Raw genomic sequence first — 56875 nt, forward strand, 5'->3', positions numbered from 1 at the left:
CTGGTTACGCGTAATAAGCTGAAGTTATTTTTTTTACATAGTTTTGCGTTTCTTGAAAAGGAGGAATGCCTCCGTATCGGTCAACATTCCCCGGTCCGGCGTTGTAAGCCGCTAATGCCATAGACACATTGCCGTCGTATTTATCCAGCATTTGTTTTAAATATTTCGTTCCGCCTTCCACATTTTGTTGTGGATCAAGCGGATTGGAAACGCCAAGTGAGCTTGCTGTTGACGGCATCAGCTGCATGAGGCCCATCGCACCTGCTCCGCTGACCGCTTTTGCATTAAAGCCTGATTCTTGTTTGATGACGGCACGGATCAGTTTTTCATCAACGCCATATTTATCAGCGGCTTTTTTAATCGCACTGTCAATAGAAAAGTCTCCCGAACTAATCTGATTTGCTTCGTGTTTGTTTGAAGCTGAATCTGCAGCAGCTGTTTTAGTGCTTTCTGCCGCTTTTGTGATTGAACCTGAATTGCTGCTCGTATATGAGTTAAGCCCATACGCTGAAAGCAGTGACGGCGCTGTTGTATTCGCGCTGTTCAGCATGCTGAGCGGGCTTGGCGATGAAGAAGGTGCTGATTGCTGAGATGTCAGACCGTTTGTATATTGGCTGAGCAAAGAACTGAAACTTGAAAGCGGGCTTTCCGTATTCTGAGTGTCCGTGCTGCTGCGTGCATTAGATATGGACTGTAGTGCCTGAAGCTGAAGTAAAGCTGCCCAATTCGTTACATTCACGATGTCATTCCACCTTATATAGACTTTCGTTTTTCTTCATAAAAACGCAGAATTTTATTTTTGGTTTCGCGCTGAGGAATGCTGAATTGCTGAAGCAGCTTCTCGAAGGCTTGTCTGCCCTCATGCCAATCCGCCGCCTCAAATTCAATTTCATAGTCCTCTTTATTTAAATATCGGCTGTGGTCTAAAACTATTAAGCCTTTTTCTGTTTCTTTTTCCGCACGGTTTGTTGCTAAAGATCCAAAGTATTGAATGGCATCCGTATCGATCTGAAGCTTGTGCAGCTGGTCCTTCACGGGGCCCTCGGGAACTGAAAATCCAGCGAGATCTGATACCTCTGAAAGCTGCTGGTGCGTTTCCAAAAGCCCTACATCAGCCGGCTCCTTTAATGTAAGAACATACTTTCCGTTTTTTCTGCGGATACGAAGCGCAGCATGTTTTTGTTTCAGCGCGAAGCTGTCTGTATCAAAATAATGATTCTTTTGATCTGTAAAATCTTTTTCTGTCAGCTGGAGTGCCGCTGCTATGTTTTTGAATTCTTGTTTGGTCAGCATGTTTTTAAATTCGATTTCAATTTCTTGGCTCATGATGCTCTTCCTTTCCGCCCTGTAAATCTTATTTTTACTATTATCTCTTTAGATGTTAGGTTTATCAATATCGAGCTCGATATGATAAAATGAATCTGTACTTTGTTTAAAAAAGGAGAGCATTATGCAAAACAGAATCGAAATTTTGAATGCAACATTATCGGATGATCAGCTTCGCCTTGCCTGTCAGACAGAAGGAAACGAAGCTGAACGCAAGCCGTCAGGTCAAATGCTTGTTGATTCTGACCACTTTGCTTTTGTATACATACTTGAATTAGCTGATTCTTTTGAATATGTCATTATAAAGGAACATGTATGGCCGGAACTGAAGCAGGCCCATGCACAAAAAATACCGGTTGTTTTAGAGGCAGGAGACCAAACAATTGAACTGGCAGGCCTGCATGAGGAGCTGGAATATCTTTTAGAAAATATAAAGGATAATGCAAACTATGGAGAAGAAATGGAAGAAAAAGTGAAACGCGTGTTTTTATAGAAACTGGTTCGGAATTGGGGGATGTATGATGGATGACAAACAATGGGAGCGTTTTTTAGTGCCGTACCGCCAGGCTGTCGAAGAGTTGAAAGTGAAGCTCAAGGGGATCCGCACACTATATGAATACGAGGACGACCATTCACCGATCGAATTTGTGACCGGACGCGTCAAGCCTGTGGCGAGCATACTTGAAAAAGCGAGACGGAAAAGCATACCGCTGCATGAAATTGAAACCATGCAGGACATTGCTGGCCTTAGAATCATGTGCCAATTTGTCGATGACATCCAAATCGTAAAAGAGATGCTTTTTGCCAGAAAAGATTTCACCGTTGTGGATCAGAGAGATTATATTGCGGAACATAAAGAGAGCGGATACCGGTCATACCATCTTGTTGTGCTGTACCCTTTGCAGACGGTATCCGGAGAAAAGCATGTTCTCGTGGAAATACAGATCCGTACACTGGCGATGAATTTTTGGGCGACCATTGAGCATTCATTGAATTATAAATACAGCGGAAACATTCCTGAAAAAGTAAAACTAAGGCTTCAGCGCGCTTCTGAAGCGGCTTCCCGGCTTGATGAAGAGATGTCGGAGATCAGGGGTGAAGTACAGGAAGCTCAAGCTGCCTTTTCAAGAAAGAAAAAAGGAAGCGAGCAACAATAGGTAAAGGGGAAGAAGAGCATGAAATTTGCCGTATCATCAAAAGGAGATCAAGTTTCTGATACGCTGAAAAGCAAAATACAGGCGTATTTATTGGATTTTGATATGGAACTGGATGAAAATGAACCGGAAATCGTTATTTCAGTCGGAGGCGACGGAACGCTTTTGTATGCTTTTCACAGATACAGCGACCGCTTGGACAAAACAGCATTTGTCGGCGTTCACACAGGTCATCTGGGTTTTTATGCCGACTGGGTTCCTCATGAAATTGAAAAACTTGTTCTTGCCATCGCGAAAACGCCGTATCATACAGTCGAATATCCGCTTCTCGAAGTCATTGTGACCTATCACGAAAACGAGCGGGAAGAAAGATACTTAGCTTTGAATGAATGTACGATTAAAAGCATCGAAGGAAGCCTTGTTGCTGATGTGGAAATCAAAGGGCAGCTCTTTGAAACCTTCCGGGGCGACGGCCTCTGCCTGTCTACTCCATCAGGCAGCACAGCCTACAATAAGGCGCTGGGCGGAGCGATTATCCATCCCTCTATCAGGGCGATCCAGCTTGCGGAAATGGCTTCAATTAATAACCGCGTGTTCCGTACGGTCGGGTCACCTCTGCTTCTCCCATCCCATCATGATTGCATGATTAAGCCGAGAAACGAAGTTGACTTTCAAGTGACGATTGACCATTTAACCCTTCTCCATAAGGATGTAAAGTCGATCCGCTGCCAGGTTGCATCCGAAAAAGTGCGGTTTGCGAGATTCCGTCCGTTTCCATTTTGGAAAAGAGTCCAGGATTCGTTTATTGGAAAAGGTGAATAGAAAGAGGACATATCGTGGAGCATTTTTTTATCAGAAAGAACATTACTTCCGCTGAGGACGGGATGACTGTAAAAGAATATGCCGGTGAACTGGGAATTTCGAAACGTCTGCTGACCGATATTAAGTTTGGCGGGGGAGACCTGCAGATTAACGGTGAGCATGTGACGGTCAAATACGTTTTGAAAGAGGGAGATCTTCTTATCGTGAAGTTTCCTGAGGAACAGGTGAGCGAGACGCTGTTGGCAGAGCCTGTTCCGCTCGATATCCTTTATGAGGATGAACATGTGCTTGTGATAAACAAGCAGCCGTATGTGTCATCAATCCCTTCGAGAGAGCACCCCTCCGGCAGCATTGCCAATGGAATTATTGATCATTATCAAACAACCGGAGTGAGGGCGACAGTACATCTTGTCACCCGGCTAGACCGGGATACATCAGGTGTCATGCTTGTTGCCAAGCATCGATTTGCCCACTCCATTTTATCGTCTGCGCAAAAAAACGGCCTTGTGAAACGCCGGTATGCGGCAGTGGTTCACGGGCGGATGGCGCAGATGGAGGGAACAGTCGATGCTCCGATTGGCAGACATCCTGACAGTATTATTGAACGGACGGTAACGCCAGACGGCCAGAAGGCTGTTACTCATTTTTACGTCACATGTGCAAATGACGACATAACCTCGGTGGCATTGCAGCTTGAGACTGGACGAACCCATCAAATTCGTGTTCATATGAGCTATCTCGGGCACCCGTTGTGCGGCGATACACTGTACGGCGGAACGAGACAGGAAATTGGCCGACAGGCTCTGCACAGCGAGCATCTTTCATTTATCCATCCGCTGACACAGGAGAACATGACGTTTCATGCTCCACTGCCTCAGGATATGAGAAAACTGATAAAAGGAGAGAATCATTGATTCTCTCCTTTTTTATATGGGGCGAAATCTTGATTCGTCGTAGGGCAGGGAGCTTGGCACAGAGACGGTTTCTATTTCTGGAAAGCGAAAGCCTGTCAGTTGATTTCCGAACACGCAGCCTGTATCAATGTTGATGGTGCGATTGACCTTCCGAGGCTCTTTCACAGGTGTATGACCGTATACCACCCAAGCCTTTCCGTTATAGGCTGCCGCCCAATCACGTCTGACGGGTCTGCCGTCCGGATATGTTTCACCCGTCACGTCACCGTAAAGCACAAAGTCCTTCACTCTGCGGGTATATTTGCCGATATCGTCAGCTCTTATGCCAGCATGGGCGACAACTAATTCTCCATTATGTAAGATGTCGTAAAGCGGCGCTGTTTCGTACAGCTTCATAAACTGTTCGCTGACTGCTTTTCTCTCATCCTTGGAAAGTTCCTCAAGCTCTGCCGCTGTTGTTTCGAGACCATGCATCACTTTTACCGGATTTCCTTTTAAGTAACGATATAATTTATTGCAATGGTTTCCCGGGACATAACGTACAGCGCCTTTTTCGTAAGCGCCGGCTACAAATCGGATGACCTCTATCGATTTAGGCCCTCTGTCAGTTAAATCTCCGGCAAAAACAAGCACCCTGCCTTCTTCGTGGACAGGTACTCCATTTTTGATTGTATAGCCAAGCTTTTGGATTAATGCAGTCATTTCGTCATAGCAGCCATGAATATCGCTGATGATATCGTAAGCCATGCGGTATCCTCCTTACCAATTGTTTTATTTATTATGAAGCAAAGTGGTGTGAGTCATCACAAGCTTTTATGTGCAAATTATAGAAGAATCATTTTCTAAACAGGATTAAGACCTTATCACTTTATTTTTCATCATCACCCTTGTTAAAATCGCGTTATGTTTTTTAAAAATGAGGTTTTGTTCTCTGAGTGAGAACTAGCATAACCCTGACTTAAAAAGGAGGTTCTGATTATGGCGCATACATCTGTCGCATCATTAGTTGTTGTACTTATCGTTGCATTTTTGACACCCATCCTTTTGCATCGGTTTAAACTCAGCATCCCGGTTGTTGTTGCTGAAATCATTATGGGGCTGATTATTGGGAAAAGCGGCCTTAATTTAGTTGTGGAGGGTGACACCTGGCTCCAAACACTCTCTATGCTCGGATTTATCTTTTTGATGTTTTTAAGCGGGCTTGAAATTGATTTTTCGTCGTTTGAGAAAGGAAAGAAAAAGCAGTTCCTGCCGAATGGCAAGGAAGCGCCGAATACGTTTGCTGCGGCATCTGTTATTTTCGTCGGTATTTTTATTTTATCATTGCTCTTGTCCTATGGGTTCGTCTTGGCCGGATTTATCCAAAATGCATTTTTGATGACCCTGATTATTTCAACGATTTCATTAGGCGTTGTCGTTCCAACATTAAAAGAAGAACGGATCATGAATTCGAATATCGGGCAGATTATTTTGCTTGTTGCTGTTATTGCTGATTTGGCCACGATGATTCTTCTTGCTGTTTTTTCTTCTTTATACGGAGAGGACAGCGGAAACATGTGGCTCCTGATGATTCTGTTTGCGGCCGGAGTGGTGCTTTACTTTTTCGGCCGGGTCTTTAAACATCGCTCTTTTGTTCAGTCCATGTCAAAAGGGACGATCCAGATCGGGACGCGTGCCATTTTTACGTTAATTATTGTACTCGTTGCCCTGTCTGAATCACTTGGGGCGGAAAATATTCTCGGCGCTTTCTTGGCGGGGGTACTTGTTTCCCTGCTTTCGCCAAACAAAGAACTTGTTCAGCAGCTGGATTCATTTGGTTATGGGTTCTTAATACCGATTTTCTTTGTGATGGTCGGTGTGAAGCTGGATATTTGGACTCTTTTTCAGGATAAAACAATTTTAATCATGATTCCGCTTCTGCTGCTGGCGCTGTTAGTCAGCAAAATCATTCCTGTCATGTACCTAAAGAAGTGGTATGATAACCGAACCATTTTCGCGTCTGGTTTCCTGCTGACATCAACGCTTTCGCTCGTGATTGCCGCTGCAACAATCGGCCAGCAGCTTCACGTGATCAGTGCAAATATGTCAGGAGCGCTCATTTTAGTAGCCGTCATTGCAAGTATTTTTACGCCGATCTGTTTTAAAAAATTATACAAACGGGAAGAGCAGCCGGAGGAGAAAAAGACGATTACGTTCATTGGCGCCAATCAAATGACTTTGCCTGTTACACTCGAATTGCCAGAGGAAGAGTATGACGTGCGTGTTGTACACGTCTATCAAGAGAATGCGGAGGAAAAGCTGTCAGAATCAGTGTTTGCTGTTGAAACAATTTCTGACTATGAACACGAGACGCTTGAATCACTCGGCATTTTTGAAACGGATATCCTCGTTGTGGCGACAGGAAATGAAGATATGAATGCAGACATTGCTTTACTTGCAAAAGAAAAAGGCACAGAAAGAGTCATTGCAAGCGTAGGATCACCGGAGCATGAAGCAGTTCTGAAGGAGCAGGGAATCAGCATCTTTTCTATTCTGCTGTCGACAAAAACGCTGCTTCGCGCACTGATTGAAGCGCCTGGCGTCATGAAGCTGCTCACGAACCAAGAGTCTTCGCTGTATCAAATTAATATGGAGAACAGTAAATACGACGGTGTGATTTTACGGGAATTCCCTTTAACAGGTGACGTCATCTTTGTCAGGATCTTCAGAGGTGTGGACAGCATCGTTCCTCATGGGGATACAAGGCTGAAACTTGGAGACCGTTTAATTGTCACCGGATCTCGGGGATACGTAACGGATCTTAAGAAAACATTGGAAGGATAAATCTTGACCAAATAAGGATTCGTGTTAATATAGAGGTGCAGAACAATTCAATATGTATTCGTTTAACCACTAGGGGTGTCCTTCATAAGGGCTGAGATAAAAGTGTGACTTTTAGACCCTCATAACTTGAACAGGTTCAGACCTGCGTAGGGAAGTGGAGCGGTATTTGTGTTATTTTACTATGCCAATTCCAAACCACTTTTCCTTGCGGGAAAGTGGTTTTTTTATTTATCAGAGGGGGAATGATTTGTGAAGTTTTCAGAAGAATGCCGCAGCGCAGCCGCAGAATGGTGGGAGGGGAGCTTTGTCCATCCGTTCGTTCAAGGAATCGGTGACGGAACGCTTCCGATTGACCGTTTTAAATACTACGTACTTCAAGATTCCTATTATTTAACGCATTTTGCAAAGGTGCAGTCATTTGGCGCAGCTTATGCGAAGGACCTTTTTACAACGGGGCGGATGGCAAGCCATGCCCAAGGTACATATGAGGCGGAAATGGCGCTTCATCGCGAGTTTGCCGAGCTGTTGGAAATCAGCGAGGAAGAGCGTAAGGCGTTTAAGCCGTCTCCTACAGCGTACTCTTATACATCCCATATGTACCGTTCGGTTTTGAGCGGGAATTTCGCAGAAATCTTAGCGGCCCTGCTGCCATGCTACTGGCTTTATTACGAGGTTGGTGAGAAATTGCTGCATTGCGATCCTGGGCATCCGATTTATCAAAAGTGGATTGGGACGTACGGCGGTGACTGGTTTAGACAACAGGTTGAGGAGCAAATCAACCGCTTTGATGAGCTGGCGGAAAACAGCACGGAGGAAGTGCGTGCCAAGATGAAAGAGAATTTTGTCATCTCCAGCTACTATGAATATCAATTTTGGGGAATGGCCTATCGAAAAGAAGGCTGGTCTGACAGCGCCATAAAAGAGGTGGAGGAATGTGGAGCTTCACGCCATAACGGATGACAGCAAGCCGGTAGAAGAGCTAGCGAGAATCATCATTACGATTCAGAATGAAGTTGATTTTATTCATATTCGGGAACGCTCAAAATCGGCGGCGGATATTTTGAAACTGCTCGAGCTTATTTTTGAAGGCGGTATAGATAAACGAAAGCTGGTGATGAACGGGCGCGTGGATATTGCACTTTTCTCTACTATTCACCGCGTGCAGCTGCCAAGCGGAAGCTTTTCACCGAAGCAGGTCAGAGCCAGATTTCCACACCTTCATATCGGGAGGTCGGTGCATTCACTGGAGGAAGCGGTTCAAGCAGAAAAGGAAGACGCGGACTACGTGCTGTTCGGCCATGTGTTTGAAACGGATTGCAAAAAGGGTCTTGAAGGCAGAGGAGTATCTTTGCTGTCAGATATCAAACAGCGGATTTCCATCCCGGTTATAGCCATCGGGGGGATGACGCCGGACAGGTTAAGAGACGTAAAACAAGCAGGGGCAGACGGCATCGCTGTTATGTCAGGAATTTTCTCTTCCGCTGAGCCCTTGGAAGCAGCCAGACGATATTCCCGCAAGCTAAAGGAGATGCGCTATGAAAAGGCATTATGAAGCAGTGATTATTGGAGGCGGAATTATCGGTTCCGCGATTGCTTATTATTTGGCAAAGGAAAACAAAAGCACCGCATTGTTTGAAAGCGGAACAATGGGCGGCAGAACGACAAGTGCCGCTGCCGGAATGCTGGGCGCCCATGCCGAATGCGAGGAACGTGACGCGTTTTTTGATTTCGCTATGCACAGTCAGCGTCTGTACAAAGGTCTTGGAGAAGAGCTTTATGCATTATCCGGTGTGGATATCAGGCAGCATAACGGCGGTATGTTTAAGCTTGCATTTTCTGTAGAAGATGTGCTGCAGCTGAGACAGATGGACGATTTGGACTCTGTCAGCTGGTATTCAAAAGAAGAGGTGTTAGAAAAAGAGCCGTATGCGTCTGGTGACATCTTTGGTGCATCTTTTATTCAGGATGATGTGCATGTGGAGCCTTATTTTGTTTGCAAGGCATATGTGAAAGCAGCAAAAATGCTTGGGGCGGAGATTTTTGAGCATACGCCTGTCCTGCATGTCGAACGTGACGGTGAAGCCCTGTCCATCAAGACCCCTAGCGGAGACGTATGGGCTAATCATGTTGTCGTTGCCAGCGGAGTGTGGAGCGGGATGTTTTTTAAACAGCTCGGACTGAACAATGCTTTTCTCCCTGTAAAAGGGGAGTGCCTGTCCGTTTGGAATGATGATATCCCGCTGACAAAAACGCTTTACCATGATCACTGCTATATCGTACCGAGAAAAAGCGGCAAACTGGTTGTCGGCGCGACAATGAAGCCGGGAGACTGGAGTGAAACACCGGATCTTGGCGGATTGGAATCGGTTATGAAAAAAGCAAAAACGATGCTGCCGGCTATACAGAATATGAAGGTGGATCGTTTTTGGGCGGGACTCCGGCCGGGAACAAAGGATGGAAAACCGTACATCGGCAGACATCCTGAGGACAACCGTATTTTATTTGCGGCGGGCCATTTCAGAAATGGGATCCTGCTTGCTCCCGCAACGGGCGCTTTGATCAGTGATCTCATCATGAATAAAGAGTTCAACCAAGACTGGCTGCACGCATTCCGAATTGATCGCAAGGAGGCGGTTCAGATATGATCCTACAGCTGAACGGTAAAGACGTGAAGTGGGAAAAAGACACAGGTACAATTCAAGACCTGCTGGCGTCGTATCAGCTTGAAAATAAAATCGTTATCGTGGAAAGAAATAAAGAAATAATCGGGAAAGAACGCTATCACGAGGTTGAGCTTTGTGATCGTGATGTCATTGAAATTGTCCATTTTGTAGGAGGCGGATGAGCATGTTAACAATTGGCGGAAAATCATTTCAATCAAGATTGCTGCTGGGCACGGGGAAATACCCATCGTTTGACATTCAAAAGGAAGCAGTAGCTGTTTCCGAGTCTGATATTTTAACATTTGCTGTGCGGAGAATGAACATCTTTGAAGCATCTCAGCCGAATTTTCTGGAACAGCTTGATTTATCCAAATATACGCTTTTGCCGAATACAGCGGGCGCCAGCACTGCTGAAGAAGCGGTTCGGATTGCAAGGCTGGCAAAAGCGTCAGGCCTTTGTGACATGATTAAAGTTGAAGTCATCGGATGCAGCCGTTCCTTGCTGCCTGACCCTGTTGAGACATTAAAAGCGTCTGAACAGCTTCTTGAAGAAGGCTTTATTGTGCTCCCGTACACGTCGGATGACGTTGTGCTGGCGAGAAAGCTGGAAGAGCTCGGCGTTCATGCCATCATGCCGGGTGCATCTCCGATTGGATCAGGACAAGGAATCTTAAATCCTTTGAATCTGTCGTTTATTATTGAACAGGCGAAAGTGCCGGTCATCGTGGATGCTGGAATCGGCTCGCCTAAAGATGCGGCATACGCAATGGAGCTTGGAGCGGATGGCGTACTGCTCAATACGGCTGTATCGGGAGCTGACGATCCTGTGAAAATGGCTCGTGCCATGAAGCTCGCGGTGGAAGCAGGACGCCTTTCTTATGAGGCGGGCCGAATCCCGCTTAAGCAATACGGAACGGCAAGCAGTCCGGGAGAAGGTCTTCCTGTATGACGGGCAGGTATTCAAGGCAGGAGCTGTTTGCTCCGATCGGCCCATCCGGCCAGAAAAAATTGAAAGAAGCGCGCGCCGTGATTATCGGCGCCGGCGCGCTCGGAACAGCCAGTGCAGAAATGCTGGTGAGAGCGGGAGTCGGCTCTGTGAAAATTGCCGACAGAGATTATGTTGAATGGAGCAACCTCCAGCGCCAGCAGCTTTATACAGAAGATGATGTCAAAAAAGAAATGCCGAAAGCAGCCGCTGCGGAGCGCCGTCTCCGTTCGATTAACAGCGATGTTGATGTGACCGGCCTTGTCATGGATGTGACAGCAGAAAATATCTTCGAGCTGATTAGGGATGCATCGATTATTGTGGATGCGGCTGATAATTTTGAAACCCGCCTGATCGTAAATGATGCTGCGGTAAAGGAAGGGATTCCTTTTCTTTACGGTGCCTGTGTAGGGAGCTACGGCCTCACCTTTACCGTGGTGCCGGGTTCTACTCCTTGCCTGCATTGCTTGCTCGATACACTTCCGATTGGCGGAGCAACATGTGACACAGCCGGCATCATCAGTCCGGCTGTTTTGCAGGTAGCAGTCTTTCAGGTAACAGATGCACTGAAGCTGCTGACGGGAGAGGAGTGCGAGCCGGTGCTGCGCTCTTTTGATTTGTGGAAAAATGAGCGGTCAGAAGTGAGAGCAGCCAGTCTCAAACATGACGCATGCCCAAGCTGTGGCACAAAGGATTTTCCGTTTTTGTCATATGAAAATCAAACAAAAGCGGCTGTATTGTGCGGTAGGAACACGGTGCAGATCAGATCATCTATTACGAAAGAAGCGGATCTTGAAGCGCTTGCCGCTCAGCTGAGGCAGGCCGGGCTTGAAGTAGCTGCGAACCCGTATTTAATTTCCTGCCGCTCGGATGATATGAAAATGGTGCTGTTCCGGGACGGCAGAGCTTTGATCCATGGAACAAATGATATTGCCCGGGCAAAATCCATTTATCATAAATGGATTGGGTAATAAAAGGAGTGTAGTGTAATGAGTATATATAAAGCATTGACAATCGCCGGATCAGATTCAGGCGGCGGCGCAGGGATACAGGCTGATATTAAAACCTTTCAAGAGCTTGATGTATTCGGAATGTCTGCGATTACGGCGGTAACCGCTCAAAATACGCTTGGCGTTCACGGTGTGCATCCGCTGACTGTAGAGACGTTGAGACAGCAAATTGACGCTGTTGCTGAGGATTTGAGACCGGATGCAGTTAAGACGGGAATGCTCTGGAATGCCGACATGATTGAAGAAGTGGCAAGAAAAATTGACGAGTACGGATTCAATCGTGTAATTGTTGATCCGGTTATGATCGCAAAGGGCGGGGCATCCTTGCTGCGTGATGAGTCAGTTGCCACCTTAAAGGAGTTGCTCATTCCAAGAAGCTACGCGATTACGCCGAATGTCCCGGAAGCAGAAACGCTGACAGGAATGACAATCAGCTCGCTGGATGACCGGAAAAAAGCAGCGGAGCAGCTCGTCAAGATGGGTGCGCAGCATGTCATTATCAAAGGCGGGCACCAGCCTGAAGACAATCACATTACTGACCTTCTTTTTGATGGCAGCATGTTTATGCAAATCACCCATCCTTATATCAATACGAAGCATACACATGGCACAGGCTGCACCTTTGCTGCGGCTTTAACGGCCCAAACGGCTAAAGGAGACAGCATCCATCAGGCATTTGAGATTGCGGCCAACTTTGTCCGCGAAGCGGTGGAAAATACGCTCGGCATCGGATCAGGACACGGGCCGACAAACCATTTCGCTTTTAAACGAAACAGCTTAAATACAAGCCGATGAGATCACCAGCTGATGGTGATCTCTTTTGCGTTTGCTACGGTATGCGCTTTTCATCTGGACAAGGTTATGATATGATAGGAATTAAGATCAGGTACTAATACTATGTCTTTATTAAATATAGGAGGCTTTATACATATGAATTTTTCACTTGAAGGCCGCAACATTGTTGTGATGGGGGTAGCCAACAAACGCAGCATCGCCTGGGGCATTGCGCGTTCTTTACACGAAGCGGGTGCACGTTTGATTTTCACATACGCTGGTGAACGCCTGGAGAAATCCGTTCACGAGCTTGCCGGAACATTAGACCGCAACGATTCCATCATCCTCCCTTGCGATGTTACAAACGACGCAGAAATCGAAACTTGCTTCGCAAGCATTAAGGAGCAGGTCGGTGTAATCCACGGTATCGCGCATTGTATCGCGTTTGCCAACAAAGAAGAGCTTGTCGGCGAATATTTAAACACAAATCGTGACGGCTTCCTTTTGGCTCATAACATCAGCTCATATTCTCTGACTGCTGTTGTCAAAGCGGCACGTCCGATGATGACTGAAGGCGGAAGCATTGTCACTTTGACGTACCTTGGCGGAGAGCTTGTGATGCCAAACTACAACGTCATGGGTGTAGCAAAAGCTTCTCTTGATGCAAGTGTGAAATATTTAGCTGCTGACTTAGGAAAAGAAAATATCCGCGTCAACAGCATTTCTGCCGGCCCGATCAGAACATTATCTGCTAAAGGCATCAGCGATTTCAACTCTATCTTAAAAGACATCGAAGAGCGTGCACCGCTTCGCCGCACGACAACACCTGAAGAAGTGGGCGATACAGCTGCGTTCTTGTTCAGCGATATGTCCCGCGGGATTACAGGTGAAAATCTTCACGTTGATTCAGGTTTCCATATCACTGCCCGCTAAGCAGGATCTATATCAAGCAATCCCGAATAGGGATTGCTTTTTTATTTCTTCTGATTTTCAGCTTTCTGTCATATAGATAGAATATGACACAATCGGAGGGATGAAGATGTCTAATAAGAAAAGAAACGCGGATAAAAAACCGCTCATGTATATTGTTCAGCCGGATTATGCAGAAACTACAAGGTCATCCATGCAGGAGATTGTCATCAAAAGAAAGGCCGACAAACCCGCTCCGCCAAAAGCTGAGGAAAAGCCGGCTTACCATGAGAAGCAGCAGGAGGAAGCCGTGGCACAGGATGTCCTGCAAGAAGACCAAAAGCCTGCAGCCGAACCAGTGAGTCAGCAAACACAAGAGGTGAGAGAGCCAGAGAACATAAAAAGCCAGGAGGAACAGAAAGCAGAGCCGCAGGCCGTAGAAGAAACCGTTGAACACGAGCCCCCGAAAGCAGAAAAAAAGGAAGAGCCTGCACTTGAGGCCCGGAAGCCTGAGAAAGAACCGGAAGCTGTCCATAGTGCTGATAAAGCGGAGGAAAAAGCACCTCCGGCACGAAAAGTGAAAAAACCGATGAGCAAGATGACGATCCACGAAAAAATTGATTTTTTAACAAAGCTGCCTCATAACATGCCGAGAGCGCTTTGTTTGATTGAAGCCAATGGAAGAACGTACAGGGGCGTAATTGTCGGAAGAAGAAATGATTCCGTCCTGCTTCGAACAACCGGAAACGGAGCCCCAACCGAACTGGCAATCGATGATATTACCTCTTTGCACCCGCTCGGTTTTTAACGAAAAAGAAAAAAGCTGCCCGGCTGATGTTGCCGGACAGCTTTTTTACATAGAGAAAAGCCTGCAGTCCTGCAAGCTTTTCCAGCTTATGATTAATGATGATGTGTACGATTGATTAATCGAGGATTTAAGCAGTTGATTGCGCAGAAGCAGTCTAAGTCAACTTCAATACAGTAGTTCGTTTTTTCGAGTCGGAACACTTCACACACCGTATCTTTATCGGTGAAGTCCAAAATGTGTTTGTGTTCGTCAAATGCGATTAATAATGACAGTGTTGCGCAGCTTCCATGCACTCTTTCGACCCTGAAAAATACTGTATTAAAGCAAGGGCCGTTATCGAGTTCGCCGACATTTCCGAAGGCGACTAATGGCGTTGATTTTGATGTAAATATTGCAAAAGGCACTGTGTCGCCTAACGAATGGCTTACAGATAAAAGCTTAGAGTGGCAGCCGGTCGGGCAGTCTTCTTCAACAGCGTTTTGCAGATCTTCAATATTTTCTACAGCTTCACGCACGCAGCTTGATGTTTTCTGGCTCATATTATCCCTCCTGCCTTATAAATTTGAGACTGGCGAAATGATGGAGAGTCAGCTGCCTCACGCTGGAAGCAGCTGAATGATTTGCACCTGTAATAGAGTTTGGAAGGGGATTCCTCTTTACAAGTGTTTATCCATTGTGATGATGCTTTTTATCTTTATGAGGCGATGTTCTGTCAACTAGCTCTGGTGACAGGCACTGAATCGCGCAGAAGCATCCGAGATCGACTTCAATGCAGAAATCTGTTTTTTCTAGCCCGAAGAAATCCGGGTCGCAAGGGTGGCAAACACTTAAGGTATCGCCTTTGACATCGACCGGGCGTAAAATAGAAAGTGTTGCACAGCAATCGCATAATTTTTCGACGCGGAAGAAAATGGATTCAAAGCATTGCATATCATCCACAAATCCCCCTACGTTTCCGAATGTGGAGAACAATCCGCCTTTTTTATCGAAAACGAGAAACGGAATTGTGTCTTTTCCAGCAATCGTAGGGTTTAAAAGGTTGGTATAGCAGCCAGTCGGACACTGTTCTTCAACTGCCTCCTGCTCTGCTAAAATCTTTTCCACTGCATCGCATACACAGTTCTCATGCCGGCCATGGGTTTTTCCGCAGCTCATTGATTTCAGCTCCTTCTTTATAGGGTATTTGACTTTAGTCCTTAACAACATATGTACCCGTGCCCCACTTGGTGTGGGTGAACGTCTATATATTCATCATATGCTTGGAAAATAAGAAAAAGCAGAGCGTTTTTAGCTCTGCTTTTAGGTTCTAGAGGACAAGAGTGATAACTAGGATGGCTACGAGTGTATTTGTTGCTGTAGAGATAAGGGTTGCGATATCGGCATCTACTGTTGTGACGTTTACGCCGCGGGAACATTCGATGAGAAGTTTTTGGCGATTTACTTGTTTGTTGGCTGTAAGCTGTAACAAATCTTGTGCGACTAATTCGGCAATTACGCCGTCTGCAATTGATGTCAGAGTTGCCGTTACGACAGCGGCATTAAGTGCTGTTACAACTGATGTTACGGCTTGAACGTCTGTAGATGTAACATTGATGTCACAAGAATCTCTAATAATAATCGTTTCATCTGAAACTTGTTTGTTGAGATTTGCTTGAGCTAGATCTTGGTCGATGAAGGCGTTGTCGTTGCCAAAAAAACCATTGCCATTACAGCAAACGTCGCAATGACATTTTCTTTCGTGTTTTTCTTTATCTTTCTCTTTGTCATCTAACGGATGGTCACAGTCAGGATCAAGTGCAACCCAAGAATATGGTCTGCTTTCCATATCTATTCCTCCTTTTCTTTTACTGTTATTAAATGAGCGAGCCTCTTATTTTGACTGAGTCATATATCCTGATGAAGAACCCTATTTTTTTTATGATTGGCTAATTGTTATCGTTTTTCCGTCTTTGTCTGATCTGTTCAATGAGCTGCTCTCTGCGGCTTAGCGGTTTTGTGTTTTGCTCTTGCACGGCTGCTTCTTCTTTTTTCTTCTTTTGGTTTTCTATTAGCGCTTGTGATTTAGCTTGTAAGTCTTTTACAAGATTTAAGAGCATTTCTTTTTCTTCGTCTGATACTTTTTTCATTTTGTCTTTCGTGACACCATGTTTAGAAAATATATTTTGGACCAGCATTTTCGTCATTGGATCAACTTCTGGAAGCTTTGCAAGCTCTTCTTTGAATTTATCGTTATCTGACATTTGTTTTCACCTCGTCTTTTAAGTTTGTGAAAAAGAAAGGGTTAAAGGACGTCAAGTTCACTAAGAATGCTGTTTAACACCTGAAGCAAGATTTGTACAAAGGTTATTATCTCGTCTGCAGACAAAGTAATTTTGATGTTGCGGCTGTTGATAATTTTAATGATGGTTCTTTTTTTGATTTGTGAGCTATCGAGAATAAGAATTTCACTTGCCACTGCGTCAGCCAAATCCTCGTCGGCGATGACGAGCTGAGTCGCCACGATAATCATGGTTGTCACAAAGGCTTGTATAGAAAGGGCAGCTGTTATATGTGACGTGTCAATTGTGATATTTTCGCAATCAATCACTTCGATCTGCTGTTCGAATTCGCTTGATAATTGCTCAAATATTGCAGGGTGCAGGGATTCGACTTTTTCTTCAAATGACATAACCTTCACTCCTTTCTTATCCATACTCTATATAATGCAAATGGGGTGCAGAGCGGAATAATAAAAATAACCAATTTTCTGCCGGACAAGATACAATTCATGAAGAATAGGGTTTTGGCATATATGTGAAGGGATCATGATTGGCAAAGGAGTGAACGAGTGGTTATAAATGGGCTGACAATTGTTCTTCTATCGCTTGCGGTCTTTCGGCTCGCCCGCCTGCTGGTGTTTGACACGATTATGGCGCCGCTTCGCAGTCTGTTTCATGAAGAGAAGGAAGAAAAGGATGCGGACGGGAATATTCAAACCTATATCGTGATTAAGGGAACCGGTGTCAGGGCGTTTATTGGTGAATTACTGAGCTGCTATTGGTGCACAGGCGTGTGGTGCGCCGGCTTTTTGATTTTATGCCAGGCGTTGATCCCGCAAGCGGCGCAGTGGCTGATTTTACTTTTGGCGATCGCCGGCCTTGCCGGCATCATAGAAACGCTCGTATCAAAATGGCTGCAAGAATAAGGCGTTACCACCAGCAACTTTCTGTCAGAATACGCATAAAGTAGCATATATGACATAAGGAAAGGAAGGGGACAAAAATGAATCAACATAATAAACCTTCCCAAAAATCTCCATATACAGATTCATCGTATCAATCAAAAAAGATAAAAAAGAAAGGCTGCGGGTGCGGAAATAAAAAGAAAAAGCCTCAATAGCCTGGCAAAGAAACCGGAGAACTCCGGTTTTTTGTTTTTTTAACGGGGCGGCCTCGCTCAGCATATATCATAAGCGGGGGGATAAAAGTGAATGAGTTTGAAAAATGGATAGAAGGAAGATATGAACCACACGAACAAAAGCAAAAAGAGTATGAAGACACGATGGGCCGTATCAGAAAAGACTTGGATGCATTTGATAAAGCCGGTCTGGAATTTGAAGATGAGATTGAAGAGCTGGCTGAAAAAACGGAGGCCTTACTTAAAAAACATCAAGCTCAATATGATCAATCGTAAATCCGCAAACGCCCTATGCGAATATCCAAGCCGATCCAAGCAGCTCACATAGTGTATAGAGAGTAAAGGAGGTGCTTATCTATGGGCTTTGGATACGGATTCGGCGGCGGCTACGGCGGCGGCTGTTATGGCGGTTATGCTGGCGGTTACGGCGGCGGCTATGGTTCAACATTTGTTTTGTTGGTCGTATTATTCATTCTCCTCATCATCGTAGGTGCATCTTTCTTTTAAGATGTATTGAGGAAGTACGGGTTATAACCCGTGCTTCCTTGCCTTGTGTTTATTTTTAAAAATGTTGGAAAAGCACATTGTATTATGTGCATTCATACAATACCGTATTACTCCGCCAAAAGGAGGCGCATTATGGATAATCAATTTTTTAAGAACATCGAAAAGAAAACAGGTGTGAAGATGCAGGATGTAATGAATCTTGCCGGATCACTCCAAAACGCTAATTTTAAAGATGAAAATACAGTCCGCAGTGTGATTAACCGCGTAGCGCAGATGGCAAACAGACGCGTGCCAAAAGAATTAGAAGATAAAATTGTGGAATCTATTACAAGCGGAAAAGAAAAGCTTGATTTTGGCACGATTTCTAAAATGATGGATAATAAATAAGTGGATGGCCTGGCTGACTCACTGCAGCGGGCCTTTTTTTACCGTAAAAACCCGGCAGTAATCTGCCGGGCTGTTAATGATGCAAGGGCTGTCTTGTTTTCTGTAGCAGGGGATACAAAAATCTTGAGCGGTTGGCTGTTTTGCCGCGCCTGTTAGCGGGGCAAGACAAATATAAATGCTGTTTCGCCCGGGTCATGGCTACATATAAAAGGCGTCTTTCCTCCTCAAGAGCGGCCTCGTCTCCTTTTCTTGCCGTTTCTAATGAGAAATCGTGCGGAATCGAGCCGTCTACAGTGCCTAACACGTAGACTGTTTTGAATTCAAGGCCTTTTGACCGGTGAATGGTCATCAGCTGAACGCCATGTTCATCCGTTCTGTTTTTCTCAGCGGCCCTCATATGGTCTACGTGGGCAAGAAAGTCAGGAATCGTTTTGAACTTCTTGGCGACAACCTTGATGTCGCGCAGGTCATCGGAACCTTTTTCCAGCTTGTTGCCCTCATTGCCCCGCTTTTTTAAATACTCGGAGAAGCCCATTTTTCCTTCTGCAAAGGTGATGGCTTCTACGGGTTTCATTGTGCGGAGGCTTGCGAAAAACGGTACGATTTTCTTGATTTTGTCCAGCTGGAATGGCTTCAGATCAGGCAATTTGGCCAGCGCTTTGATCATGGTACAGTCCTCTGTAATCGAGAGGGCCTTCAGCGTATTCAAAGCGGACTGTTTTAAAAACAAGGCGGGAAGCAAGTGTTTAATCGCCTCGGTGTCATCCTCATTTTGGCTGGCATACAAGTAGGCGAGAATCTGGCGGACGATCCGTCTGCTATAAAACGATTGGACGCCGCGGTCAGCTGTATACGGAATTGATGATTGATGAAGCCTTTCATAAATAGCACGGCCTCCGCTGTTTGTGCGGTAAAGAACCGCAAAGTCTTCTGGACTGGCTCCATTTTGAATTTTTTCTTTGATATCGGAAACGACCATTGTGGCTTCTTCCTCTTCATCATAAGGATAAAACAGCACAGGGACCTGTATGTCATCGCGGGCCGCTTCAAGCGTTTTGGCATATCTGTTTTTGTTCTTTTTCACGACGATATCAGCACTAGAGACGATCGGGTGCGTAGACCTGTAGTTCGCAGTTAAATAGATCGTCTTCGCTCCCGGATAATCCTTTTGAAAATCAAGAATGAAAGATGGATTGCTTCCGCGAAACGCGTAGATGGACTGGTCATCGTCTCCGACACAGCACAGGTTTTGCTCCGGGCTGGCGAGCATTTGCATGATTTTGTATTGAACCGGGTTAATGTCCTGAAACTCATCAATTAAGATATACGTAAACCGAGATTGATATTGTTCCAGAAGGTCAGGTCGCTCGATAAACAATTCATAGCAGGCTGAAGCCATGTCATCAAAATCAAATTGGCTGTGTTCTTTTTTCTGGCGTTCATAATGTTCATATAAACGATAAACTTGTTTTTCCCACTCATCTTTTAGAGGGATGCGTTCATTTGGGACATAAGTGTTTTTCCAAAAACCGATCTGCTGCAGGGCTTGGTCAACTGGGAATTCTTTCTCATCGATGCCCTCTTCATAGAGTGCTTTTTTGATATATTGTTCCCGCTGCCACTCCATTTTCAGCAGATGCTCACCGTTCCATTTAGCAGAATTAGAGTGATACAAGATCTTATAAAACAGACTGTGGAATGTTCCTGTCACAAGTCTTCTGACTTTTGCCGGCTGTAATCCGTACTGGTTCGCCATACGCTCTTTCATTTCAGCGACAGCTTTTGTTGTAAAGGTGACAAGCAGCATATTTTCAGGCGGTATGCCTAAGTGTTCGATCATGTGGGCGGCACGGGCTGTCAGCACCCGTGTTTTTCCGCTCCCCGCACCTGCAAGCACGAGCAGCGGGCCCTCTGTTTCCGTGACAGCTTTCAGCTGATCCGTGTTTAAACCGACAGACGGAAAAAGGCTCGTATCGGGTTCTATTGTTTTTGGCACAAATGGTGTTCCTGGTTTAATGCTTCTAGGACGGTGCCATTCCGTAACAGCTGGGGACGGGTCAGCGGCGATCGCTTTTCCCTTGGGTAAACGAATGACACCAGATTCCTGATCGTCTTCTTTTTTTTCCTCTTTAGAGGGCTTCGGTTCGCACGCCTCCTCACATGCCGGAAAATCGCCTGGCTGGCGATGGATAAACTCTGGCGGATCGGCGATGTTAAGCCGTAACAAAACGGGCTTTCCGCAATGAGAACAAAATAAATGTCCTTTTATTCCCTCTTCAAAGAGGAATTGATAATGTTCTCTCGAATATGTATGTAAATGTATGATTCTATCATTCAGTCGGGCGCATTTCAAAAAGGGGTCCTCCCAATCAAAAGGTGTTCATTACAGACAATGACTATCATATCAAAAGAAATGTGTTTCAAAAAGTAAGTTTAAGGGAAAAGAGACAGCAGAGGGGTGGGTATTGTATGATATATGCAGGTCAAATTCAGAACCAGCAATACGCTCAATATGCTAATAGAACGATTGGACATAAGCAGGATTATGCCGGAACCGAAAAAATCAGCTATGTCCCGTTTCAGCGGGTATACAAAGAACTGGAAAAGCAGCAGGAGAATCAAACGGCCGCTGAAAGAAAAGTAAACGAGATGAAACGTAAGCGCTCTCTTTATAAGAGGTTGCGAGAAAAAGGAATGGGCACATATATTAATCGATATGTATAAAAAACCGTTCATACCAGAGAACGGTTTTTTATATGCGAAAAAAATCCGGATCTCAAAAGATCCGGATGCGTTCAGTCCTTCATCATTTGTAAGTGCGGAATGCCGGCATCGAGGAATTCTTTTTCAGAAAGCACGCGATACCCGTGTTTCTTGTAAAACGGCACAGCCTGTGTTTGCGCGTTTAAAATGAAACCGGAAGCGCCTCCGTCTGCCGCGGCTTTTTCGAGCGCTTTCATAATGATGCCGCCGACACCGGCTGAGCGGTGGCTTTTCAGTACGCAAATGCGCTCTAACTTGCCGTAGCCGTCCTTCATGCGCCATCTTCCGGCACCGACAGGCTTTTCACCGTCATACACGACGATATGCTCTGACTCATTTTCAAGTTCGTCAATTTCTTCTTCAGCAGGCACGTTTTGTTCTTTGACAAAGACTTCTTCTCTTACATAGAATGCATCTTTCAGTTGTTCTTCATTTTTTGCGATAACTGCTTTCAAACATTATTCTCCTCTGCCTAGCAAGAAGGTTTCATATACTGTCCACGATCCGTTTTCCAGCTGGTAAAGCAAGTGGAAACGGTCAACGATTTCTTCATGCGACACTTCCTGCATTTTTAATTGTCCCAGCACATCTGAATGCTCATCGTCGGAAAGGTTTTGGCCGACCGTCACATGCGGAACGAAATTATATTCCTGTTCTCCTGCCAACACACCGGTGTATAGCTTTTCATTGAGTGTTTTTAACTCTTCCGTCGGTTCTGCTTTGATGTAAATGACATTATTGACAGGCGCAAATGAGCTGTATTTTGTCATTTTGAGAACGAGTGGGTGGGACTCTTTTGCGATGTTTCTTAAATGTGATACGAGCTGATCCGCTTTCTCCTCCGCGCATTCAAAGGATGCTCTCAGCGTCAAATGAGGCGGGATCAGAGAGTAGCTTGGGTCATAGCGCTTTCTGTAAGAGTTTGCAAGGTCTTGGAGCTTTTTTGATGGAAATAAAACGATTCCGTATTTCATATTATGTCCCTCCTGGAAATAAAGTATGATAGAGTGTTAAAGCATTTTTTTCAGCGCCGGGGTGATGAGCGGCTGCCAGTATGTCCATTTGTGGTCTCCGTCAAATGGCTCAAAATAATAATCGGAAAGCTTCTTCTCCAGCAGCTGTTTCAGCTCCTGGTTCGGTTCTGTAAAGTCCAGAATGTTCCCGTCTGTCGTGTGGACGTCAGTTTCTTTTGTTCCAATTTGGTGATAAATAGAGAGGTGTTTGATATCATCTGACTGATTCACGGCTTCTAGTATATGTTTGTCAACATAGGGAGACTGCATGATGATGTTGCCAAACATATTCGGATAATCAAGCGCTGTCATAAGTGATACGGTCGCTCCGAGCGAATCACCGATCAGGGTTCGGCCGTAACCGATCTGATAGGTTGGATACTCATCATCTGCAAAAGGAACGAGCTCATGGGCGATGAACCGTTTATACGCCGAAAATTTTGAACCCTCCGGATGATAGGTGTTTCTGCGCTCTTTTACATCCTTATAGGGAACACCGATAATAATGCACCGGTCTATTTCGTGTTTCGACAGCAATTCCTCAACCTGTCTGCCGATTCTCCCCAGCCTGAAATAATCGTGGCCGTCCTGTGCGATAATGACATGGTATTTATAAAGCGGGGAGTAGTTGGACGGCAGATAAACAAGTAAGGTCATTTCCTCGTTAAGCTCTTTTGAAAAGAATTTCTTTTCTTGCACTGTGCCGTTTTTCGGTGCCATAAAAACATTCCTCCAGGACATCACTATACTTTCTTGCATTTTCAATTATTGTACCATGAATTATTAGAAATTTCTCTCTTTAAACGGTTCGGAACACGAAGAAAAAAGTGTTGAAATAAACTGTGAATTGCGCTAATATAAAACAATCAGAAAATTGAAATCGATATTTCTTATCGTGAGAGGTGGAGGGACTGGCCCTTAGAAACCTCAGCAACCGGCTTGTTTTGCATGTGCAAAGCGCCAAGGTGCTAAATCCAGCAAGCGTTTTTTATGCTTGGAAGATAAGAAGAAGCGTTAAACCCCTTCTTCTTATGAAGAAGGGGTTTTTATTTTGAAAAGGGAAGGTGTCAGCTATATGTCACAGCACGTTGAAACGAAATTAGCCCAAATTGGGAACCGTAGCGATGAAGTCACGGGAACAGTGAGTGCTCCAATTTATTTATCAACAGCATACCGCCACAGAGGGATCGGAGAATCTACCGGATTTGATTATGTCCGCACAAAAAATCCGACACGCCAGCTTGTTGAAAACGCCATCGCTAACTTAGAAAACGGCGCGAGAGGGCTTGCCTTTAGTTCGGGAATGGCTGCTATCCAAACGATTATGGCGCTGTTTAAAAGCGGAGATGAATTGATCGTTTCATCGGACCTATATGGCGGCACGTACCGTTTATTTGAAAATGAATGGAAAAAATACGGATTGACTTTTCATTATGATGATTTCAGCGATGAGGACTGTTTACGCTCTAAGATTACGCCGAATACAAAAGCGGTGTTTGTGGAAACGCCGACAAACCCCCTCATGCAGGAGGCGGACATTGAACATATTGCCCGGATTACAAAGGAGCACGGTCTTCTGCTGATCGTAGATAATACATTTTATACACCGGTCTTGCAGCGGCCGCTTGAGCTGGGAGCTGACATTGTCATTCACAGCGCAACCAAGTATTTAGGCGGGCATAACGATTTGCTTGCTGGACTTGTCGTGGTGAAGGATGAGCAGCTCGGAGAGGAAATGTTTCAGCATCAAAATGCGATTGGCGCCGTCCTGCCGCCATTTGATTCGTGGCTTCTGATGAGAGGAATGAAGACGCTGAGCCTCAGAATGCGCCAGCATCAGGCAAACGCGCAGGAGCTTGCGGCGTTTTTAGAAGAGCAGGAAGAAATTTCGGATGTGCTGTATCCCGGAAAAGGCGGCATGCTGTCCTTCCGTCTGCAAAAAGAAGAATGGGTCAATCCGTTTTTAAAAGCACTGAAGACCATTTGTTTTGCAGAAAGTCTCGGCGGGGTGGAAAGCTTTATTACATACCCTGCGACCCAGACGCACATGGATATTCCTGAAGAGATCCGCATCGCAAACGGGGTGTGCAATCGGTTGCTGCGCTTTTCTGTCGGAATTGAACATGCGGAAGATTTAAAAGAGGATCTAAAACAGGCATTATGTCAGGTCAAAGAGGGAGCTGTTTCATTTGAGTAAACATAATTGGACGCTGGAAACCCAGCTCGTGCACAATCCATTTAAAACAGACGGCGGAACCGGGGCGGTCAGTGTACCGATTCAGCACGCCTCGACTTTTCACCAATCTTCATTTGAAGAGTTCGGGGCATATGATTACAGCCGCTCTGGCACGCCGACAAGAACAGCTCTTGAAGAAACAATTGCCGCACTGGAAGGCGGAACAAGAGGATTTGCTTTCAGTTCAGGCATGGCTGCCATCTCAACAGCATTTTTACTGCTGTCACAGGGTGATCACGTTCTTGTGACAGAAGATGTATACGGCGGAACCTTCCGTATGGTGACAGAGGTGCTGACCCGGTTTGGCATTGAGCATACGTTTGTCGACATGACGGATCGTAATGAAGTGGCGCGGAGCATCAAGCCGAACACAAAGGTCATTTATATGGAGACGCCATCAAATCCGACACTTGGGATTACGGATATTAAAGCAGTTGTTCAGCTTGCAAAAGAAAACGGCTGCCTGACCTTTCTGGACAATACATTCATGACACCGGCACTGCAGCGTCCGCTTGATCTCGGCGTGGATATTGTACTTCACAGCGCGACAAAATTCTTAAGCGGACACAGCGATGTGCTCTCAGGTTTAGCTGCTGTCAAGGATGAAGAGCTTGGGAAGCAGCTGTATAAGCTGCAAAACGCGTTCGGCGCCGTCCTTGGCGTGCAAGATTGCTGGCTCGTGCTGCGCGGCTTAAAAACGTTGCAGGTCCGTTTAGAAAAAGCGAGCCAAACAGCGCAGCGGCTTGCGGAATTTTTCCAGAAGCACCCGGCGGTCAAGCGCGTGTATTATCCGGGACTGGCTGATCATCCCGGCGCTGAAACCCATAAAAGCCAGTCAACGGGAGCGGGCGCCGTGCTATCTTTTGAGCTTGAAAGCAAAGAGGCCGTTAAGAAGTTAGTCGAGAATGTGTCACTTCCAGTCTTCGCTGTCAGCCTTGGCGCCGTGGAATCGATTTTGTCCTATCCGGCAACGATGTCTCACGCGGCAATGCCTAAGGAAGAGCGTGAAAAACGCGGTATCACTGATGGCCTGCTCCGTCTGAGTGTGGGCGTCGAACATGCAGACGATTTAGAACACGATTTCGAACAAGCGCTGAAAGAAATTGCTCCAGTTGCGGTTCGTTAAAAAAGAAGCCGGGGATGGCCCGGCTTCTTTTATTATTGTTCGTCATCAGGATTCAGAATCGCGAGGACTTGATGATCCTCCCAAACGCCATTAATTTTTACATTTTTTCGGGCGATGCCTTCTTTATGAAATCCCGCTTTTTCTAAAACACGCATGGACCCGAGATTACGGGGCATCACACCGGCTTCAATCCGATGCAGTTTCAATTCGTGGAACGCATAATCAACAACCAATCTGACTGCCTCTGTCATAATGCCCTTTCCATTATGGGCTTTGTCTAAAAAATACCCGATGAACGCAGTTTGCAGCGCGCCACGGATGATTTGAAAGAGCGAAACCGTCCCGATTAATCTATCGTCTGACGCTGTAAAGATGCCAAAATGATATTCTTCATCTTTCTCAAGTCTTTCCTGATACTCGGTTATTCGTTTTCTTTGCCCCTCAACCGTATAGTAATCGTCTGCGCGTATCATAGAAAACTGTTCGAAAAAATCCCGATTTTCGCTTTGCAGCCGTAAATTTTCTTCGGCATCCGTTACTTCTAAAGGTCTAACATAAATGGTTTTTCCTTTTAACATACAGTGATCTCTCCGTTCTCAAGTCAGCATTCCTCTTACATTATTCTCAGGGAAATGCAAATATCCTTTTTATAAGAAGGAAGAAAACCAATTTCCCATAAAAGTGCCAACATAGTTGCCGATTAAGTAGCCGAGCGTACCGACAAGCATGATCGGGGCGACAAGCTCCCTCCATCCCTTGGCAATTGCCATCGCAGCCGCAGTCGTCGGTCCCCCGACAGTAGCGTTGACGGCGAGCAGAATTTCTTCAAGCCGCACACGGAACAATTTTCCGGCAGCTAAGGAAACCGCTAAATTGCTAATCGCAATGATAAACACGAATAATAGAATAAGAGGCGCATTCGTGACGATTAAGCGGAGATCTGCAGGAATGCCGATCACCACAAAAAATAAATAAATCAAAAAGGTTCCAAGTTCCTGAGATCCATTGAGCCTTTCAAAAAAACGCGGGAAAAGAAAAATGATAAGAACAGTTAAAGATGTAAGCACCAGGTACTGGTCGCCAAGCGTACCGGTCAGCAGGGGATGAGAAAAAATGCTTTTAAAATAACCGGAAACCTTCATACTAACCGCAACAAGTGCGAAAGCGGCACCGGCATTAAAAGCGATATCCTTTAAGGAAATATCCTTCCGTTTCCAATAGCTTTCAGCACTGTTTCCGCTGTTTTCATCGGCTTTTACCTTCTCTTCAAACGGCATGGCATAATGCCGCTGAAACCATTTAAGTGCAGGAATGCTGATTAAAATAAAAAACAAAAGCGCCATCATAAAATTATCAGCCACAACGGTAGCCGACACATATTCACCAGGCGTCTCAAATTTTCCCGCCATCGCCGCAAAGTTGACCCCGCCGCCGATATAAGAGGCGCTGATCATCCCACCGATTTTATCGAGATAAGGAATATGCTGTTTGAGAAGAAAAAAAGCTAGAATGCTCCCAAGGACAGTGCCAGCGGAGCTAATCAGAAAAATAAACAGCAAACGCCTGCTTTCCTTAAAAATTTGCCGAACATTGATCTGAAACAATAAAAGTGGTATCGCCAGCGGCACCACATAAGACCACACAGTATCATACACAGGCGACTCAACAGGAAGCACTCCTACATTTGTAAACACCATAGCACCTGCCAGCGCGATAATAGCACCCGACACAGCGGACGCCCACTTAAAGCGCTGCTCCAGCCCGATGCTCACTGCCGCCCACACCGCAATAAACCCCCACAATACCCATGCATCATCAGAAGAAATCAAAGAATGCAAAACCCCATCACCTCTATTGTTAGAAAATTAAGACATATTATAATAGCCGGGGAACGGAACAGCAAGTCCAAAAAAAGTTTTTCTAAAAAAGCAGTTGACGAATATAAGGGAAGGTTATATAATAGAACTTGTCAGAAAGACAACAACATACCCAGCAACACATACATATCATGATTCCGTAGCTCAGCTGGGAGAGCGCTACCTTGACAGGGTAGAGGTCGCTGGTTCGAGCCCAGTCGGAATCATACACGATTCGAAACGGTAGGAAAACGTTGATATAACGGCATTCCTACCGTTTTTTGTTTGCGTTGACTTAGTCGTATTAAGGCGCAGGGTTGCGGTGGGCCGTTACCGTGTTTGAACGTTTCTTACTCTATTAAACCGGAATAGGGGGCGTTCTTTTTTTATGGATAATATTCGTAAGGGTAACCGATTAAACGAACACGCAGGCGTTAACTTCGTGATCTCGGTACTTAGACGGATTATTTCAGTCGTTCATCACGATAAAAACAGCCGAAGGGAAAGCGAAAGGAACGTTACAACAGTATCGCGATAATTATAAATCTTTTACTACGTTTCTTGACGAATTCGATATACCTCGTTCTCCTACGGTTATTGACCGAGATACAATACGACACTACATAAACTATATGCGCAATGATTCGGTGCAATTTAAGGGGAACGTTTATATATCAGATGAGGAAAAGAAGCGAGGTCTATCAGATAGCACGATAAATACGCGCTTAAAAACGTTGCGAGTGATGTATAACACCTTAGAGAAGAGCGAAGGGCTTATTGACAATAACCGGTAAGAACCGATATTTCCATTTCGATAAAGTGTCGCGTTAAATTAAGAATACGTGCGCGAGCATCAAGAAAAGTTTTAATGTCGCCGGCTGACCATACTTCTACGCGCTTATTTTCCGTTGGCAAGCTTATTTCGCGAAGTATTTCGAGATCAAACGCACCTTTGCGCGAAGATTTCTTTAGCACCTCGCCCACTATTCCGAAAGTAGCTCGGATGGTTTTGCCGGCAAGATTGTGCTCATTATGTAGCTGATTAACAAACGCCTGCAAAACTTCTTCGGTTATATCCGCAATTTAAATGTCCTAAATACGGAAGGGTATTGTAATCGATCTGCTGCCGATAGTTTTACGATTGTACTAGGGCGCAGACTGACCCGCTTAGCCTCGAACCAATGCTCGATATACTATGCGAATAATGCTTTAATGGGAGTGTGCTTTATATATTTTTCTTGTTCTAGTTTGGAGATGATTTTTGCTATAGATTCTTTAGCTTCTTTTTGGTACTAAAACCACCTCGTTTTATCTGTCTTCTTTTACCTGAGTATAGGTGTTTGCTGCTTCTATAATGAAATAATATTTCACTGTATTTTTATTCTTCTTAATATTAGTCATTGTTCTCCTCGTTCTATGTTTTTTTAAACTGATCTGGAATTCGGTATGGTAAAAAAGACGCCGATTATTCAGCGTCCTCTTCCGCGGCTTCCTTAATTTCGAATAGTTCCTCCACCTCTACTTCGAGCGCCTTCGCTATCGAGAAAACGTGCGAATCTTCGTGGCGACTGTTCTTATCGAACCGCGATATCGAACCTTGCGGAACGCCCGATGCTTCCGAAAGCCTTACCTGTGTCCATCCCTTCGCCTTCATTACGGTATTGAGACGGTTTAATTTCATGCAGTCACCTCGCGTTAATTATAACGGAAAAACTATGCGGAATGTCAGCTTTCGCCTACTGCCTACTCGCGCGCGACCCTCCAAACGCTTTACAAAACTTTACGTAAAGCAACGTAATAGTAACGTAAGCCTAAGCGAATCGCGCCTTTGATTTTACGGATGTAAAATATTCACGAATGTATGATTTTAGATATTTTCGTACATTGGAGGCGTTGAAATGGATGAAAAGAACGTGCAGCCACTTCGCACTATAGACGAAATAAATGATATGAAATGGGCGCTGAGACGGTTCGGAACAGAACGCGATAGATTCCTCTTTGTATTCGGTATTAACACTGGACTAAGGGTTAGCGATATTGTTCCATTGAAAGTCGGGGATGTTCGCGGTAAACAACACGTTATAACACGTGAGAAAAAGACGGGGAAGGTAAAGCGCTTCTACTTAAACAAAGCGTTACAGGATGAGATAAACGAATATACATACGGAATGGATGACGCAGAGTACCTATTCCTAAGCCGCAAGGGGAGAGCCTATATATCAACAACGCAAGCATATCGCGTACTCACGAAGGCTGCGGACATGCTCGGTCGGGATGATGTTGGTACGCACACGATGCGGAAAACGTTTGGCTACCACCGTTACAAGCGCAACAAAGATGTCGCAACACTTCAGACTCTATTCAATCACTCTGCGCCATCAATAACGCTGAAGTACATAGGCATAACGGGCGTTGAAGTGCAAGCGACATTAGAAGACTTCTCGTTATAGTCGGTCAAATGGCCGGCTTTTTATTTGCGCGAAATGGGGGCGGGGGGCCGGAAACGAAAAAGCCTCGGCGTCTGGAGGTTTTTAAATCCGTATATCAAAAATTCACTTTGGCTAAACGGAAGAAATAAAAAAAGACGCTAATTATTCGTCTGCGTCTTTTAAGATGCTAGAAAATTTGATACTTATCGTTCCGTTATTTCTTTCAAAACCTCATGGTAAATCCTCTCGATTTGAATTCGTTCATCTATATCTGTTGTTATTTCTTTAGTACGATCAAAAACCTCAATAATAGTCATAGTATTATTAATTATATTTTCATTATACAATTCTTTAAAATTGTTTTTTGTTGAAGTACTCAGTTGTCTCGTGTTATTTGTCATTTTTTTGTATAGCAAATATAGAGAGTCAGCAGATAATTTTTTTATTTCTCCAATATTCCTAATAAACTTTATCATATCTTTATGAGTATTTTCGATGCTATTTAAAGACTCAAGTCTCTTCGTTAATGTACTTATTTTTGCGCCATGTTGTATTTGAAAAATGGAATCTTTTAAAGAAGGTAAGGCATTAAAATAATATTTTTTTTCAAAATCTGTAATTCTATAGCTTAACTCAAGAGAAAATTTCTTTTCACCAATTTCGCTATTAGAAATCAATGCTCCAAAATGCAATTCGCCAAAACCTTCAATTTTAATAGTTTTTGCTGTTTCAAAATATAATCTGATTTCTGAATCGCTTAGGTAACCTTCTGTGAAAGTATACGGGTCTCCCCCATTCACTGCATAGCGGTGAAAAGCCCATAAGACTAAATAAATGGCAATATGGTTATCATAGTTATTATAACGTGTAGATGTTAAGCTTCTAATATACCATTTATTATTTTTTTCAATAAGTCTATATTGTTTTTCTACATCTTGTTTTTTCTCCATTAAGTATTCTAAGTTCTCTCTGATAGGATCTCTGTATCCGTTTTTTAAACAAAATCTAATGTATTTATTTATTTCAAATAACTGATCCAAAAAGGTTGTTGTAAATTCATATACACCTGTCGCTTTTAAATTATCTTCTTTATTATTTGGAAAGTGCTCCTTAAAGTTTAGAATTATATTTTTATTTTGTTCATCAAACCCTATATATTCAATATTTTCTAAAGTTCTAATTAAATCGATTTTTTTTGCATCAACCATTGAAAAGTATTTTAACAGAGCATTTGCCCCATTAACCTTTAAAACAGTTTCATCATCCCCTAAAACTTCTAAAGGGAATGCCTCGTGAATTTCTTTATCAAGATCTGATATTTCTTTTTTTAAAAGATGTTTTAATTCACCTATTTTTATGTTTTCAGGGTTGTTGATATTTTTAATGGTTCTATAGTACAAGTGATTTTCCATACAATTCCTCCTTCTTACAAATATTATAACAGTAATTAGAAGGATTACAATATTCTGAAAAATCTAACATTTGAAATTATCATTAGTTAACTATTCGAGGTCTTTTTCACTTCAATCAGACTTATAATCTCGTTTATATCTTCAATGTCTAAGGCATTTGCTATACGTTCAATATGTCCGAAATTAATATTCTGCTCTTCCCGTTTATTAACTCACTTAACGCGCTGCATGTCTAATTCCGCATTTATCAGCGAGAGCTCTGAGCGAAAGATCCTGCTTTTCTAAAAGATCCCCTAGAGGTCGCTGGTTCAAGCCCAGTCGTAATCATACGAAGAGAGAAGCCGTAAATCCTTGATACATAAAGGTTTAGGGCTTTTATATATATCTACAAATAACCCCACTAGCCCTGTTGGTCACAAGTTTGGTCACAGATACTATATCTTAGCTATTAAAAAGCTGTTGTGTTAGACGGTTGGGTGCTTCTTTTTGCATGTTTGGTAAAAACATGTGAGTATGTGTCTAAAGTGATTTATACACTACTGTGACCTAACCACTCTGATATTAATTTGATGTTTTCTCCTTGCTGAAGCATGAGGCTTCCATGTATGTGTCGCAAATCATGGGATCGGATTTTTAGGGAGATTTGCTTTTATAATGATGTTATCAAATGTTCTCAGCAAATTTCTGAGATTGATAGGTTTACCCTTGTAAGTGCAAACAACAAGGTCATAGTCTACATAAGTATTTCCATACTTCAGTTTGTTAGCGATATTCTCTTTCCTCTGTTGCTTAAGAGCGGAGAGTGTGACAGCATCTAAACCAATAGAACGATTACCAGCCTTGCTCTTAGCATCTTCCTTGAATCCTTTTCCATCGTGAGTGTGAGTTTGCCTTATATACGGACATTCATTTCAAAGTCTACATCCCTCCAACGTAGTCCTAAAACTTCACCCTGGCGCATACCTGTTGTTACTGCGAGGAGGAAAGCGGTGTATAAGGACTCGAATTGGAATTTTTGAGAAATGAAGAAATTTATTGTTAATTCCAAATAACAGTTTCCTTAGCAATCACTTTAGGTTTTTTTCGATAATGGATGCAGGGTTCTTCGTGATGAGTTCCATTTACCATTCTGGTTCTTAATTAAGTAAAGAATTAAACCAAATAGTGTTGAGTGAGAAGGAAAAAAAAGGAACTGTAAAAATTACTCAATTCCTTTTTGTATAAATCATAAGTTATTTTATTGCTTACGGTATACAACGAGGTGAAAACTCAAAAATTTTGAGAAAACTTCTTGACTCGATTAAAGAACTAACATATATTGGTCATATGACCAATTATTTTTCATACGACCGTAATTAACAGTAATAGAAGGAGGAGAAACGAATGAAGCAAGAAATTATAGATGCTCCCGTCTATGAAGCAACTCACAGGGGATACTGGGAAGTTGCAGATAAGAAAATCCCTTGTGCAGTGCTAGAGAATGGTAAGAGGATAATTTCGCAGACTGGTTTATTTGATGCTTTTGATAGACCTAGGAAGGGAGAAAAGAGAATTGAACAACTACCTTCAATTGTAGGTGCCAAAAATCTGTTACCATTTGTCACTGATGAATTAATTGAGAAAGCGCAGGTTATTTATTACAAACATACAAATGGAAAGGTAGCTAAAGGTTATGATGCCGAGGTTATTCCCGTAATTTGTGAACTTTATATTGATGCAGCTGAAAGTGGGGAACTACATTCTTCTCAAGAGAAATTGGCAGACAGAGCAATGATGCTTATTAGAGCATTAGCGAAAGTAGGTATAACTGCCTTAATTGACGAAGCCACTGGTTATCAATACGATAGAGAAAGTCAGGAGTTACAAAGGCTCCTAGAGGTTTATATTGCGAAGGATTTGATGAAATGGCAGAAACGCTTTCCAAATCAATATTATAAAGAGATATATAGACTGTATGGATGGGACTATAATCCTGAATCATCAAAGAGACCTCAGTATATCGGTAATTTCACAAATAAGTATGTTTATGATTTATTTCCTGAAGAGGTTATGGAAGAAATTAAGAGAAGAAACCCTGTGGTTAAAAATGGAAATAAAAGCTATAGAAGGAATAAGAACTTTCAATACTTGACAACTGATATCGGATTACCTCAATTGGATAATCATATTTCAAAATTACTTGGGGTTATGAAGTTATCCGATGATATTGAACAATTCAAAAGAAATTTTGAAAGAGCCTTTGAAGAAGAGTTAAGTCAGTTAAAGAATTGATGTGGAAGTATTATAGAATGCTTATTGGGACTAGACGGATGGATTTGATCCTATTTATTTATGCAAAAAAGTAAAAGTATGGATAAGATTGTGAAGATTGTTGTATAATAATTTTGTTATAAAATTGTATTACATCGTTTTACATCGTTTTACATCGTAAACCCTTAAATGGAGGCTCATATGGAAAATAGTTCAAAATTAATAAGTCTAAGAACCTCAGAGGATATTGCAAAAATGATTAATGAAATTGGAAGAAAAGTTTACAAAAGTGAAGAAAAGGAATTAAACACTTCTGAAATTCTTCGCTATTGTATTGAGTTCACTTTTCAAAATATGTACAAGCAGAATATGGATTGTGAAGATTTTATGGAGTTGATGAAAGCCTACATCAAAACGGCTTATTTTCAGAGTTACACGCCACAAATCTATCGGGCTAAACCTGAATTGAATAAACAAAATGTTGAACTGCTAGATGACATTCTTTCTGCAATTGAACGGGTAGGAGAAGAATATGAGCCAGAAGAAGTAAAAGAGATAAATATGCTCTACAATATGGATTGTGAGGGTGAACCCATTAAATTTCTGTCCCAGTTACTTCGCTTTCAGCATAGGTTGATGCCAGAGACTTTTTTGGAATTTATGGATGTAGATAGAGAGGAATATGCTCACCTATCATTGGATGAACTCGCAAAGCTTGTTGAGGAGAAATTAAGAGATAGTTCTTTTAAAGAGCGTGCTAATGCAATGTTTAGCATGAATTTGTGAATGATTTAAAGTCAATTTACTTTTGAGTTGTGCCTTAAAGAGACTGGGTTATTTACTTAGTCTATTTATTTTAAACTCATCACTGTAGAGAAGGGGGGACAAAGCTTAACCGTCTTGCTTGTAAGACAAAAGGAGGCATAGAGGATTCATGTACTGAACATTGATCCATTTGGGAGCAAGACAATAGAACGACTTTTCTTGACTATACTAATAGCTGCAGCAGAAATGGAACGAAACCTAATTGTTGAATACATATAGGAAGTCAAAGCGATGGCAGGTATAAATAAAAGAACTCTTATCCGCAGAAGGCAGGAAGTGGGAGGGAGTCTTATAATATACCGAACATTACATAGAACCTAAGTAAAGATTCATATTTTGAAGCCTTCGTTCTCTTTTTGTTTTGCCTAATCTCCAATAAAGGACGTAGCCGGAGAACAATAAAATTATTTGTCCCAGTTGCGACGCGGACTCTTAAAATTCTATACCATTCATTGATTTAATTTCACCCCTTATTTTATTATCGCAAAAGGAAAAATCGTTTCCAACAGTTATATAAAAATTAAGCAATCCGTAATATGTCTAATGGTATATGTAATGATGTTTCCCTTATCCAGCAAACCATAAGTGTATAGTGGTAGCAGATCTACTCGGGGTTAAGCGGGCATGTGCAAGCCAGCTTATAAGCTTAATGTTAGAATATAATCGCTACCTTGTGACAGGGGGAGAGGTCCCTGGTTCGAGGTCAGTCGGAATCATAACTTAAACCCTTGCGTAGCAAGGGTTTTTTATTTAGTTATATTTGTTAGCTTTGTGTCTACATGGGGACGAATTAAGGACGAAAATTTTTTTGGCTGATTAAGAAGTGAATTCAAAATCAGCTCTGTTTCTATGCTAGGTTTAATGGATTATAAAGTTTCAATATTCTTTTCGATTTTTTTAATAACTTGTTCGAGCCATATGATTGGAGATACGCCGTAACTAAGAATGTCCACTCCGTCAGCAACTTCATCGATAAAATCATTCTTTTCTTCATCCGAATAATCACTGTTAATAAAATCTTTCAATGCAGCTATATCAGTTTCTTGCTCTTCTTTTGGAATCTCTACTAAGTATTCGTCCAGTGCTGACTCTAGAGTTTCTATATCTTGATAGAAAATTCCTCCTAGAAAATGAAATACAGGTTCAGATAAGTTTGTATCATGATATCATCTCGTTGGCTAGCCAGTTAATATAAAGATACCTTTTCAATAAATTTTAGCAATTGTTAAAACAGTAATTGTATCTTCTCCCTTGGCTATTTCTCTTCTTAAATCTTCATTTCCTTTATAGGAGTATAAAGGCTTGTTCTTATCACAATTTAACCATTTTTCTATCTAACTGTAAATTAAGAGTACTATTAACAGCTCTTTCTGTAGTGCTTTATTTTTAAATGATGATGAACTGGAAATCTTCTTGTTACTCATTTTGCTTTTAGCTAGTCTTTGAATCAGTTCTTCGTCGGTTAATATTCCCATACCCCCACGACTAAGTCTTTAACACCAAATATAGTACCGTCAATCGCATTCATTACTCTACTATTACCCCTTAAATCGCTGCCTTAATGTCGGGGTTGTTTTTATTTTTCAAGAAAATGTTATAATGAAAAGCCATAAAATGATAGGAGGGGGAATTTCGATGCATTACATAACGGCATGTTTAAAAATCATCAGTGATAAAGACCTTAATGAGATAATGAAGGAATTCAAAAAACTTGAGGAAGAAACGAACAAAGAAGAGGGTTGTATTACATTCCATGCTTATCCGCTTGAGCCATCAGAACGTAAAATAATGCTTTGGGAGATTTGGGAAAACGAAGAAGCTGTGAAAATCCATTTCACGAAAAAACACACAATAGACGTTCAAAAACAAGAATTAACGGAAGTAGAATGGTTAATGAAAAGCAATGTGAATGATTGAAAGGCTCTTTAAAAAGAGACATTCAATGACTTAGAATCAGCCACTTGTGATTAAGTAGTAAATTGTTGTCCAACTCTTATTTTTTTCTATTTAATATTTTTTGAGACGAAAATGTTTTTTTGAGCTGATTTTGAAATGTATTCAAAATCAGCTCTGTTTGATTTAATGGATTATATTCTTTGGATAACTTGTTACCATCATAATGGAGATACTCCGTATAAATTGGAGGTTAAAATAATGAGTCATTCTCAAGAAAAAATTGCACTAATTACAGGAGCAAGCAGTCAAGGGGATATTGGTACGGCTATTTGTCGTAAATTAGCCTCACAGGGTATACATATCTTCTTTACTCACTGGAATTCTGATGCGGCCTGGATAGAAGAATTTCAACAAGAAATTTTACATATGGGTGTCCGCTGTGAGGCAATGAAAATTGATTTATCAGATGCACATGCTGCATTCACAATACATGAAAAAATTTCAGATAAATTAGGATATCCTTCCATCCTTATTAATAATGCAGCTCATTCCGCAAGTGATAATTATGTATCGTTAGATGCTAAATCACTTGATGATCATTATGCGGTTAATATGAGATCAAATTTTCTTCTTTGTGTTGAATTCGCCCGTCGGTTTAAAAAATCTAATTTAATATCAGGAAGAATCATCAATATGACATCAGGGCAGGATTTAGGTCCTTTGCCTGGGGAGTTAGCGTATGCAGCTACTAAAGGAGCTATTTCTGCCTTTACTAGGTCGTTATCACAAGAACTTGCACCATTGGGCATCACTGTTAACGCTGTAAACCCAGGTCCAACAGATTCTACATGGATGACAGATGAAATAAGGAATTTTCTTTCACCTAAATTTCCAATGGGGCGTATTGGCACACCAGATGATGCAGCACGAATGATTGCTTTTCTTGCAAGTGATGAGGCTGAATGGATAACTGGACAAATTATTCATTCAGAAGGTGGATTTATTCGGGGCTAAGCTAATGAAACACAATATACACCAATGCATGATGTATTCCCAAAACTAAATCTAAACTTGAAGCGAAAATAAGGTCCCTTCTCTTTTTAGAGGGGGACCTTATTTTATTCATGCATGTTTTGCATCCAGAAAATCTGGCGGATAAGAGATTAATAAACCGTTACATATACTTTTCCGAATACTGCAGTACCTTTAAACAAAGTAATCGTGGCTTTCCCTTTTGATTTAGCCGTCACTAAACCATTTTGATCGACTTCAGCAACTTTTTGGTTATCAGTCCAATAACGAGTAGCTGAATTATTTTTAACAGAATAGGTTTCTCCAACTTTTAGAGGTAAATTATAGTCTTGAATCTTGATAACATGTGTAGGTGAAATAGAAATGTTCTTTACTTCAGTAGGTGTGGAGTTTATTTCATGAGCTGAAGCTACCCCGCTGACCGACAGAGCTAACGCAGAAATCGATAAAGCAGAAACAACAGTTTTTTTGAAATTCATTTTGAAACACTCCTTTAAAGTTTTTTGTCTTGCACTATAACAATTCAATAAAAGTAATTATTTTCCTTGTAAATAAATGTTAATAATGTGTGAACGATCAATTGATTTGAGCTAAGACTATTGTGTGCCCTGCACAGAGCTTGTATTTATCATTGAAAATGGCTGAGAGAGAATGGCCATCCTTAAAATGTTAATAAAACACATTTGATGGGGTTATTAGTTTGTTGAGCGTGTGGAAATTTTGTTTGTTATCTGCACTTTATCCCCGAAGATGCCAAATCACTTTTCTTCATCATGTTCTTACTTTCGTACTCATACATTAGAAAATCTTCGTTCTAAATAGTTGAAGAATTGGAGTATTTTTATGAATTTCTGCTGAATAACGATAAAAAATACATTACATAGCAAACTCAAAGAATATAAAAATCGCTTTTTTCCGGAAGCTTCGGTAAAAAACGAAACTTTTGTCTCTATGATTTTATTTTATAATGTAAACGGTTTCTTATATAGTATACTTATACTATCAATTTGCTCAAGTAGACACTGACAGGAAGGATAGAAAAACAGATGGAATACATAAATACAAGACAAAAAGAGATTTTGTATCTGTTGTTATCTGAACCTGATGACTATTTAGTTGTGCAAGATTTCGCAGATAGGGTACAGTGTTCTGAAAAAACAATCCGGAATGATTTGAAAGTGATCGAGGATTATCTCAATGAGCATTCTCATGCACAGCTTATTCGAAAACCAGGGTTGGGCGTTTATTTACATATAGAAGAACAGGAAAGGACCTGGCTAAGCCAACAATTACATACTGAACATTTTTCTTCTAGGCAGCGGAGCGATGAAGAAAGAATGCTGCACATTGCTTATGACTTATTAATGAATCCGAAGCCTGTTTCCGCAAAAGACATTGCCGCTCGGCATTTTGTCAATCGATCTTCCATTAAAAAGGATTTATACGCAGTAGAAGAGTGGCTGAAGCGTTTTGATCTCACACTGGTTTCTAGGCAGCGGCTTGGATTAAAGGTTGAAGGGAACGAAAGAAATAAAAGAAAGGCATTGGCAAGAATATCTGATTTGATCCACAATACAGCGTTTACCAGCCAATTTATTAAAAGTAAGTTTTTACATTATGAAGTAGACTTTGTGACGAAAGAAATCAAATCACTACAAAAAAAGCATTCCCTCTATTTCACAGACGAAACGTTTGAAAGTTTGCTGCTGCATACATTGTTAATGGTCCGCCGCATCAAAATGAAGCAGCCGATTTCATTGTCCCCAAAAGAAATGGCGGCAGTAAAAAAGAAGAAAGAATATCAATGGACATTTGCTTGTTTACAACGGCTCGAACCGGTTTTTGCAATCCGTTTTCCTGAAGAAGAAGCCGTGTACTTAACATTACATATATTGGGCGGTAAAGTTCGTTATCCATTGCAAACAGAAGAGAACTTTGAAAATGCTGTGCTTCCTAAGGTTGTAGGGCATTTAATCAATCGTGTTTCAGAGCTGAAAATGATGGATTTTCATAAGGATCAGGATTTGATCAATGGTTTGAACATTCATCTCAATACTGTGCTACAACGGCTGAGCTACGATCTTTCTGTAGCAAATCCTATGCTCAATGACATCAAAAAGATGTACCCTTATTTGTTCCACCTCATCATTGATGTTTTGGAAGATATCAATCAAACTTTTGATCTTCATATTCCTGAGGAAGAGGCAGCATATTTGACATTGCATTTTCAGGCAGCGATCGAACGGATGCAGTGCAGCAGCGAGACACATAAAAAGGCGATTATCGTCTGCCACATGGGGATTGGGATGTCACAATTGCTGCGGACAAAAATTGAACGGAAATGTCATCAAATCGCTGTAATGGCCTGTATTGCAAAGGCCGATTTAAAGGATTATATCAAAAAGCATGAGGATATTGATCTTGTCATATCCACCATTGCGCTGGAGAATATAACGGTTCCCCATATTGTTGTGTCTCCGCTTTTAGAGCCTGGCGAAGAGAAGAAATTAAGTGCGTTTATACGTCAGCTGGGCGAATCACACCGCCAAAAACAAAAAACGTTTCAAATGCTGAACAATACGACTCCTTTTTTGGTTTTTTTGCAGCAGGAGGCGGAGCATCGCTACAAGTTAATCGAACAGCTGGCGACAGCTTTGTTTGAGAAAGGCTATGTTGATAAGGACTATGCGGTTCATGCGGTGATGAGGGAAAAAATGTCGGCGACAAATATTGGATCAGGCATTGCCATTCCACATGCAAACGCTAAATTTATTAAACAATCAGCAATCGCGATTGCCACATTAAAGGAGCCGCTTGAATGGGGAAATGAAAAAGTTTCGCTCGTTTTTATGCTGGCTGTCAAACACGAGGATCAAACCATGACAAAGCAGCTGTTTAGCGAGCTTTCATATCTTAGCGAGCAGCCGGCCTTCGTCCAGAAGCTGACGAAAGAAGCCAATGTCATGACATTTTTATCTCATTTGGATTATTAAAAGCAGGGATTATTCCTTGCTTTTTTTTGTTATAGAGAAAAATGCCTTTATTACCGGAACCTATGGTAAAAAAAGCGATTTTATTGAGCTGATTTCGGTATACAGTTGAGACAAGATCTTATTATTCACACTTTAAGGAGGTTTCCTATGAAACTGTTAGCGATTACATCTTGTCCGAATGGAATCGCCCATACGTATATGGCAGCGGAAAATCTGCAAAAAGCTGCTGACAGACTGGGCGTTAGCATCAAAGTTGAGACCCAGGGGGGAATTGGTGTCGAAAATAAGCTAACCGAAGAGGAAATTCGCGAAGCGGACGCAATCATTATTGCTGCAGACCGCTCGGTAAACAAAGACCGGTTTATAGGCAAAAAACTGCTGTCTGTAGGGGTACAGGACGGCATCCGCAAACCGGAAGAATTGATTCAAAAAGCTCTTAACGGGGATATACCGGTCTATCGTTCCGCTTTAAAATCGGAATCCGTCAATCATCAGGAGAAGAAACAAAATCCAATTTACCGTCATTTAATGAACGGCGTTTCATTTATGGTTCCTTTCATTGTTGTCGGCGGATTATTGATAGCGGTTGCATTAACGCTTGGAGGGGAGAAAACACCTAAAGGCTTAGTTATCCCGGATGATTCCTTCTGGAAAACGATTGAACAGATCGGCAGTGCTTCATTTTCATTTATGATTCCGATTTTAGCCGGCTATATCGCCTATAGCATCGCTGATAAACCGGGGCTTGTGCCAGGGATGATCGGCGGTTATATTGCGGCGACTGGAAGTTTTTATGACAGCGCAAGCGGCGCCGGATTCCTCGGGGGGATTATTGCCGGGTTTTTGGCCGGATACGCGGCACTTTGGATCAAAAAATTAAAAGTTCCAAAAGCAATCCAGCCGATTATGCCGATTATTATTATTCCTGTGTTTGCATCTTTGATTGTAGGTTTAGCGTTTGTGTTTTTGATCGGCGCGCCTGTAGCTCAAATTTTCGCCTCTTTAACAGTTTGGCTGGCGGGGATGAAAGGGTCGAGCTCGATCCTTCTGGCATTGATTTTAGGGGCGATGATCTCATTTGATATGGGCGGTCCCGTAAATAAGGTGGCGTTTCTGTTTGGATCGGCAATGATTGGAGAAGGAAATTATGAAATTATGGGACCAATTGCTGTCGCCATTTGTATCCCCCCGATTGGCCTTGGCATTGCGACGTTTTTAGGAAAAAGAAAATTCGAGGCATCTCAAAGAGAAATGGGGAAAGCGGCATTTACGATGGGACTCTTCGGCATTACTGAAGGAGCGATTCCATTTGCGGCGCAGGACCCTCTGCGCGTCATTCCAAGTATTATGGCAGGCTCAATGACAGGTTCTGTGATAGCGATGATTGGCAATGTGGGAGACAGAGTGGCGCACGGCGGACCTATCGTTGCAGTGCTTGGCGCAGTTGATCATGTCTTGATGTTTTTTATTGCTGTGATTGCAGGATCTCTTGTCACTGCTCTGTTCGTCAATGTACTAAAAAAGGATATTACGGCGCCTCCTGTGCTCAGTGAAACTGCACCAAGTGAAGCTGCGGCAGCAAATGAAATAAAGCAGCCAATCCAAAGCCAAAAAGCTGAGATGTCGGAATTTAAAAAACTGACAGACATTATCAGCCCGGAATTAATTGAACCAAATTTATCGGGGGAAACGAGGGATGACATCATAGATGAATTGATTCAGAAATTGTCCCGAAGAGGTGCGCTGCTTTCAGAGAGCGGGTTTAAACAAGCCATTTTGAATCGTGAACAACAGGGAACAACGGCGATTGGCATGAATATCGCGATTCCGCACGGAAAGTCTGAGGCGGTCAGGGAGCCGAGTGTTGCCTTTGGGATCAAACGATCAGGCGTTGATTGGAATAGCCTGGATGGATCAGAAGCTAAATTAATCTTTATGATTGCTGTACCGAAAGAGAGCGGAGGAAACCAGCATCTCAAAATACTGCAGATGCTATCTCGAAAGCTAATGGATGACAATTATAGGGAGCGGCTGCTCTCCGTGCAAACAACAGAAGAAGCCTACAAGCTGCTAGAAGAAATCGAATAAAGCGGGGGATTTTCATGACGACTGAACCGTTATTTTTCAAGCCTGTTTTCAAAGAAAGAATTTGGGGCGGGACCGCTTTAGCTGATTTTGGCTATACCATTCCATCACAACGAACAGGAGAGTGCTGGGCTTTTGCCGCGCATCAAAATGGTCAAAGCGTTGTTCAAAACGGAATGTATAAGGGGTTCACGCTCAGCGAATTATGGGAACATCATAGACATTTATTCGGACAGCTTGAAGGGGACCGTTTCCCTCTGCTTACAAAAATATTAGATGCTGACCAGGACTTATCTGTTCAGGTGCATCCGAATGATGAATATGCCAACATACATGAAAACGGCGAGCTTGGAAAAACAGAATGCTGGTACATTATTGATTGCCAAAAAGATGCCGAGATTATTTATGGCCACAATGCAACAACAAAGGAAGAACTAACTACCATGATAGAGCGTGGAGAATGGGATGAGCTCTTGCGCCGTGTAAAGGTAAAGCCGGGGGATTTTTTCTATGTGCCAAGCGGTACTGTTCATGCGATTGGAAAAGGAATTCTTGCTTTGGAGACGCAGCAGAATTCAGACACAACCTACAGATTATATGATTATGACCGAAAAGATGCAGAAGGCAAGCTGCGCGAGCTTCATCTGAAAAAGAGTATCGAAGTGATAGAGGTCCCGTCTATTCCAGAGCGGCAAACAGTTCACCATGAACAAATTGAGGATTTGCTTACAACGACATTAGTTGAATGCGCTTACTTTTCGGTGGGGAAATGGAACTTATCAGGATCAGCAAGCTTAAAGCAGCAAAAACCATTCCTTCTTATCAGTGTGATTGAAGGGGAGGGCCGTATGATCTCTGGTGAGTATGTCTATCCCTTCAAAAAAGGAGATCATATGTTGCTGCCTCACGGTCTTGGAGAATTTAAACTCGAAGGGTATGCCGAATGTATTGTTTCCCATCTGTAACATGGCAGGGCTTGAGAAATAAATTTGCGAGTGAAGACTCCTATTCTCCAGCAATGATCTAACTAAAATAAGAGTTTAATAGTTGGAGAAGAAATGTTACACTCTTTTCTGTATATGGTAAAGAATGAAAAAACACGATTCGGTTGGTAGTCCGGATGCATGATTGATCATGTCAGTAACCTTCCCCTCCTCGGGATGTCCATCATTCTTTATATCTTTTATGAGGAGGGAATCGTTATGAAATTAACGGTTTACTATGATGGTCAGTTTTGGGTAGGCGTTGTTGAAGTTGTGAACAATGGAAAGCTAAGAGCCTTTCGTCATCTTTTTGGCACAGAGCCGAGGGATTCTGAAGTATTAGAGTTTGTTCATAACCAACTTTTGAATATGATGGTCCAAGCTGAGCAGGAAGGAGTTCGTTTACAAGGCAGACGTCAAAAAAAGATCAATCCAAAAAGATTGCAGCGCCAGGTTTCAAAAGAGTTGAAAAACGCCGGAGTAACTTCTAAAGCTCAAGAGGCGATAAAGCTAGAGCTTGAAGCAAGAAAGCAAAAGAAAAAACAAATAACGAAAGAACAACAAGAATATGTAAAAGAGCAAAGGTATATGCTCAAAAAGCAAAAAGCGAAAAAGAAGCACAGAGGTAAATAATCCAAACAAACGCAGGCGCAGTGCCTGCTTTTGTAATTAAGGACTCTACTTTGTAACATATATCCAATGTTTATATTCCGCTGATTTATGATTCAATATAAACCCTAACTTCTCCAAGGTTTTTTGTGAGCCTAGATTATCATGTTCGCATCTTGCGGTGATCCGGGATACTGTTTCTTGGCTTAATGCCCAGTTTATTAGTTTTTGGGCGGCTTCCACACAATAACCTTTGCGGCGATGACTTTTATTTGTTGCAAAACCGATTTCAATCATGCCATTTTCGTCTGGGTCACCTAAAAATCCAGTTCCCCCAACAATTTCATGACTGTCCTTCTTTACAATAATCCATGAATCAAATCCTTTTGTTCCATTGTTTTTGACTAAAATCTCGCGGAAATAAGGTATCGCTTCAAAAAAATCAGAATTTGGCCATTCACCATTTGTTTCATAACCTAAGTCTTTGATAGCCTGATGATCTTGTTTAGACGCGGCGTCAAGAAGGGGAATATCAATCGTTTTTAAACGTAATCGATTCGTTTCAAGGAGAACCATATATCTAATCCTCTTTTCTTTTTACTGGGAATAATGATAACATATAACAATTTCCTCTGATACCTTGGCAGTAGAGAAAGATGAAAAAATTGAGGGGGATTGAAAGAGTGACAGGTGAGAGTTTGCCCAGCCCAAAAACGGGTAGGAAAATGCTGATGTTAATGTGTCCCTACCCGTTTTTCTGTTCCTGAATGCAGGGTTTCTGATAACATGTTGTGCTACCTTTTCGCAATCAAATAAAGCGATATGGCTCTTTGGGTTTGCACAGGATTATGAATGATAATGACCCATTGGTTTCTTCGTCTTGGAAAGCTTGCTACCGCATACAATGGAGCAGTATCGCGCGGAGTGAACCCACCATTTATCACGTTGATATCTCTTCCTTCTAGATGACAAACTAAGTATTCACCTGGATTGATGACCTGTTGGTTCGTCCATGCGTAAGAATAAAAGCCGTCTCCAAGATCTTCGGTGGAAGATGGGGGGACAAAGCCATCTACAGTCAATGTGATTTCTCTTCTTCGTTGTCTTTCTGAAAAGTCTGGACTTCTTTGAGGGTTATGAGTATGTGAAAAGTAAGGAATTAACGCAGGGCCATAAAAGTAATGATACAAAGCAACCACTCCTTTATTTTCCATTCATACAAATTGTATGTGGGAGTTATTTGTTCATTCCTGTTTTGTTCCATGTAGACTAATAATGGGCTATAGGTGTCCAAGGTAATCAATTTGTCCTTTCGTTGTTCAATGCTAGTAACCTTGAAAATGCAGGTTAGGATGATAGAATTTACATATTACTGCAAGAAGTTAGACATACATCATTTTGATAGTGGGTGAAAACGATGGCGAAAAAAATGGCAAAAACAAATGCGGTTCGTCTGATAGAACAGCAGAACATCTCTTATGAGTTATTACGGTATAAAACAGACGGCCAGCCTGTAGATGGCATCTCTGTTTCGGAAAAAATCGGTTATCCTGTGAAATATGTATATAAAACGTTGGTTGCAGTAGCAGGAACAAATCATTATTATGTCTTTGTTGTACCCGTTGCAGAAGAGTTAGATGTAAAAAAGGCAGCAAAGGTGACAGGGGAAAAGAAAATAGAAATGATTGCAATGAAGGAGCTATTAGCGGTAACTGGCTATCTTCGCGGCGGCTGCTCGCCAATTGGCATGAAAAAATTGTTCCCGACCTATATTGATGCATCTGCAGAAACGCTTGATTTTATCATTGTCAGTGCAGGGAAAATCGGTATGCAGCTAAAGTTGGCGCCACAAGATTTAGCCAAATCATGTGATGCCGCATTTGCAAAAATTGTATAGATGCAGATATAGGGGAAACGAAAAAGCTTAGTCATACCGATTAAGCTTTTTCCGTATCTCTTTCAAATATGATTTCAAAATAAGCAGCTGCCCCATACCCATCTATACTGGGAGCGAAAATCTGAACGAATCTCCAGCCTCTTTTCGCATAATCATGGATGATTTGCTGGTAGTCTTCTTTAGGCCTTCTTCTCATCGTGCTCAGCTCAACTCTTACAAATTCATATTCTTTCATCGTTTGATCCCTCCTATTAAGGTATACGTATAATTGAGCAAGAAGTTCCGAAAACCTAGGTTAAGGTCCGAAAGTATATTTCACTCACTAAACAAATACATTTATGCCTGATGCCTGCATGCATCTGGGAAGAGTTAAGGGGCTATAAAAACGAATTTTACCGGGTCAGCAGTCTAAATGAATCTCTTGCTTATTGCATTTGACTGAGTATATAAGTAAAAAAAGAGCGGCCAGAACATAGAAGAAGGAGATGATCATTAACGCACTCATAACAGGGTAGTGTTTAGCGGAGTAGATGAAAAAATCAAGCTGTGAAATTTGTTTGGGGCTGCTGACGGCATCAATTCCATTTAGCAGTTTTGAGAGTTTAGCAGTATAGTTCCAATCAAATCGATCTGAAACAAGCTCGCTTCCTTGATACCAATTAACAGCAGCTAAAAACAGAAATATCATAATAGAAAATCCAAGCTGAAACAACTAAAAATATTCCCTTCACTTTTATATGACCTCCAAATCTATGAATATGGGAAAATCAAACAATATATTATCACCGTATGGGTTATTCTTGCAATTTCACTTTCATACAACTCAAACGCAAGTCTATTTTTTTGTTTGTTTTTGGCTTATAATACCTGATGATGGAAAAAGAGTGCGGGTTTATAGATTAGAGAAACAAATGTATTTCTTAGCATTTTTTATTTGTGGAGAGAGTATAGAAGCATTCGATTAGATCTGCTTTTTCACAGAAACGGTTTTCATCTGTTTGCCTGAGCTTTACAATTGGCTGGCAGAAAAACAATGATTTCTTTCAATCAAAACATGCAACGATGCGACACATTTTATATCTTGATGACTTATCTCATTGCCTTTAAGTCATCCTATCGAGAAAGCGATGGTATTTTATGAACAAAGAAACCCTAAAAAACATACTCATGATTTTTTCAATATGCGCAACCCTCCGAGAAACCGATGGTATGCGCATAGCCGATAGCTGGATTTTGAGTGAGATTATACGATTTTTGATTTGCATGGTTGTGTTTTTTGCCGTGACATTTCTATTAGATGCTGTTTTTCCAAACAAAAAAGAGTCACATTAATGTGTGACTCTTTTTGCATCATCTGATCATAAACATCATAAATGAATCGATCATCATGATGAAGAACAGCAAGCAAAAATAAATAAGCGAGTAGACAAACATATCCTTTGCCCACTTCACGTCATCGTCTGTTTTGAATCCTTTGATGCTTTTTTTGATCCATATGCCTCCGAGAACCAAGGCGGCTAAGAAATAAAATGGGCTTATATGGCCGGTGCCGAGAGAGAAAGGAAATAATAGCGTGACCGGCACCAGGACGGCAATATATTGCATCATTTTTATTTTTGTTACATGGTTGCCTTTGATTACTGGCAAGAGCGGAACGCCAGCGGCACGATATTCCTCTTTGCGTCTTATCCCAATCGCCCAAAAATGCGGCGGCTGCCACAGAAACATAATCGTGTACAACAGCACTGCTGTCATACTGAAGTCACCGGTTACGGCACAATACCCCATCAATGGCGGCGCAGCACCTGGAAAGCTCCCGACAAATGTGCTCCACACAGACGTTCGTTTCACCCATACCGTATAGATGATCGCATAAAAAATAAAGGCGGCCAGTCCGAGAAAGGCCGTTAATGGATTGAGGGAATAAAGCATGGCAAGACCTGCGATTCCTAAAACAGAGCCATATGTTAAGATCATGGCTGGCGGCATTTTCCCTGTGACCGAGGCCCTGCTGCGAGTGCGTGCCATTTTTGCGTCCATATGCCGATCAAAATAGTTGTTATAGACAGTGCCGGAAGCCATCACAAACGCGGTTCCCAACATTGCTGTCACCATTGTCATCAAAAAAGCCATGCCGGTTAACGTTTTTTCTGCGCTTGCAAACGCGATCCAAAACCCGCCGAAGGCTGCTATCGAGTTTGATATGATAATGCCGGGTTTTGCAAGTTTGATAAAATCGTAAATGGTTACCCGGTTCGAAGCTTTTATGTATTTTGTTTCAGATATGGCTGCAGAATCCCTTGTATTCTCCAAAAATAGACGCCTCCCCCAAAACTGCATGCTTTTGTTATCGTAACAAGAGGGAGACGGAATCACAATTATTTCCTATATTTGTCATGATATTGTCATTTTTAAAATAAAAAAATGGGGAGCTGGACTGCCCCCATTTTGATATGCGGCGACTAGTAACCGTAACCTCCGCCATATCCTCCGCCATAACCGCCGCCGTAACCGTACCAAGGGTAGTAAGGCGGTCTCGGGCGCGGGTAGTAATAAGGCGGGCGCGGATAAAACGGGTAGAACGGATAATACGGTCTTGGATAATAAGGCGGATAAAATGGCGGTCTCGGACGCGGATAATAATAAGGCTGTCTTTCATCATAAGGGGTAATTTGTTCAAATGGCTGTTCATTCAAAGGGTAATCCAAGAGGAAAACCTCCCTAGCTTTTTTTATTCCTTTTACCATATTCTTGATGCTTAAGTTGGGTGTATGTACATTTATGAAACTCGGTTTTTTTATGATGAAATTCCTTAAAAAGGATTGACATGAACTTCTAAATCTCATAGTATTACAAATGTGAAATAAATGTTACTACAATGTTACAAAAGCATTTCTAAATAGATACAGTTCCAACTGATGAAGAGTAAATCGAAATGGCTACGAAAGAAGGAGTTTTTGTTGTTGGCAAAAAGAATCAAATGGTTTCATGTATTAATAGCAGTTGTATGTGTGGTGGGCCTTATCGGCTTTTTCCATAATCATTCATTGAAAAAAGAAACGGTCATGAATAAAGTAAGAACTGATTCTCAATATGGGAATGTTGAGATCGCAACGCTTGTGAATGACGGGAAAACTTTTAATTACGCGGTTAACTATCCCGTTTTCAAAAATGAAAAAATGGATTCGGCATTAAAAAGATTCGCAGAAAAAGAGGTTCGTCAATTTCAAAAGGAAACAAAAGACGTTGACCAAGAGCATACGACAAAACGCAACGAATTAAATGTTGATTATAAAATTGTCCATTATGCCAAACAGACAGTGGCGATTGTATTTAATGAATATAAATACATCGGCGGGGCACACGGGCAAACCGTGAAAAAAACGTTTAACTATGATTTTAGTAAACAAGCGTTTCTTTCCATTGATGATATTTTCAAAGAGGACGCTGACTACTTACATAAGCTTTCGTTAATCGCTTATCACGAACTGAAAAAGAATAAGGACATTGCAGCGGACGATGCACTGTTAAAGGAAGGGACGGCTCCGAAAAAAGAAAATTTCAGCCGCTTTGCCATCAAGGAGGATTATATCGAACTTTACTTTGACACATATCAGGTTGCAGCAGGCTATCTTGGAGAGCAATCGATTGCCATTAAGAAAAGTCTTTTGAAAGACATTCTGAAAGAACAATATATTGATAAAGCAAAAAATAAAAATAAAATCAAAGAACAAAAGCCGAAGCATGAAGTGATTTCTTTACCCAAAGAGGAAACGGTTGATCCAAATCAAAAAGTCATTGCGCTTACTTTCGACGACGGCCCGAATCCTGCGACAACAAATCAGATTCTAGACTCCTTGAAGAAATATAAGGGTCATGCCACGTTTTTTGTTTTGGGGAGCAGGGTTCAATATTATCCGGAAACGCTAATAAGAATGCTGAAAGAAGGAAATGAGGTGGGGAACCATTCATGGAGCCATCCACTTCTCACAAGGCTTTCAGTGAAAGAAGCGTTAAAGCAGATCAATGACACGCAAGACATCATTGAAAAAATAAGCGGATACCGCCCGACGCTTGTAAGACCCCCATACGGCGGCATTAATGATGAACTGCGGAGTCAAATGAAAATGGATGTTGCGTTATGGGATGTTGACCCGGAAGATTGGAAAGACCGTAACAAAAAAACAATCGTTGACCGTGTCATGAGTCAGGCGGGAGATGGAAGAACCATTTTAATTCACGATATTTACCGCACCTCTGCTGATGCGGCCGATGAAATTATGAAAAAGCTCACCGATCAAGGATATCAATTGGTGACGGTTTCTCAGCTTGAAGAGGTTAAAAAACAAAGAGAAGCGAAATAAATTACAAAAGGCTGTCCGTACGGACAGCCTTTTTTCTATTTAATAAGAGCCTGTGGTGGCCCAAACATTTAAGTTTGGTCCTGAATACTTGCCAAAAGCGTAAGAAGTCCTTGGATCTAAATCATATACCATCGGTGTATAGCAAGACTTTTGGCCGGCCACCGCTTTTCCATTGCCGCCTGCAGAATCACAATTATATCTCTTTCCGTCCGTGTTTCGGGTAATCTCCGCATTTGCTTCAAAGCCAGACGTCAATGTATTATTCATCGTGATTTTTGCCCAAGCCGTTTTACATGTACTGCTGAATTTAAGCTCGACTACTCCGATGACTTGATTGCTGGCATTCACTAAGTTTGAGGATTTTTTTGTAGAGCCGCTGGACGCACAATCATTGTAATAAGGGCTTTTTCCATCGTAGGCATGGGTTTCCGCATTGGCGGGTACTCCTTTGACGGCAAAAACAAATACTACTGCAAATAACACCAATGAAGCCTTCGTAAACAGTCTTTTCATATCCTTTATGACCTCCTTAATATGGCAAACAATAAATCATACGGAGGAACAATCAAAACATGCATGCTTTTTTGTGAACAATAAAGGCGGCCGGGAGGATGGAGTTCTTGGCCGCCTTTGATGTGAGGTTAAACTTTTACATCAATGGTTTGTCCGAGAGTCGGATGCTGAATCATCTTTAAGGTTTGATCGGCATTTTGCTGGGCGGTGTCCAGCATTTTTTTCGTTAAAGCGATATTAACATTCTGGGCAAGGGATGCTTGATGCATTGCAACTGATAAAGCAGGAATATCCATCGTTCCACCTCCTATGCCTTACCTATCGGCGGGTTTGTATGATTTTACAGTGAAAAATGGCTTAATTTTCGCTGTTGACCCTTACGCTGCGGCATATCGTATGTTTTTGACAAGGAGGTAATCAGGATGAATCTTGTAATGGAAAAGACCTTTGAGCAATACGAAAAGCTGTTTTCAATGGAAGAACAGAAAAGAGAAGATGAATTTCGGTATATGATGATGAGGCCGTTTGAAAGGATGTGGACCGCCATCCAAGTTCCGCTGAAAGCGAAGGAGCCAAACGGCTATGATGTGATCATGGCTGCGAAAATGCTGGGCTATTTGGATGTCCGTGATGCTGAAAGCGGCCAGAAAGCACTGCAAATACTGAAAGAATCACATGTTTCAGAGACAGCTGAATCTGCACTTCGGCAATGCATATTTTTTGCTGAGCGCGAACAGCTGCGGGTGAATGCAGAGGAGATCAAATTCGGCCTTTATATCGCTGATCCAAATAAACTTCAGCTGCAAAAAGGCTACTGCGGGTTTGGCGGGATACCGGGCTTTATTCATGTATGGATTGATCCGAACCGTTATAACCTGCCAAGGATTCCTTCAATTATTGCTCATGAGTTTCATCATAATGTGCGGTTTTCGTATATAGATTTTCATCATGGCTCTGTAAGTGTCGGGGATTATCTTGTGATTGAAGGATTGGCGGAATCATTCGCCAGAGAGCTGTTTGGTACGGAACGATTGGGCCCTTGGGTAACTCGTTTTGATCATGAAGATTTGCAATATTCCATTGATGTGATCAATGAGGTGCTGGATGTGAAAGGATTTTCGGAAGTCAGCCGTTATATGTTTGGTGATCCAATTGCTAACGACCAAGGCTTTAAGCCTGCAGGTTTATCGGCTTTTGCAGGTTATGCGGTTGGCTATCATGCCGTTCAGTTATTTATGAATCAACATCATATCACGATAAGCGAGGCCACACGTTTGGATGCGAAGACCATTCTTTCTCAATGCGGGCTGTTTTCTACATGAAAAAAGCGTCACATACAGCGGCGCTTTTTGATTCCCAAAACCAGCAGTTCTATGGCGGCGCAGGCGGCAATTCCGATTGTATATGCGTCGATATCGCTCCATAAAAAACCGTACCCCAGTACAAGCCCGCCAAGAGAAGTATCCCTAATCTGGTCGATCCATTCGGCATGATAGAGCTGGCTGAATTCAATGACAAAACAGAAAGAAAGACTGATAATGCCCGTTATCATTGTCTTTAGCTTCCGAAATAGAAATCCGCACCCCGTAAAGATCATGGCGGCCCACAACGAGTCTCCCAGATAAGTATTGAGAGTATCAGGAAGAACACTGGAGAATGCTCTGGATCCAAGCCCCAGCCCAATGATCAGTACGGTGAAAACTGCATATATCCAACGATTTCGCTTCATTGCGAATTGATACCCCGTCTCTGCTTCATCTCCCTGTATTGTAAGGAATATAGCTTTTATTTGTCCACTAAAAAAGCGGCTGAATAGCCGCGTAGGGTGTTTATTTTGCTTTTAGGTTTACATGGTCGGCTGTCTGATCCGTGCCTATTACAAAATGGAGTTCATAGCGGCCTGTATCATATACATAATCGATTTCATCGGTAAACGGGACGGTTAACACCCGATTTGCTGGTCCTAATTGCTTCTGCAGCACTTCCGGCGTAACTCCGCCTAAATTCAGCTGCCGTTCCACACCGGTTCCAAAGTAGCGGATTTCTGAAATTGTCATGTCTTTATGATAGGAAAATCCGTAGCCCGGCTGTCCCATATTCCAGTGATATAAATCAAATCGATTGTCTCCACCGACTGGCCTTTCCGGTTCTCCAAACGCAGCGTGGACATCCCCTTTTGTGCTTTTGTTAATGGTAAGGCCTTGCGCCTGCTGAGGCATTTCCCCTTTATAGGCGGTGTTATAGAGGTTTTTGACAAGCTCGGCGGCTGATTGATTCGTGTTTTCTGAGAGCGTGTTTGTTTGAGCTGCGGCCTTTGCCGGTGCTGAAAAGGACGCAGCCCCAAAGCCGGTAAAACAGCTTGTTACTGCTGCCGCAGCGGTAATAGCAGACATTGTCTTTTTCATGTTGATCCCTCCTTATTGATCTACCATCCCGTTTCCCGGTGTTAGTGCAATAAAACATGTGAGTGCGCTTTGTATGTTTTATTGAGTTGTTGTAAGGGAACTGAAATAGGTAATTCGGTATATAAAGCAAGAAAGGGGAATGGAGATGGCTGGCAAGAAAAAAATCACAATAAACGGCGTTGAAATGGAAGCGTCCGAGGAACAGACGGTGCTGCAGCTTTTGAATAACAGCTCGATTGAAGTGCCGCAAGTTTGCTATCATCCAAGCTTAGGACCGATTGAAACATGTGATACGTGCATCGTCAGCATCAATGGTGAGCTGAAGAGGTCGTGCTCCGCTGAATTAAAGGATGGGGATATCATTGATACGCTCTCACCTGACGTGAAAAAAGCGCAGGTCATCGGGATGGACAAGATTTTATATAATCATGAGCTTTATTGTACAGTTTGCGATTACAACAATGGGGGATGCGAAATACATAATACGGTGAAGGAAATGAAAATCAATCACCAAAGCATTCCGTTTGATCACAAGCCATACCATAAGGATGAATCCCATCCGTTTTATCGGTATGATCCAGATCAATGTATTTTGTGCGGACGCTGTGTTGAAGCATGCCAGGACGTTCAGGTAACTGAAACGCTGACCATTGACTGGGAGCGGAAACGCCCGCGCGTCATTTGGGATAACGACGTGCCGATCAATGAGTCGTCATGTGTGTCATGCGGCCATTGTTCAACGGTCTGTCCGTGCAACGCGATGATGGAAAAAGGAATGGAAGGGGAAGCCGGATATTTAACAGGCATCAATAACGAAACGCTGCGACCGATGATCGAGATCACGAAAGGCGTAGAGACAGGCTACGGCTCGATTCTCGCGATTTCTGATATGGAATCTGCTATGCGCGATGAACGAATCAAAAAAACGAAAACCGTCTGCACGTATTGCGGCGTCGGCTGCAGCTTTGATGTCTGGACAAAGGGCAGAGACATTCTGAAAGTAGAGCCACAGGAGGAAGCGCCAGCCAACGGCATTTCTACTTGTGTGAAAGGCAAGTTCGGCTGGGATTTCGTCAACAGCGAAGAACGCCTGACAAAGCCGCTGATCCGTGAAGGTGACCATTTCCGTGAAGCAGAGTGGGAGGAGGCGTTATCGCTGATCGCCAGCAAGTTCACTGAATTAAAAGAGGCGTTTGGCCCGGATTCTCTCGCTTTTATTACATCTTCTAAATGTACAAATGAAGAATCGTATCTTATGCAAAAGCTGGCCAGAGGGGTCATTGGCACAAATAATGTGGACAACTGCTCTCGCTATTGCCAATCTCCTGCGACTGCCGGCCTGTTCCGGACAGTCGGCTATGGCGGTGATTCAGGATCAATTACAGATATCGCGCAAGCGGACCTTGTTTTGATTATCGGTTCGAACACGTCTGAGTCGCATCCAGTCTTATCCACTCGCATTAAACGGGCTCATAAGCTGAGAGGGCAGAAAGTGATCGTCGCGGATATCAGAAAACACGAAATGGCAGAACGCTCCGATTTATTTGTCCAGCCGCGTGCCGGATCGGATATCGTCTGGCTGAATGCGATCGCCAAATATTTAATAGAAAACGGCAAGGCCGATGAACGATTTTTGAGAGAAAGAGTGAACGGACGGGATGAATATGTAAAAAGCCTCGCGCCGTACACACTTGAATATGCTGAGGAGAAAACCGGGATTGATCGAGAAACCCTTATCCAAATGGCAGAGATGATCGGGCAAGCTGACAGTGTGTGCGCATTGTGGGCGATGGGCGTGACACAGCATATTGGAGGAAGCGACACGAGCACGGCGATCTCTAACCTGCTGCTTGTGACAGGAAACTACGGAAAACCGGGAGCAGGTTCTTACCCATTGCGCGGTCATAATAACGTGCAGGGAGCAAGTGACTTCGGGAGTATGCCTGACAGAATGCCAGGCTATGAAAAAGTGACGGATGAACAAGTCCGCCAAAAATACGAGCGTGTGTGGGGTGTGCCGCTGCCGAAAGAGCCGGGTATGACCAACCACGAAATGATTGAAAAAATCCATTCTGGACAGCTGAAAGCGATGTATGTAAAAGGTGAAGAAATGGGCCTGGTGGATTCCAATATCAATCATGTACACGCCGCATATGAAAAGCTTGATTTCTTTGTGGTGCAGGACATTTTCCTTTCACGTACAGCGGAGTTTGCTGATGTGGTTCTTCCTGCGAGCCCAAGCCTTGAAAAAGAAGGAACGTTTACAAACACAGAACGCCGGATTCAGCGTTTGTATCAGGTATTTGAACCGCTGGGTGAATCAAAGCCGGATTGGCAGATTATTATGGAGGTTGCCAATAAGCTTGGCGCCGACTGGCACTATAAGCATCCTGCAGACATTATGGAGGAAGCAGCCAAGCTGTCGCCGATTTATGCCGGTGTCACCTATGAACGTCTTGAGGGCTATAATTCCCTGCAATGGCCTGTAAATGCTGATGGAAAGGATTCGCCTTTACTCTTTACAGAGCGCTTCCCTTTCCCGGACGGCAAGGCCATTCTCTACCCTGTCCAGTGGACAGAGCCTGAGGAATTCGGTGAGGAATATGATATCCATGTCAACAATGGGCGGCTCTTGGAGCATTTCCACGAAGGGAATCTGACTTACAAATCAAAAGGGATTTCGGAGAAAACACCGGAAGTGTTCTTAGAAATTTCTCCTGAGCTTGCGGCAGAACGAGGGATTCAGGACGGAACCCTCGTCAGGCTCACATCGCCTTTCGGAAATGTCAAAGTGAAGTGCCTGATTACTGATCGAGTCAAAGGGAAGGAAGTATATCTGCCAATGAACGATTCAGGGGAAGCGGCGATCAACCTGTTAACAGGCAGCCATGCCGATAAGGATACCGATACGCCTGCTTACAAAGAAACATCGGCCAAGATGGAAATTTTGAAGCACGACGGAATCAGCCCGCTGCCTAAGATCAACCACCGCAACGGCAATCCGCAGCCGCAAATCGGTGTGCAGGTTCAAAAGAAATGGGCGCGGAAGGATTATATTTTCCCTGGTGACGCTGTGAAAAGGGGGATGGGCCATAATGGCTAAAGCGATTAAACGAATCCAAAAAATCGAGGTAACAGAAGAGGATCAGCGAAAGCGTGATTTGCGGGAAATTGAAGATGCTCTAATTGACCACAAAGAAGCGATTCTCGAAACCTTGCATATGCTGGGCCATATGAACGAGCGCGGTGTCCTGCCGTTGCTCCGCGGCCTTTTTGGCCAAGGGGATAAAGTTCTTGATATCCTGGTGAAAAAGGCAGATACAGAGGAAACAGCCAATACGCTGAAAAATCTGCTTCTTCTGTTTGGGACACTCGGCATGCTGGACGTGAAGCAGCTCGAGCCTCTCATTTTGAAAGTGAATGCGGGTGTAGCAAGCGCCGTAGAGCAGAAAAACAGCGAAGAAAAGACAGGTTATTTTGATATTATCCGCTCGCTAAAAGACCCGGAAATCAACAAATCAATTACACTGCTCTTTTCCTTTTTAAAAGGAATGGGACAAGATACAAAGGAGCTGGAACGCACGACGCAGCCTCCGGAACACCAAAAACATCATCAGGAACCCCGAGAGAAAAGAGGAATGAACAAGCGAGATTGACCTCCCGCCCGAGCCGGCTTCAGCCAGCTCGGGTTTTTTTATGAGGTGAGTCTT

The 56875-nt window shown here is 42.8% G+C and carries 63 protein-coding genes, 1 tRNA gene, 3 pseudogenes and 2 riboswitches; of the genes and pseudogenes, 37 read left to right on the forward strand and 30 right to left on the reverse strand.

The features are described from left to right. Positions 1 to 4 precede the first annotated feature (4 nt). Together cwlQ and AC07VD_RS06850 are read right to left on the reverse strand one after the other, a co-directional pair. Positions 5 to 739: a bifunctional muramidase/murein lytic transglycosylase gene (gene cwlQ / locus AC07VD_RS06845; RefSeq protein WP_024573347.1), complete on the reverse strand. Its 735-nt coding sequence runs from the start codon at positions 737 to 739 to the stop codon at positions 5 to 7. 14 nt (positions 740 to 753) lie between these two features. Continuing rightward, positions 754 to 1326, reverse strand: a complete 573-nt coding sequence (locus AC07VD_RS06850) for a CYTH domain-containing protein (RefSeq protein WP_015252351.1) — start codon at positions 1324 to 1326, stop codon at positions 754 to 756. A gap of 124 nt (positions 1327 to 1450) precedes the next feature. Between AC07VD_RS06850 and AC07VD_RS06855 the strand changes: the two genes are divergently transcribed. From AC07VD_RS06855 to AC07VD_RS06870, 4 genes are read left to right on the forward strand one after another with little or no spacing between them, the layout of a single operon-like run. Beyond that, the gene (locus AC07VD_RS06855) at positions 1451 to 1819 is read left to right on the forward strand and encodes a UPF0738 family protein (RefSeq protein WP_003232922.1); all 369 of its coding nucleotides are present in this window, start codon (positions 1451 to 1453) and stop codon (positions 1817 to 1819) included. Between the two features lie 28 nt (positions 1820 to 1847). After that, positions 1848 to 2483, forward strand: a complete 636-nt coding sequence (yjbM, locus tag AC07VD_RS06860) for a GTP diphosphokinase (RefSeq protein WP_003245294.1) — start codon at positions 1848 to 1850, stop codon at positions 2481 to 2483. 18 nt (positions 2484 to 2501) lie between these two features. Next, positions 2502 to 3302 carry an NAD kinase gene (locus AC07VD_RS06865; protein WP_003232918.1) on the forward strand — a complete coding sequence of 267 codons (801 nt, stop codon included), beginning with the start codon at positions 2502 to 2504 and terminating at the stop codon, positions 3300 to 3302. Between the two features lie 14 nt (positions 3303 to 3316). Continuing rightward, positions 3317 to 4216: an RluA family pseudouridine synthase gene (locus AC07VD_RS06870; RefSeq protein WP_494721666.1), complete on the forward strand. Its 900-nt coding sequence runs from the start codon at positions 3317 to 3319 to the stop codon at positions 4214 to 4216. Between the two features lie 12 nt (positions 4217 to 4228). Here the strand turns inward: AC07VD_RS06870 and prpE are convergent, their stop codons facing one another. Further along, a complete protein-coding gene (gene prpE / locus AC07VD_RS06875) occupies positions 4229 to 4963 on the reverse strand; it encodes a bis(5'-nucleosyl)-tetraphosphatase PrpE (RefSeq protein ID WP_015383361.1) in 735 nt (244 codons plus the stop codon). Between the two features lie 231 nt (positions 4964 to 5194). Here prpE and AC07VD_RS06880 point away from each other — a divergent pair, with 231 nt between their 5' ends. The 10 genes from AC07VD_RS06880 (at position 5195) to cotO (ending at position 14188) form a co-directional block, all read left to right on the forward strand. Further along, positions 5195 to 7039, forward strand: a complete 1845-nt coding sequence (locus tag AC07VD_RS06880; protein WP_038828799.1) for a monovalent cation:proton antiporter family protein — start codon at positions 5195 to 5197, stop codon at positions 7037 to 7039. Positions 7040 to 7100: 61 nt separating this feature from the next. Next, positions 7101 to 7209: riboswitch (TPP riboswitch) on the forward strand. Positions 7210 to 7288: 79 nt separating this feature from the next. Then, the gene (tenA, locus tag AC07VD_RS06885; protein WP_014476446.1) at positions 7289 to 7999 is read left to right on the forward strand and encodes a thiaminase II; all 711 of its coding nucleotides are present in this window, start codon (positions 7289 to 7291) and stop codon (positions 7997 to 7999) included. Beyond that, on the forward strand, positions 7974 to 8591 hold the full coding sequence (gene tenI, locus AC07VD_RS06890) for a thiazole tautomerase TenI (RefSeq protein WP_015715674.1): 618 nt from the start codon (positions 7974 to 7976) through the stop codon (positions 8589 to 8591). The genes tenA and tenI overlap by 26 nt, the downstream gene beginning before the upstream one ends. Continuing rightward, on the forward strand, positions 8575 to 9684 hold the full coding sequence (gene thiO, locus AC07VD_RS06895; protein ID WP_494721667.1) for a glycine oxidase ThiO: 1110 nt from the start codon (positions 8575 to 8577) through the stop codon (positions 9682 to 9684). Before tenI ends, thiO begins: the two co-directional genes overlap by 17 nt. Continuing rightward, positions 9684 to 9884: a sulfur carrier protein ThiS gene (thiS, locus tag AC07VD_RS06900; RefSeq protein WP_072173897.1), complete on the forward strand. Its 201-nt coding sequence runs from the start codon at positions 9684 to 9686 to the stop codon at positions 9882 to 9884. Before thiO ends, thiS begins: the two co-directional genes overlap by 1 nt. Beyond that, positions 9881 to 10651 (forward strand): thiazole synthase, encoded by a 771-nt coding sequence (thiG, locus tag AC07VD_RS06905; protein WP_010886483.1) that lies wholly within the window; start codon positions 9881 to 9883, stop codon positions 10649 to 10651. Before thiS ends, thiG begins: the two co-directional genes overlap by 4 nt. Beyond that, positions 10648 to 11658 (forward strand): thiazole biosynthesis adenylyltransferase ThiF, encoded by a 1011-nt coding sequence (thiF, locus tag AC07VD_RS06910; RefSeq protein WP_124059727.1) that lies wholly within the window; start codon positions 10648 to 10650, stop codon positions 11656 to 11658. The genes thiG and thiF overlap by 4 nt, the downstream gene beginning before the upstream one ends. A gap of 18 nt (positions 11659 to 11676) precedes the next feature. Further along, positions 11677 to 12492 carry a bifunctional hydroxymethylpyrimidine kinase/phosphomethylpyrimidine kinase gene (gene thiD / locus AC07VD_RS06915; protein WP_024572871.1) on the forward strand — a complete coding sequence of 272 codons (816 nt, stop codon included), beginning with the start codon at positions 11677 to 11679 and terminating at the stop codon, positions 12490 to 12492. Between the two features lie 135 nt (positions 12493 to 12627). After that, positions 12628 to 13404 (forward strand): enoyl-ACP reductase FabI, encoded by a 777-nt coding sequence (gene fabI / locus AC07VD_RS06920; protein ID WP_003232896.1) that lies wholly within the window; start codon positions 12628 to 12630, stop codon positions 13402 to 13404. A 100-nt stretch (positions 13405 to 13504) separates the two neighbouring features. Then, a complete protein-coding gene (cotO, locus tag AC07VD_RS06925; protein ID WP_128737751.1) occupies positions 13505 to 14188 on the forward strand; it encodes a spore coat protein CotO in 684 nt (227 codons plus the stop codon). Positions 14189 to 14280: 92 nt separating this feature from the next. Here the strand turns inward: cotO and cotZ are convergent, their stop codons facing one another. The 5 genes from cotZ to cotV all read right to left on the reverse strand — a co-directional run bounded on the left by cotZ (position 14281) and on the right by cotV (position 16856). Next, the gene (gene cotZ, locus AC07VD_RS06930) at positions 14281 to 14727 is read right to left on the reverse strand and encodes a spore coat protein CotZ (protein ID WP_003244982.1); all 447 of its coding nucleotides are present in this window, start codon (positions 14725 to 14727) and stop codon (positions 14281 to 14283) included. 127 nt (positions 14728 to 14854) lie between these two features. Further along, the gene (gene cotY / locus AC07VD_RS06935; RefSeq protein WP_003239243.1) at positions 14855 to 15343 is read right to left on the reverse strand and encodes a spore coat protein CotY; all 489 of its coding nucleotides are present in this window, start codon (positions 15341 to 15343) and stop codon (positions 14855 to 14857) included. Between the two features lie 151 nt (positions 15344 to 15494). Further along, a complete protein-coding gene (gene cotX, locus AC07VD_RS06940; RefSeq protein ID WP_003244668.1) occupies positions 15495 to 16013 on the reverse strand; it encodes a spore coat protein CotX in 519 nt (172 codons plus the stop codon). 100 nt (positions 16014 to 16113) lie between these two features. Then, positions 16114 to 16428, reverse strand: a complete 315-nt coding sequence (gene cotW, locus AC07VD_RS06945) for a spore coat protein CotW (protein WP_024572403.1) — start codon at positions 16426 to 16428, stop codon at positions 16114 to 16116. Between the two features lie 41 nt (positions 16429 to 16469). Further along, positions 16470 to 16856: a spore coat protein CotV gene (gene cotV / locus AC07VD_RS06950; RefSeq protein WP_003244871.1), complete on the reverse strand. Its 387-nt coding sequence runs from the start codon at positions 16854 to 16856 to the stop codon at positions 16470 to 16472. A 159-nt stretch (positions 16857 to 17015) separates the two neighbouring features. Between cotV and yjcA the strand changes: the two genes are divergently transcribed. The 4 genes from yjcA (at position 17016) to spoVIF (ending at position 18478) form a co-directional block, all read left to right on the forward strand. Next, on the forward strand, positions 17016 to 17372 hold the full coding sequence (gene yjcA, locus AC07VD_RS06955; protein WP_003232879.1) for a sporulation protein YjcA: 357 nt from the start codon (positions 17016 to 17018) through the stop codon (positions 17370 to 17372). Between the two features lie 281 nt (positions 17373 to 17653). Continuing rightward, entirely contained in the window at positions 17654 to 17860 is a 207-nt protein-coding gene (locus tag AC07VD_RS06960; protein WP_017695696.1) for a hypothetical protein, read from the forward strand. A gap of 81 nt (positions 17861 to 17941) precedes the next feature. Continuing rightward, positions 17942 to 18091 carry a sporulation protein YjcZ gene (yjcZ, locus tag AC07VD_RS06965; protein WP_003232872.1) on the forward strand — a complete coding sequence of 50 codons (150 nt, stop codon included), beginning with the start codon at positions 17942 to 17944 and terminating at the stop codon, positions 18089 to 18091. Between the two features lie 132 nt (positions 18092 to 18223). Next, entirely contained in the window at positions 18224 to 18478 is a 255-nt protein-coding gene (gene spoVIF / locus AC07VD_RS06970) for a sporulation-specific transcription regulator SpoVIF (RefSeq protein ID WP_003232870.1), read from the forward strand. Positions 18479 to 18551: 73 nt separating this feature from the next. Here the strand turns inward: spoVIF and AC07VD_RS06975 are convergent, their stop codons facing one another. Continuing rightward, entirely contained in the window at positions 18552 to 20831 is a 2280-nt protein-coding gene (locus AC07VD_RS06975) for an ATP-dependent helicase (protein ID WP_494721668.1), read from the reverse strand. Positions 20832 to 20947: 116 nt separating this feature from the next. On the opposite strand from AC07VD_RS06975, the gene AC07VD_RS06980 reads away from it, so the two are divergent. Then, entirely contained in the window at positions 20948 to 21202 is a 255-nt protein-coding gene (locus AC07VD_RS06980) for a hypothetical protein (RefSeq protein ID WP_003232866.1), read from the forward strand. Between the two features lie 71 nt (positions 21203 to 21273). Here AC07VD_RS06980 and AC07VD_RS06985 read toward each other — a convergent pair whose 3' ends face one another. The 3 genes from AC07VD_RS06985 to AC07VD_RS06995 are packed head-to-tail and all read right to left on the reverse strand — an operon-like array spanning position 21274 to position 22974. Further along, complete coding sequence (locus AC07VD_RS06985; protein WP_003245407.1) at positions 21274 to 21696, reverse strand: GNAT family N-acetyltransferase; 423 nt, start codon at positions 21694 to 21696, stop codon at positions 21274 to 21276. A gap of 3 nt (positions 21697 to 21699) precedes the next feature. Further along, a complete protein-coding gene (locus AC07VD_RS06990) occupies positions 21700 to 22215 on the reverse strand; it encodes a YjcG family protein (RefSeq protein WP_003232861.1) in 516 nt (171 codons plus the stop codon). 36 nt (positions 22216 to 22251) lie between these two features. Further along, positions 22252 to 22974, reverse strand: coding sequence for an esterase family protein (locus tag AC07VD_RS06995; RefSeq protein ID WP_086343711.1), 723 nt, complete (start codon positions 22972 to 22974; stop codon positions 22252 to 22254). 167 nt (positions 22975 to 23141) lie between these two features. Continuing rightward, a riboswitch (SAM riboswitch) is annotated at positions 23142 to 23262 on the forward strand. A gap of 67 nt (positions 23263 to 23329) precedes the next feature. Here AC07VD_RS06995 and metI point away from each other — a divergent pair. Both metI and metC read left to right on the forward strand, forming a co-directional pair. After that, a complete protein-coding gene (metI, locus tag AC07VD_RS07000; protein WP_494721740.1) occupies positions 23330 to 24451 on the forward strand; it encodes a cystathionine gamma-synthase/O-acetylhomoserine thiolyase in 1122 nt (373 codons plus the stop codon). Then, positions 24444 to 25616, forward strand: coding sequence for a cystathionine beta-lyase (gene metC / locus AC07VD_RS07005; protein WP_021479530.1), 1173 nt, complete (start codon positions 24444 to 24446; stop codon positions 25614 to 25616). Before metI ends, metC begins: the two co-directional genes overlap by 8 nt. Positions 25617 to 25648: 32 nt before the next feature. Here metC and AC07VD_RS07010 read toward each other — a convergent pair whose 3' ends face one another. After that, the gene (locus AC07VD_RS07010; RefSeq protein WP_003232852.1) at positions 25649 to 26194 is read right to left on the reverse strand and encodes a GNAT family N-acetyltransferase; all 546 of its coding nucleotides are present in this window, start codon (positions 26192 to 26194) and stop codon (positions 25649 to 25651) included. Positions 26195 to 26263: 69 nt separating this feature from the next. Next, on the reverse strand, positions 26264 to 27454 hold the full coding sequence (locus tag AC07VD_RS07015) for a DUF819 family protein (protein WP_494721669.1): 1191 nt from the start codon (positions 27452 to 27454) through the stop codon (positions 26264 to 26266). A 172-nt stretch (positions 27455 to 27626) separates the two neighbouring features. Between AC07VD_RS07015 and AC07VD_RS07020 the strand changes: the two genes are divergently transcribed. Next, positions 27627 to 27699, forward strand: a tRNA-Val gene (locus AC07VD_RS07020). 258 nt (positions 27700 to 27957) lie between these two features. Then, on the forward strand, positions 27958 to 28266 hold the full coding sequence (locus tag AC07VD_RS07025; protein ID WP_456528910.1) for a phage integrase SAM-like domain-containing protein: 309 nt from the start codon (positions 27958 to 27960) through the stop codon (positions 28264 to 28266). Between the two features lie 671 nt (positions 28267 to 28937). Here AC07VD_RS07025 and AC07VD_RS07030 read toward each other — a convergent pair. Beyond that, on the reverse strand, positions 28938 to 29153 hold the full coding sequence (locus tag AC07VD_RS07030; RefSeq protein WP_456528755.1) for a helix-turn-helix domain-containing protein: 216 nt from the start codon (positions 29151 to 29153) through the stop codon (positions 28938 to 28940). 217 nt (positions 29154 to 29370) lie between these two features. Between AC07VD_RS07030 and AC07VD_RS07035 the strand changes: the two genes are divergently transcribed. Next, positions 29371 to 29922: a site-specific integrase gene (locus AC07VD_RS07035; RefSeq protein WP_456528756.1), complete on the forward strand. Its 552-nt coding sequence runs from the start codon at positions 29371 to 29373 to the stop codon at positions 29920 to 29922. 182 nt (positions 29923 to 30104) lie between these two features. Here AC07VD_RS07035 and AC07VD_RS07040 read toward each other — a convergent pair whose 3' ends face one another. From AC07VD_RS07040 to AC07VD_RS07050, 3 genes are all read right to left on the reverse strand, one after another. Next, positions 30105 to 31313: a hypothetical protein gene (locus AC07VD_RS07040; RefSeq protein ID WP_494721670.1), complete on the reverse strand. Its 1209-nt coding sequence runs from the start codon at positions 31311 to 31313 to the stop codon at positions 30105 to 30107. Positions 31314 to 31842: 529 nt separating this feature from the next. Then, complete coding sequence (locus AC07VD_RS07045) at positions 31843 to 31905, reverse strand: hypothetical protein (protein ID WP_494721741.1); 63 nt, start codon at positions 31903 to 31905, stop codon at positions 31843 to 31845. Positions 31906 to 32205: 300 nt separating this feature from the next. Next, the gene (locus AC07VD_RS07050; protein ID WP_456528911.1) at positions 32206 to 32274 is read right to left on the reverse strand and encodes a hypothetical protein; all 69 of its coding nucleotides are present in this window, start codon (positions 32272 to 32274) and stop codon (positions 32206 to 32208) included. A 422-nt stretch (positions 32275 to 32696) separates the two neighbouring features. Here AC07VD_RS07050 and AC07VD_RS07055 point away from each other — a divergent pair, with 422 nt between their 5' ends. Both AC07VD_RS07055 and AC07VD_RS07060 read left to right on the forward strand, forming a co-directional pair. Next, positions 32697 to 33584 carry a P63C domain-containing protein gene (locus tag AC07VD_RS07055; protein WP_456528759.1) on the forward strand — a complete coding sequence of 296 codons (888 nt, stop codon included), beginning with the start codon at positions 32697 to 32699 and terminating at the stop codon, positions 33582 to 33584. 180 nt (positions 33585 to 33764) lie between these two features. Further along, positions 33765 to 34349 (forward strand): hypothetical protein, encoded by a 585-nt coding sequence (locus AC07VD_RS07060; RefSeq protein ID WP_494721671.1) that lies wholly within the window; start codon positions 33765 to 33767, stop codon positions 34347 to 34349. A 905-nt stretch (positions 34350 to 35254) separates the two neighbouring features. Here AC07VD_RS07060 and AC07VD_RS07065 read toward each other — a convergent pair. Then, positions 35255 to 35548, reverse strand: a pseudogene (locus AC07VD_RS07065) (contact-dependent growth inhibition system immunity protein); the annotation flags it as partial. Positions 35549 to 35987: 439 nt separating this feature from the next. Between AC07VD_RS07065 and AC07VD_RS07070 the strand changes: the two are divergent. Both AC07VD_RS07070 and AC07VD_RS07075 read left to right on the forward strand, forming a co-directional pair. Continuing rightward, a complete protein-coding gene (locus AC07VD_RS07070; RefSeq protein WP_080010590.1) occupies positions 35988 to 36305 on the forward strand; it encodes a putative quinol monooxygenase in 318 nt (105 codons plus the stop codon). 237 nt (positions 36306 to 36542) lie between these two features. Then, positions 36543 to 37298 (forward strand): SDR family oxidoreductase, encoded by a 756-nt coding sequence (locus AC07VD_RS07075; RefSeq protein WP_038828776.1) that lies wholly within the window; start codon positions 36543 to 36545, stop codon positions 37296 to 37298. 149 nt (positions 37299 to 37447) lie between these two features. Here AC07VD_RS07075 and AC07VD_RS07080 read toward each other — a convergent pair whose 3' ends face one another. Continuing rightward, entirely contained in the window at positions 37448 to 37795 is a 348-nt protein-coding gene (locus AC07VD_RS07080; RefSeq protein ID WP_003232839.1) for a BLB8/JUQZ-1 family protein, read from the reverse strand. A gap of 567 nt (positions 37796 to 38362) precedes the next feature. On the opposite strand from AC07VD_RS07080, the gene manR reads away from it, so the two are divergent. From manR to AC07VD_RS07100, 4 genes and pseudogenes are all read left to right on the forward strand, one after another. Further along, the gene (manR, locus tag AC07VD_RS07085) at positions 38363 to 40309 is read left to right on the forward strand and encodes a mannose transport/utilization transcriptional regulator ManR (RefSeq protein ID WP_124059736.1); all 1947 of its coding nucleotides are present in this window, start codon (positions 38363 to 38365) and stop codon (positions 40307 to 40309) included. Between the two features lie 147 nt (positions 40310 to 40456). Continuing rightward, a complete protein-coding gene (gene manP, locus AC07VD_RS07090; protein WP_124059737.1) occupies positions 40457 to 42397 on the forward strand; it encodes a PTS mannose transporter subunit IIABC in 1941 nt (646 codons plus the stop codon). A 14-nt stretch (positions 42398 to 42411) separates the two neighbouring features. Next, on the forward strand, positions 42412 to 43359 hold the full coding sequence (gene manA / locus AC07VD_RS07095; RefSeq protein ID WP_015383390.1) for a mannose-6-phosphate isomerase, class I: 948 nt from the start codon (positions 42412 to 42414) through the stop codon (positions 43357 to 43359). 169 nt (positions 43360 to 43528) lie between these two features. Beyond that, positions 43529 to 44010 (forward strand): annotated as a pseudogene (locus AC07VD_RS07100) (YjdF family protein). Positions 44011 to 44055: 45 nt separating this feature from the next. Here the strand turns inward: AC07VD_RS07100 and AC07VD_RS07105 are convergent. Both AC07VD_RS07105 and AC07VD_RS07110 read right to left on the reverse strand, forming a co-directional pair. Next, complete coding sequence (locus tag AC07VD_RS07105; RefSeq protein ID WP_167559944.1) at positions 44056 to 44562, reverse strand: GNAT family N-acetyltransferase; 507 nt, start codon at positions 44560 to 44562, stop codon at positions 44056 to 44058. A gap of 218 nt (positions 44563 to 44780) precedes the next feature. After that, complete coding sequence (locus AC07VD_RS07110; protein WP_009967031.1) at positions 44781 to 45176, reverse strand: hypothetical protein; 396 nt, start codon at positions 45174 to 45176, stop codon at positions 44781 to 44783. 227 nt (positions 45177 to 45403) lie between these two features. Between AC07VD_RS07110 and ybaK the strand changes: the two genes are divergently transcribed. Further along, a complete protein-coding gene (gene ybaK / locus AC07VD_RS07115) occupies positions 45404 to 45883 on the forward strand; it encodes a Cys-tRNA(Pro) deacylase (protein ID WP_494721672.1) in 480 nt (159 codons plus the stop codon). 40 nt (positions 45884 to 45923) lie between these two features. Here ybaK and AC07VD_RS07120 read toward each other — a convergent pair whose 3' ends face one another. The 4 genes and pseudogenes from AC07VD_RS07120 to cotT form a co-directional block, all read right to left on the reverse strand. Continuing rightward, positions 45924 to 46118 (reverse strand): DUF4177 domain-containing protein, encoded by a 195-nt coding sequence (locus tag AC07VD_RS07120; RefSeq protein ID WP_024572451.1) that lies wholly within the window; start codon positions 46116 to 46118, stop codon positions 45924 to 45926. A 165-nt stretch (positions 46119 to 46283) separates the two neighbouring features. Further along, positions 46284 to 46614 (reverse strand): annotated as a pseudogene (locus AC07VD_RS07125) (YjdJ family protein). A 619-nt stretch (positions 46615 to 47233) separates the two neighbouring features. Further along, the gene (gene cyoE / locus AC07VD_RS07130; protein WP_167560994.1) at positions 47234 to 48223 is read right to left on the reverse strand and encodes a heme o synthase; all 990 of its coding nucleotides are present in this window, start codon (positions 48221 to 48223) and stop codon (positions 47234 to 47236) included. A gap of 122 nt (positions 48224 to 48345) precedes the next feature. Further along, the gene (gene cotT / locus AC07VD_RS07135; RefSeq protein ID WP_029946224.1) at positions 48346 to 48591 is read right to left on the reverse strand and encodes a spore coat protein CotT; all 246 of its coding nucleotides are present in this window, start codon (positions 48589 to 48591) and stop codon (positions 48346 to 48348) included. A gap of 252 nt (positions 48592 to 48843) precedes the next feature. Here cotT and pdaC point away from each other — a divergent pair, with 252 nt between their 5' ends. Then, entirely contained in the window at positions 48844 to 50247 is a 1404-nt protein-coding gene (gene pdaC, locus AC07VD_RS07140; protein WP_032725486.1) for a peptidoglycan-N-acetylmuramic acid deacetylase PdaC, read from the forward strand. Between the two features lie 39 nt (positions 50248 to 50286). Here the strand turns inward: pdaC and AC07VD_RS07145 are convergent, their stop codons facing one another. Beyond that, positions 50287 to 50760, reverse strand: a complete 474-nt coding sequence (locus AC07VD_RS07145) for a YjfA family protein (protein WP_014663593.1) — start codon at positions 50758 to 50760, stop codon at positions 50287 to 50289. 128 nt (positions 50761 to 50888) lie between these two features. Beyond that, positions 50889 to 51056, reverse strand: a complete 168-nt coding sequence (locus tag AC07VD_RS07150) for a YjfB family protein (protein WP_015252312.1) — start codon at positions 51054 to 51056, stop codon at positions 50889 to 50891. Positions 51057 to 51182: 126 nt separating this feature from the next. Here AC07VD_RS07150 and AC07VD_RS07155 point away from each other — a divergent pair, with 126 nt between their 5' ends. Next, complete coding sequence (locus tag AC07VD_RS07155) at positions 51183 to 52082, forward strand: DUF2268 domain-containing putative Zn-dependent protease (protein ID WP_217017545.1); 900 nt, start codon at positions 51183 to 51185, stop codon at positions 52080 to 52082. 8 nt (positions 52083 to 52090) lie between these two features. Here the strand turns inward: AC07VD_RS07155 and AC07VD_RS07160 are convergent, their stop codons facing one another. Together AC07VD_RS07160 and AC07VD_RS07165 are read right to left on the reverse strand one after the other, a co-directional pair. Further along, positions 52091 to 52489: a ribosomal maturation YjgA family protein gene (locus AC07VD_RS07160; protein ID WP_038828763.1), complete on the reverse strand. Its 399-nt coding sequence runs from the start codon at positions 52487 to 52489 to the stop codon at positions 52091 to 52093. Between the two features lie 100 nt (positions 52490 to 52589). Beyond that, positions 52590 to 53165: a YjgB family protein gene (locus tag AC07VD_RS07165; protein WP_014476503.1), complete on the reverse strand. Its 576-nt coding sequence runs from the start codon at positions 53163 to 53165 to the stop codon at positions 52590 to 52592. 145 nt (positions 53166 to 53310) lie between these two features. On the opposite strand from AC07VD_RS07165, the gene fdhF reads away from it, so the two are divergent. Further along, positions 53311 to 56268 carry a formate dehydrogenase subunit alpha gene (gene fdhF, locus AC07VD_RS07170; protein ID WP_064671265.1) on the forward strand — a complete coding sequence of 986 codons (2958 nt, stop codon included), beginning with the start codon at positions 53311 to 53313 and terminating at the stop codon, positions 56266 to 56268. Next, positions 56261 to 56821 carry a helical membrane plugin domain-containing protein gene (locus AC07VD_RS07175; protein ID WP_003232799.1) on the forward strand — a complete coding sequence of 187 codons (561 nt, stop codon included), beginning with the start codon at positions 56261 to 56263 and terminating at the stop codon, positions 56819 to 56821. The genes fdhF and AC07VD_RS07175 overlap by 8 nt, the downstream gene beginning before the upstream one ends. Positions 56822 to 56875: the final 54 nt, after the last annotated feature.

Source organism: Bacillus sp. GW821-FHT01G09 (assembly GCF_059422205.1).

Coding starts and splice junctions, on each gene's coding strand:
- AC07VD_RS06850 (WP_015252351.1), bottom strand. CDS start 1,326: ATGAGCCAAGAAATTGAAATCGAATTTAAAAACATGCTGACCAAACAA.
- AC07VD_RS06855 (WP_003232922.1), top strand. CDS start 1,451: ATGCAAAACAGAATCGAAATTTTGAATGCAACATTATCGGATGATCAG.
- yjbM (WP_003245294.1), top strand. CDS start 1,848: ATGGATGACAAACAATGGGAGCGTTTTTTAGTGCCGTACCGCCAGGCT.
- AC07VD_RS06865 (WP_003232918.1), top strand. CDS start 2,502: ATGAAATTTGCCGTATCATCAAAAGGAGATCAAGTTTCTGATACGCTG.
- prpE (WP_015383361.1), bottom strand. CDS start 4,963: ATGGCTTACGATATCATCAGCGATATTCATGGCTGCTATGACGAAATG.
- AC07VD_RS06880 (WP_038828799.1), top strand. CDS start 5,195: ATGGCGCATACATCTGTCGCATCATTAGTTGTTGTACTTATCGTTGCA.
- thiO (WP_494721667.1), top strand. CDS start 8,575: ATGAAAAGGCATTATGAAGCAGTGATTATTGGAGGCGGAATTATCGGT.
- thiG (WP_010886483.1), top strand. CDS start 9,881: ATGAGCATGTTAACAATTGGCGGAAAATCATTTCAATCAAGATTGCTG.
- thiF (WP_124059727.1), top strand. CDS start 10,648: ATGACGGGCAGGTATTCAAGGCAGGAGCTGTTTGCTCCGATCGGCCCA.
- thiD (WP_024572871.1), top strand. CDS start 11,677: ATGAGTATATATAAAGCATTGACAATCGCCGGATCAGATTCAGGCGGC.
- fabI (WP_003232896.1), top strand. CDS start 12,628: ATGAATTTTTCACTTGAAGGCCGCAACATTGTTGTGATGGGGGTAGCC.
- cotO (WP_128737751.1), top strand. CDS start 13,505: ATGAAGATGTCTAATAAGAAAAGAAACGCGGATAAAAAACCGCTCATG.
- cotZ (WP_003244982.1), bottom strand. CDS start 14,727: ATGAGCCAGAAAACATCAAGCTGCGTGCGTGAAGCTGTAGAAAATATT.
- cotY (WP_003239243.1), bottom strand. CDS start 15,343: ATGAGCTGCGGAAAAACCCATGGCCGGCATGAGAACTGTGTATGCGAT.
- cotX (WP_003244668.1), bottom strand. CDS start 16,013: ATGGAAAGCAGACCATATTCTTGGGTTGCACTTGATCCTGACTGTGAC.
- cotW (WP_024572403.1), bottom strand. CDS start 16,428: ATGTCAGATAACGATAAATTCAAAGAAGAGCTTGCAAAGCTTCCAGAA.
- cotV (WP_003244871.1), bottom strand. CDS start 16,856: ATGTCATTTGAAGAAAAAGTCGAATCCCTGCACCCTGCAATATTTGAG.
- yjcZ (WP_003232872.1), top strand. CDS start 17,942: ATGGGCTTTGGATACGGATTCGGCGGCGGCTACGGCGGCGGCTGTTAT.
- spoVIF (WP_003232870.1), top strand. CDS start 18,224: ATGGATAATCAATTTTTTAAGAACATCGAAAAGAAAACAGGTGTGAAG.
- AC07VD_RS06980 (WP_003232866.1), top strand. CDS start 20,948: ATGATATATGCAGGTCAAATTCAGAACCAGCAATACGCTCAATATGCT.
- AC07VD_RS06990 (WP_003232861.1), bottom strand. CDS start 22,215: ATGAAATACGGAATCGTTTTATTTCCATCAAAAAAGCTCCAAGACCTT.
- AC07VD_RS06995 (WP_086343711.1), bottom strand. CDS start 22,974: ATGGCACCGAAAAACGGCACAGTGCAAGAAAAGAAATTCTTTTCAAAA.
- metI (WP_494721740.1), top strand. CDS start 23,330: ATGTCACAGCACGTTGAAACGAAATTAGCCCAAATTGGGAACCGTAGC.
- AC07VD_RS07010 (WP_003232852.1), bottom strand. CDS start 26,194: ATGTTAAAAGGAAAAACCATTTATGTTAGACCTTTAGAAGTAACGGAT.
- AC07VD_RS07030 (WP_456528755.1), bottom strand. CDS start 29,153: ATGAAATTAAACCGTCTCAATACCGTAATGAAGGCGAAGGGATGGACA.
- AC07VD_RS07035 (WP_456528756.1), top strand. CDS start 29,371: ATGGATGAAAAGAACGTGCAGCCACTTCGCACTATAGACGAAATAAAT.
- AC07VD_RS07040 (WP_494721670.1), bottom strand. CDS start 31,313: ATGGAAAATCACTTGTACTATAGAACCATTAAAAATATCAACAACCCT.
- AC07VD_RS07055 (WP_456528759.1), top strand. CDS start 32,697: ATGAAGCAAGAAATTATAGATGCTCCCGTCTATGAAGCAACTCACAGG.
- AC07VD_RS07060 (WP_494721671.1), top strand. CDS start 33,765: ATGGAAAATAGTTCAAAATTAATAAGTCTAAGAACCTCAGAGGATATT.
- AC07VD_RS07070 (WP_080010590.1), top strand. CDS start 35,988: ATGAAAAGCCATAAAATGATAGGAGGGGGAATTTCGATGCATTACATA.
- AC07VD_RS07075 (WP_038828776.1), top strand. CDS start 36,543: ATGAGTCATTCTCAAGAAAAAATTGCACTAATTACAGGAGCAAGCAGT.
- AC07VD_RS07080 (WP_003232839.1), bottom strand. CDS start 37,795: ATGAATTTCAAAAAAACTGTTGTTTCTGCTTTATCGATTTCTGCGTTA.
- manR (WP_124059736.1), top strand. CDS start 38,363: ATGGAATACATAAATACAAGACAAAAAGAGATTTTGTATCTGTTGTTA.
- manP (WP_124059737.1), top strand. CDS start 40,457: ATGAAACTGTTAGCGATTACATCTTGTCCGAATGGAATCGCCCATACG.
- manA (WP_015383390.1), top strand. CDS start 42,412: ATGACGACTGAACCGTTATTTTTCAAGCCTGTTTTCAAAGAAAGAATT.
- AC07VD_RS07105 (WP_167559944.1), bottom strand. CDS start 44,562: ATGGTTCTCCTTGAAACGAATCGATTACGTTTAAAAACGATTGATATT.
- ybaK (WP_494721672.1), top strand. CDS start 45,404: ATGGCGAAAAAAATGGCAAAAACAAATGCGGTTCGTCTGATAGAACAG.
- AC07VD_RS07120 (WP_024572451.1), bottom strand. CDS start 46,118: ATGAAAGAATATGAATTTGTAAGAGTTGAGCTGAGCACGATGAGAAGA.
- cyoE (WP_167560994.1), bottom strand. CDS start 48,223: ATGCAGTTTTGGGGGAGGCGTCTATTTTTGGAGAATACAAGGGATTCT.
- AC07VD_RS07145 (WP_014663593.1), bottom strand. CDS start 50,760: ATGAAAAGACTGTTTACGAAGGCTTCATTGGTGTTATTTGCAGTAGTA.
- AC07VD_RS07150 (WP_015252312.1), bottom strand. CDS start 51,056: ATGGATATTCCTGCTTTATCAGTTGCAATGCATCAAGCATCCCTTGCC.
- AC07VD_RS07155 (WP_217017545.1), top strand. CDS start 51,183: ATGAATCTTGTAATGGAAAAGACCTTTGAGCAATACGAAAAGCTGTTT.
- AC07VD_RS07160 (WP_038828763.1), bottom strand. CDS start 52,489: ATGAAGCGAAATCGTTGGATATATGCAGTTTTCACCGTACTGATCATT.
- AC07VD_RS07165 (WP_014476503.1), bottom strand. CDS start 53,165: ATGAAAAAGACAATGTCTGCTATTACCGCTGCGGCAGCAGTAACAAGC.
- fdhF (WP_064671265.1), top strand. CDS start 53,311: ATGGCTGGCAAGAAAAAAATCACAATAAACGGCGTTGAAATGGAAGCG.
- AC07VD_RS07175 (WP_003232799.1), top strand. CDS start 56,261: ATGGCTAAAGCGATTAAACGAATCCAAAAAATCGAGGTAACAGAAGAG.